This window comes from Aurantimonas litoralis, assembly GCF_026153195.1.
Classification (GTDB): domain Bacteria; phylum Pseudomonadota; class Alphaproteobacteria; order Rhizobiales; family Rhizobiaceae; genus Aurantimonas; species Aurantimonas coralicida.
Window position 1 is genome coordinate 956244 of sequence record NZ_JAPFBM010000001.1, and the last position, 54578, is coordinate 1010821.

Below are 54578 nucleotides of genomic sequence, written 5' to 3' on the forward strand. Positions count from 1 at the left end.
GCGCAAGCTGCCGCCGGCGACGACGCGGCTGATCGAGGCCGACGGCAGCTACAGCGACGAGATGTTCTGGGCGCCGAACTTCGCGCCGCTGCCGGGCGACGAGAAGCTGTCCTCCAACGATTGGCGCGACCTCGTCATGGAGTCGCTGAAGACCGCCGTCGCGCGCCGCATGGTCGCCGACGTGCCGGTCGGCGTGCTGCTGTCGGGCGGCGTCGATTCCTCGCTGATCGTCGGCCTCCTCGCCGAGGCCGGCCAGAAGGACCTCAACACCTTCTCGATCGGCTTCGAGGACGCCAATGGCGAGGTCGGCAACGAGTTCGAATTCTCCGACCTGATCGCCAATCACTACGGCACCGAGCACCACAAGATCTTCGTGCCCGGCTCGGAGCTGATGGAGCATCTGCCGGGGACCATCGCCGCCATGTCGGAGCCGATGGTCTCCTACGACAATGTCGGCTTCTACCTTCTGTCGCGCGAGGTCTCCAAGCACATCAAGGTGGTCCAGTCGGGCCAGGGCGCCGACGAGATCTTCGGCGGCTATCACTGGTACCCGCCGATGGTCGGCGCCAACGATCCGCTGGCCGCCTACAGCCGCGCCTTCTTCGACCGCTCCGACGAGACGCTGCGCCGGCAGATCTCGCCGGAATGGCATGCCGACAGCGATGTCAGCCGCGAATTCGTCGAGCGCCATTTCGCCATGGCCGGCGCCACCAACCCGGTCGACAAGGCGCTGCGGGTCGACGCCCACATCATGCTGGTGGACGATCCGGTCAAGCGCGTCGACAACATGACCATGGCCTGGGGCCTGGAGGCGCGGGTGCCGTTCCTCGACCACGAGCTGGTCGAGCTGGCCGCGCGCGTGCCGGCCGAGGAAAAGCTCAAGCAGGAGGGCAAGGGCGTCCTCAAGGAAGTCGCCCGGCAGGTCGTCCCGTCCGAGGTGATCGACCGCAAGAAGGGCTATTTCCCGGTCCCGCAGCTCAAATACATCTCCGGCCCCTATCTCGACATGGTGCAGGACACGCTGCGCTCCGACAGCGCCCGTTCGCGCGGCCTGTTCCGCGACGACTATCTCGACACGCTGTTCGCCAATCCGGCGGACCACATCACGCCGCTGCGCGGCTCGGAACTCTGGCAGGTCGCGCTTCTGGAAATGTGGCTTCAGCAGCAGGAGCTGTGATCGCGCCATGGCCGACATGAGAGACAAGCAGCAGCACGGGGTCGACAAGCACCGCCTGCGGCGAATGCATCGCGACGGCATGAAGCCGCCGATCAACCAGCCCGGCGGGGCCGCCTACCAGGCGCAGGAAAACGCCATTCTCGATTGCGGCTGGGGCCGGCTGGTCTTCGGCCAGACCTTCGACGATCCGAAAGAACTGGTCAGCAGCCTGCGCGAGGAAGGCACGGCGCGGCGCGACATCGCCTTCTATGTGCGCGATCCGCATGTCCTGCTCAGCCACGCGCCGCAGGAGATATTCCTCGACCCGTCCCACACCTACCGGCTGGATCTTGCCACCTATCGCAGCGATCCGCGCCGGCCGCGCGGCTATTTCATCCGCCGCATGTCGTCGGAGCAGGATGCCAACGAGGTCAACCGCATCTACCAGAGCCGCGGCATGGTGCAGGTGCATCCCGGCTTCTTCTGGTCGAACCGCGACAACCGGGCGCTGACCTATTTCGTCGCCGAGGACGAGACCACCGGCGCGATCATCGGCACGGTCACCGGCGTCCACAATCGCCGCGCCTTCAACGACCCGGAGAACGGCTCCTCGCTCTGGTGCCTGGCCGTCGATCCGCAGGCCACCCAGCCTGGCATCGGCGAAGCGCTGGTGCGGCGCCTCGCCGAGCATTTCCAGGCGCGCGAATGCGCCTTCATGGATCTCTCGGTGATGCACGACAACGACAAGGCGATCGCCCTCTACGACAAGCTCGGCTTCTACCGGGTCCCGTATTTCGCCGTGAAGCGCAAGAACGAGATCAACGAGAAGCTGTTCACCGGCACCGACGACGATTACGACCATCTCAATCCCTACGCCCGGATCATCGTCGACGAGGCCCGGCGGCGCGGCATCCATGCCGAGGTCACCGACGCGCCGGGCGGATTCTTCCGCCTGACCCAGGGCGGTCGCACGATCCATTGCCGCGAGAGCCTGTCGGAGCTCACCTCCGCCATCGCCATGTCGATCTGCGACGACAAGTCGGTCACCCGGCGCACCGTCGAGGCGGCCGGCGTCAAGGTGCCCGAACAGATGGACGCCGATGTCGGCGACGAGGCCATTGCCGCCTTCATCGAGACCCATGGCAGCATCGTGGTGAAGCCGGCGCGCGGCGAACAGGGCCGTGGCATCGCCGTCGGCATCGACAATCTGGAGGACGCGAAGACCGCCATCGCGGCGGCCCGCCAGCAATCCGACCGGGTGCTGCTGGAGGCCTGCTTCAACGGCGAGGATCTGCGGCTCATCGTCATCGACTACCGGCTGGTGGCCGCCGCGCTGCGCCGTCCGCCGCACATCACCGGCGACGGCCGCTCCAGCGTGCGCGAGCTGATCGAGCATCTGTCGCGTCGCCGCGCCGCCGCGACCGGCGGCGAAAGCCGCATTCCCGACGACGGCGAGACCGCGCGCTGCGTGAAGAATGCCGGCTACGACATGGATTGCGTCCTGCCCAAGGGGGAATGGATCGCCGTGCGCAAGACGGCCAATCTGCACACCGGCGGGACCATCCACGACGTCACCGGCGAGGTGCATCCGACGCTGGTCCAGGCGGCCATCGCCGCGGCCCGCGCGATCGAGATCCCGGTGACCGGCATCGACCTGATGGTCAAGGATCCGCGCCGGCCCGACTACGTCTTCATCGAGGCCAACGAGCGGCCGGGCCTGGCCAATCACGAGCCGCAGCCGACGGCCGAGCGTTTCATCGACCTCTTGTTTCCCCTGTCGATACCGTTTTCAGTGCGCGCAGCCAGGAATCAGCAGCAGAAATCACGGAAGGACGAATAGTGCCGCGGCTTGCCATCGATGCCCAGTATCTGACGGACCAGCTCAAGGCGCTGCTCACCATCCCCAGTCCGACCGGTTACACGGACACCATCGTGCGCCATGTCGCCAAGGAGCTGGAGCGCCTCGGCCTGACCGCCGAGCTGACCCGCCGCGGCGCCATCTCGGCCGTCCGCCAGGGCTCGCGCCGCGCCTCGGCCCGCGCCATCGTCAGCCATCTCGACACGCTCGGCGCCCAGGTAAAGCAGCTCAAGGACAATGGCCGGCTGGAACTGGTGCCGATCGGCATGTGGTCGGCGCGCTTTGCCGAAGGCGCCCGCGCGACGCTGTTCACCGAGGCCGGCACCTATCGCGGCACCATCCTGCCGCTGAAGGCCTCGGGCCATACCTACAACATGGAAATCGACACCATGCCGGTGGGCTGGGACTATGTCGAAATGCGCGTCGACGCCCTGTCGCGCAATCGCGAGGAGCTCGACAAGCTGAAGATCGAGATCGGCGACACGGTCGCCATCGATCCGCAGCCCGAATTCATGGAGAACGGCTTCATCGTCTCGCGCCATCTCGACAACAAGGCCGGCGTCGCGGTGATGCTGGCGGCGATCGAGGCGATGGAGCGCGAGGGCGTGTCGACGCCGGTGGACATCCACTGGCTGTTCACCATCGCCGAGGAGGTCGGCGTCGGCGCCGCCTCGATCCTGACCCCTGACGTCGCCTCGATGATCGCCGTCGACAACGGCACTTCGGCGCCCGGCCAGAATTCGTCGGAATTCGGCGTGACCATCGGCATGTCCGACCAGTCCGGCCCGTTCGACTTCCATCTGACCAAGAAGCTGGTGCGGCTCTGCATCGACGAGGACATCAGCTACCAGAAGGACATCTTCAAGTTCTACCGCTCGGATTCGGCCTCGGCGATCGAGGCCGGCCACGACGTGCGCACCGCCCTCATCACCTTCGGCGTCGATGCCTCGCACGGCTACGAGCGCATCCACATGCACGCCCTGCGCTCGCTGTCGGAACTGATCACCGCCTATGCCACCTCGCCGGTCGAGATCGAGCGCGACCGCAACCAGCATGCCGGCATCAAGGGTTTCACCCGGCAGCCGGCGATCGAGGCGGAACAGGAACTGGCCGAGGATTCCGAACCGGCGGAGTGACCCGGGCGGACAGTCCCGGCGACCGTCGAATCCCTCCCCTAGCCCCCGCGGGCGGGCTAGGATGATCCTGCCCGCACAGGAGCGGCACGACGGGGGAGCAGCGTGACGGCGCAGGCATCGATGGCGGTCGCGATGGAATGGTGGGACGCGTGGATCGCGATCGCGACGCGCCAGCCGGTCATCGCCGCCGCGGGACTGGCGCTGCTGTCGCTGATCCTGACGCGCAGCGTCGTCATCTTCCTGGCGGCGGTGTTCCTCGCCCTGATCGCCGTCCTCGCCACCGCGCCGGTGGACGATCCGCTGCAGCGCAAGGTCCTCGCCTATGGATGTCTCGCCGTGATCCTCGCGGTCTCGCTGGTCGCCATGGCCCTGCGCTTGCAGTTGCGCGATACGCGGGACCGGCTGCGCCAGTCGCAGGCCCGCGAGGCCGAACTCCAGGGGCTCTATGACGGCGAGGTGCGATGGCGCCAGGCCGCCGGTGATCCGCGCGAGACGCTGCCCCCGGCGCCGAACGCGACATCCGGGGCCTGAACCCCGGCGCCGCGCCCCGCCGTCAGAAGCTGGCGTCGGACAAGAGCATCGGTCCCGACGGTCGGTTCGCCGGTACCAGCCGCACCACCTTGAAGCCACGCTCCTGCAGTGCCTGCAGGAAGTCCGGCAGCATCGCCGCCGTGCGCGACTGGATGTCGTGGAACAGCACGATGCCGCGGCCGTGCTTTTCCAGCGACAGCAGGGTGCGGTCGCGCACGATCGACGGCGCGTCGCGGAAATAGTCCTTGGAGTCGATGTCGACGTCGATCGCCACGACGCCCTCGCCCGACAGGCGCTCGCGCAGCGGCCGCGTATCGGCCAGATAGGGAAAGCGGAAGAACGGCGCCGGACGCCGGCCGATCGGTGCCAGCGCCGCCGAAACGCTGCGCTGGCCGCGATGGATCTCGGCAATGGCCGCGTCGGCGCTGAGGGTGCGCAGATTGGCGTGGCCCTCGGTGTGGGTGCCGATGGTGTGGCCGTGCAGCGCCACGTCCTGGGCGATCTTCGGATAGGCGCGGGCCATCTGGCCGACCATCAGGAAGGTCGCGCCGACGCCGTATTCGTCGAGCGCGCGCAGGATCTTGTGGGTCTTCCCCGGAATCGGGCCGTCATCGAAGGTGAGCACCACCTCCTTGGGTTGCAGCACGATGTCGGAGATGTGGCTGACTTCCAGCGTACGACCGTTCAGCGGCGAGGACGAGACCGGCGCGAAGGACTGGAACAGCGGGAAGGCGCCGTCTGAAGCATCGGGCGCGAAACCGAGCGCGGCGACCGAAGTCGTGGCGGTCGGGCCCTTCATCGCAAGGCTTCTCGCCTCGTTGTGGCCGCAGCCGGCAATGAGGGCGAGCGCCAGAATGGCGGCCCCGGCACGAAACAGTTTCATGACAGCGATCCGGAGAGTTTCGACGCTCCGGTTGTATCGCGCCATGGTTAACGCCCGGTTGCGCACCTCCCCGGTTCGATCCCCGGCCGGCGTCAGGCGCTCCGGGGTCGGGCCTCACCACCGGCGCGATGCTCGGCTGACACGGCGTCGGCGCCCGCGATCCGCGCCGGATGGGTGAAGATCTCGAAATCCTCGTCCCGCACCACCGCCACCAGTGTGACGCCGGCGGCCTGCGCCTCGGCGATGGCGAGTTCGGTGGGCGCCGAGATCGCGGCGATCAGCCCGCAGCCCATCACCGCCGCCTTCTGGATCAGCTCCACCGACACCCGGCTGGTGATGGTCAGGAAGCCGGCCGCGGGATCGATGCCTGCTCCGGCCAGATGCCCGGCCACCTTGTCCAGCGCATTGTGCCGGCCGACATCCTCGCGCAGCACCACCATGTCACCCCCCGGCCGGTGAAACGCCGCCGCGTGGACGGCCCGCGTCAGCCGCGTCAGTTCCTGCTGCCGCGCCATGGCGGCCACCGCCTCGGTCAGTTCGGCGGGCGCGACGGAGAATTCTGGCGCTTCGACGGTCGGCAGGTCGCGGCCGGCGAGCTCCAGCGATTCCACCCCGCAGAGGCCACAGCCCACCGGCCCGGTCATCTGGCGCCGGCGGGCGGTGTAGGTCGCGGCGCGGGCCTCGCTCAGCCACAGCCGGCAGTCGATGCCGAGGTCGCCGTCGACGATCTCCATCCGCTCGATCTCGTCGGGATGGGTGACGATGCGCTCGTTCAGGGCCAGGCCGATGCCGAGGTCCCGGATATGGGAGGGCGTCGCCATCATCACCGCATGGGTCGAGCCGTTGACCGAGATAGCGATGGCGGTCTCCGCCGGCACCTGGCGCGTCACCGATGCGAAGGCGCCATCCCGAAAGACGATGCTCTGCGTGCCCGTCGACGGGTTGCGGGTCATGCCAGATCCTTCTTGCGGCAGGCGGCGCGGATCGTCGTCCACGCCGGTCTCCGGCCAAGTGGAGCAGACCGGCGTCGCCGCAAGCGCTCGGTGGCAACGACGTCTTCAGGCCGCGTCCGCCAAGGCGCTTTCCTCCCAGAAGGCTGTCAGGATCGGCGGACGCGGATCGCGCCGGGCGGTGACCAGACCGATGCGGTAGCTGACGTCGCCATCGGTGATGGGGATCGCCACCATCGGGTCGGCAAGGCCCAGCGTGTCGGCGAACGGACAGGGCATGATCGTCGCCAGATCCGCGGCCCGCACCTGCGCCAGCAGCGCGATCATCGAGTTCGATTCCATCACCGCCCGGAACGCCCTCCCCTCGGCCCCCAGATGCCGGTTGAGGATCTGCCGGTTCTGCATGTCGCCCGACAGGAGGCAGAGCGGGATCGAGGCCGCCTCCTCCCAGGTGACGCTCGCCTTGTCGGCCAGGCGGCTGCCGCGCGTCGTCACCAGGCAGTAGCGCTCGGCATAGAGCGGCCGTGTATCGAGCCGGCGCAGGCGCTCGTCGTCGAGATAGGTCAGGGCGACGTCGATCTCGAAATTCTCGACGCCCTGCACGAGCTCGGTCGAGGTGTGCGACATGACCTCGAAGGACACATCGGCATGCCGGGCCAGGAACGGCGTCGTCAGCCGCGCCACCACCGGCAGCGCCGTCGGCACCGCGCCGATCCGCAGATGGCCGGAAAGGCCGGACCGGACGGTGCGGATCTCCTCGCGCATGGTGCGCAGGTCGTCGGTGATCCGCCGCGCCCAGACGAGGACGCGCTCGCCCTCCTCGGTCATTCCCTGGAACCGAGAGCCGCGATTGACCAGCGTCACCTCGAGCCGCTCCTCCAGCTGGCGGAGGCCCGCCGACAGGGTCGGCTGGGTGATGCCCAGCCGCTCGGCGGCGCGGCCGAAATGCTTCTCGCCGGCCAGCATGATGAGATATTCGAGCTTGTCGATCATCGCGGCACCCTATCAATCGCCGGACCACGCTCCTACATGCAGCGGCTTCGCGCCGCCGCTGTCCCCAGGAAGCGGCGCAGTCCTTCCGACGGCTTCACGGACGCTTCCATGGTTTCTTCCGACGATCTCTCCCAACTCGGCCGCGACGCCCGTCCCGCCGCCTCGCCCGAAGAGGCGGTGCTGGAAACGGTGCCCTACACGCGGGGCGACGGCGCCCCGGCCATCGTGCGCTTCACCTGCCCGGAATTCACCTCGCTCTGCCCGGTGACCGGCCAGCCCGACTTCGCCCATCTCGTCATCGACTACGCGCCGGACGAACGGCTGGTGGAATCGAAGTCGCTGAAGCTGTTCCTGACCAGCTTCCGCAATCACGGCGCCTTCCACGAGGATTGCACGGTCTCGGTCGGCCGGCGCATCGTCGCCGCGACCAAGCCCCTGTGGCTGCGCATCGGCGGCTACTGGTATCCGCGCGGCGGCATCCCGATCGACGTGTTCTGGCAGACCGGCCCGGCCCCCGAGGGCGCCTGGGTCCCGGAGACCGGCGTGCCGCCCTATCGCGGGCGCGGCTGACCACTGCGTTCGGGGCAGCCGCATTGATCGCCGGCCGCCCCGCGCCTAAAGCATCGAGGAAACAAGCGCGACGGCGCGGCCACGGCCCTTTCGGAGCGGCCGGCCGGGGTCGCGGAGACGAGGCGGCATGCCGGGGCGCATGACCTGCAATCGGAGCGGACGGACATGACGGACCAGGACACGCAGCTCGACAGCATCGAATCGGCCATCGCGGCCATCGCCGAGGGTGAGCTCGTCGTCGTCGTCGACGACACCGACCGCGAGAACGAGGGCGACCTGATCATGGCCGCGTCGAAGGCGACGCCGGAAAAGATGGCCTTCATGATCCGCCACACCAGCGGCATCATCTGCGTGCCGATGACCGCCGACCGCGCCGACCGGCTGAACCTGCCGCCGATGGTCGCCAACAATCTCGACCCGATGCGCACCGCCTTCACCGTGTCCGTCGACTACAAGGTCGGCATGACCACCGGCATTTCCGCCGAGGAACGCACCAACACGGTGCGGGCGCTGGCCAACGACAATTGCTCCGGCACCGACTTCCTGAAGCCGGGCCATATCTTTCCGCTGATTGCCCGCGACGGCGGCGTCCTCACCCGCTCCGGCCACACCGAGGCGGGCACGGATCTGGCCAAGCTGGCCGGGCTGGAGCCGGCCGGCGTCCTCGCCGAGATCGTCAATGACGACGGCACGGTGAAGCGGCTGCCGGAGCTGCTGGTCTTCGCTCGCGAGCACGGCCTGAAGATCATCTCCATCGAGGACCTGATCTCCCACCGCATCCGGCGCGAATCCTTCGTCACCTGCGTGCGCGAGGAGCCGATGAAGGTCGGCGGCGTGGATGCCATGCTGCGCATCTACGAGACGCCCTTCGACCAGATGCAGCACGTGGTGGCGGTGTTCGGCGACGTGCGCGACGGCGAGAAGGTGCCCACCCGCATCCACCGCGAACAGCCGGTGCTCGACCTGTTCGGCCGCACGCGGGAGACCAAGACCTGGGTGGAGATCGCGGTCGACCGGCTGAAGAGCCACGGCTCCGGCGTCCTGATGCTGCTGCGCACGCCCAATGTCGACGATTTCGAGACCGGCGAGACGGTCGCCGACCATGCCGACGGCGAACGCCACGGCAGTGCCCTGAAGCGCCAGCAGCGCTGGCGCGAGATCGGCGTCGGGGCGCAGATCCTGCGCGATCTCGGCGTGCGCTCGATCTCGGTCGTGGCGACGCATGAGCGCGCCTATGTCGGCCTCACCGGCTTCGGCATCGAGGTCGCAGGGACCATTCTCGTCGAGGACTGAGACCGGGCGAGGTCACTCCGGCAGCACGCCGCGCGTGGCGACTGCCGCTCCGTCGCAACCCGGCTGCAACCGCAGCGCATCCCGCAGAGGAAGCTGGGAGGATTCTCTCTGCCTTATGAACAACATGGGTCAGATGCGCCGTCCGTCGCGCCATAACAGCACAGATTTTGTCTCAACTTGGCACAACTCGCGCGGTGAAGCAAAAACTTCCCGTAAGTCAGAATAATCCTGTTGATATTCGTCAGATATGATTCAATCCTCTCCTTGCGCTACATCATAACAACGGAGGCGTTTTTTCCATGCGCAAGGTCCTGCTTAGCATTTCCGCAGTCGCTGCGGTGCTCGCATTCTCTGCGACCGCCGAAGCGAAAACCTACAAGCGGCACATCGCCGAGAACAACGAGAAGGCATATTGCGTCGAGTACGTGCCTTCCACCTACATCTACAATACCCGTGGCAAGAAGGTCGTCGGCGAGAGCCGCTCCTGGGTCGGCGACTTCGTCGACGGCGCCACCATCGTCAAGCGCCGCAATCCGGCCGTGTACAAGACCACGCGGAAGCTCGTCGAGCAGGATCACTACACGCTCGTCGAAGGCGCCTGCTGACATCGCACGAAGGGGGAGCGAGCCGATGTGCCCGCTCCTCCTTAACCCTTGCCACAGAAGGAGCGGACGCCGATGACCGTCACCGCCAGCTTCACGGCAGCACTCGTCCTGGCCGCCGGCCTGACCATTCCCTTCGGGGAGAAATCTCCCCCCGCCACCGCGCCCGCTCCGCTGCCGGAATACGGGCTCGCCTTTGAATTCGTCGAAGAGGAGCGCGGCTATACGCTGAACGCCCTCGTCCAGGATCGCGCCACCCGCAAGGTGGAAAGCACCACCATCAACCGGTGCAACGCGATCGACATCGAGTCCTTTTCCGAAGGCCTGTTCGGGAGCCCCGTACGTTGCGACGGGGTGAACTACGTCTTCGAGACCGAGGGCACGGCGATCGTCGTGGAATCCTCCGACACCAAGCCGTCGCGACGGGTGAAGATTCTGGCTCCCGGGCATGCCATCCTGAACGGCATTCCGCTGCTCATGGAGACAGCGCGCTAGAGATCGGGAAGCTCATCCCGTCCAGCGCGTCCGGTCGGCGATAGCGGATTTCGCCATCGATCGTATAGGCCTGCGGCAGCCGGTTCTCCGGCGCGCCGACGGGCGGTGCCGTGCGCGTCGGGGTCACCATCAATCCGGCATCCCAGAACCGTTCGAGATCGTCCGCCGTCACGCCGTCCTCGTCGTCGGCAAAGGCGATGGCGAGGCCTTCCGTGCCGGTGACGGTCTGCCGCCAGGGTGTCTGGCCGGCGGCCGGCAGCGGCCAGCCCGGCGTCGCGGCGGCGTCGGCCGCGTCACCTGCCGAAGCGCGCCGATCTGCGTCCGTGGTGGCGGGCTCCCCGTCCGCATCCACATCCGCATCCGTATCCGCGTCGACGACCGGCTCCCGGGGCACCAGGAACCCTTCATAGGACAGGGCGGCGATGACGTAGGGCGGGACGTAATAGGCGGCGTTGGTCGGGGTGATCGGCCGCACGATGAGCTCCGGCCCGGTCTCGCAGGCCTCGGCGGTCGGCCCGCCCGCATTGTCGAGCGTCACATAGCAGCGCGAGGGGATGCTGGTGCATCCGCCGACGATGGCGAGCGTGAACAGGATGGGCAGAGCTGGTCGCATCGGGTGTCCCTCGCTGCGACCTTCCACATTTATGGTTAGCGGGCCGTTAATGACGGCGCGCAGCGCCCCGGAAACAGCGTCCGACCGGCGGCGAGGCCCTGACGGGTCACCGCCTCAGCGGGCCAGCCCGTGGGCGGCCACCGTGGCGCGGATGGCGGCGATGAACAGGCGGAGCGCCGGCGACGGATCGCCCTCCCCGCGCATGGTCAGGCCGACAGGCCCCAGCGTCTCGGCCATGTCGACGGGCAGTTCGGCCAGCATGCCGTCGGCCACGTCCAGCGCCACCACCCCCGACGAGATGAACCAGACCGCATCGGTCTTACGGACATAGGCCCGGCCGAAACTGTCGACGACGGTCTCGATGCGGTCGCGGCGCCGGGTCAGGCCGTGGGCGATGAAGTAGCGCTCGGCGATCGTCCGGATGGCGGCATCCGCATCGGGAAAGATCAGCGGATAGGCGGCGATCGACGCGGGATCGGCGGCGCTCAGCAGCGGATGGCCGGGGCGCACGACGAGACTGACCCGCTCGGAATAGAGCTGGGCGAAGCTGAAGCCGGCCATTGCCTCGGGCTGGCCGAGCCGGCCGATCACCAGGTCGAGGGCGCCGGAGGCAAGTTGCGACAGCAGATAGGCGTTGGGCCCCGAAACGATGGTCAGCCCCGCCTCCGGGGCGGTCCGCGCCATCTCGATCGCCGCGTCCGGCACGATGCGCGCGGCCACGCTCGGCAGCGCGCCGATCGAGAGGCGCAGCTGCGACGCGGCCAGCGTCTCGGCGACGCCCTCGATGCCCTGGCTGAGCGCGGCAAGACTGGCCGAGGCATAGGAATGGAACATCCGCCCCACCGGCGTCAGCGTCGCCCCACCCCGCCCGCGGGCAACGAGCCGCGCGCCCAGCATCTCCTCGAGTTCGGACAAGGTCTTGGAGACGGCGGGCTGCGACACGTTCAGCCGCACCGCCGCCTTGCCGAGACTGGCGGAGCGGGCTACCTCGATGAAGGTCTTCAGATGTCTCAGACGAACCCGTGGGTCGATTTCCATAATCTCACGGTTATGCGAACTGCGCTGGAATTCATTTTACATGAGTTTTCAGGCGGCTGATAGTGAACGGGTTGAGCTGACGGAGACCGGGAGGAACCATGCAGCAGGACCCCAGCGAGCGCTACCAGGCAGGCATGAGAGTACGCCGTGCCGTGCTCGGCGACGCCCATGTCGATCGCGCCCAGCGCCAGAGCGACGGGTTCGACGCCCCCTTCCAGAGCTTCATCACCGAGGGCGCCTGGGGCACGGTCTGGTCGCGTCCGCATTTCACTCATCGCGAACGCTCCATCGTCACCATCGCGCTGCTGGCCGCGCTGGGCCAGGACGACGAGGTTGCCATGCATGTGCGGGCCACGGCCAATACGGGCGCGACCCGCGAGGACGTTCTGGAGGCGCTGCTGCACGTCGCGGTCTATGCCGGCGTGCCCGCCGCCAACCACGCCATCAAGATTGCCAAGTCGGTCTATGCCGAGATCGACAAGGCCGCGGAGGCAGGCCCCGCATGAGCGGCGGATCCTTCTTCCAGCGCGACCGCAACTGGCATCCGGCCGCCTACACGCCCGGTTACAAGACGAGCGTCACCCGCTCGCCGCAGAAGGCGCCGATCTCGCTCGACAACACCGTCTCGGAAATGACCGGCCCGGTCTTCGGCCACGACCTGATCGGCGAGACCGACAACGACCTCCTGCGCAATTTCGCCCATGGCGGCGAGCCGATCGGCCAGCGCATCATCGTCCATGGCCGGGTGCTCGACGAGACCGGCAAGGGCGTTCCCGGCGCGCTGCTGGAATTCTGGCAGGCCAATGCCGGCGGGCGCTACCGCCACAAGAAGGAAACCTATCTGGCGCCGCTCGATCCGAATTTCGGCGGCTGCGGGCGCACCCTCACCGACGCCGACGGCAGCTACCGCCTGCGCACCATCAAGCCCGGCGCCTATCCCTGGCCGAACGGCGTCAATGACTGGCGCCCGGCCCATATCCATTTCTCGGTCTTCGGCCATGGCTTCGCCCAGCGGCTGATCACCCAGATGTATTTCGAGGGCGATCCGCTGATCTGGCGCTGCCCGATCGTCGCGACGATCCCCGACCGGACCGCGGTCGAACGGCTGATCGCGCCGCTCGACATGAACAATGCCGTGCCGATGGACAGCCGCGCCTATCGCTTCGACATCGTCCTGCGCGGGCGCCGGTCGACCCTGTTCGAGAACCGGACGGAGGGCAATTGATGGTCCAGCCGCTCGCCTATCTGAAGGAATCGCCGTCGCAGACGGCCGGCCCCTACGTCCATATCGGCTGCACGCCGAACTACAGCGGCATCGAGGGCGTCTACGGCGAGGATCTCGGCGCCCGTATGGTGGATGCGCAGACGCAGGGCGAGCGCATCCGCATCGTCGGCCGCGTCTTCGACGGCGTCGGCACTGCGCTGAAGGACGCCCTGGTCGAGATCTGGCAGGCCGATGCGCAAGGGCTCTATCCCGGCCCGTCCGAGACCCGCGGCACCGCCGATCCGCATTTTGCCGGCTTCGGCCGCTCGCCCGGCGACATGACCACCGGCGAGTTCGTCTTCGAGACCATCAAGCCCGGCAAGGTGCCATTCAAGGACGGCCGCCCCCAAGCGCCGCATGTGACGGTCTGGATCGTCGCGCGCGGCATCAATCTCGGCTTGCACACCCGCATGTATTTCGGCGACGAGGAGGCGGCCAATGTGGCCGATCCGGTGCTGGCGCGCATCGAGCACCGCGCGCGGGTCCAGACGCTGATCGCGCCGCGCACGCAGGAGGGCGACGTGCCGACCTACCGGTTCGACATCCGCCTGCAGGGCGAGAACGAGACGATCTTCTTCGACATCTGACGGCTGCAAAGAGATCCATGGCACAGTTCAAGACACTGAAAGACGCCGTCGCCGACAATCTGCGGCCCGGCGACATCGCGGCCTTCGAGGGCTTCACCCATCTCATCCCCCATGCGGCCGCCCATGAGGTGATCCGCCAGGGCATCGGCGATCTGACCCTCGTGCGGCTCACCCCCGACCTCGTCTACGACCAGCTCGTCGGCTGCGGCCTCGTGAAGAAGATGATCTTCTCCTATCTCGGCAATCCCGGCGTCGGCCTGCTGCGGCGCGTGCGCGACGCGGTGGAGAACGGCGTGCCGCAGCCGCTGGAACTGGAGGAACACTCCCACGCCGCCCTCGCCAATGCCTATGAGGCGGGCGCCGCCGGCCTGCCGATGGCGGTGTTCCGCGGCTACAAGGGCGCCGGGCTGAAGGCGGTCAATGCGAACATCCGCTCGGTCACCTGCCCCTTCACCGGCGAGGAACTGGCTGCCGTCCCGGCGATCCGCCCGGACGTCACCTTCATCCATGCCCAGAAGGCCGACCGGAAGGGCAATGTCCTGATCGAGGGCATTCTCGGCGTCCAGAAGGAGGCGGTGCTGGCGGCCAGGCGCGCCGTCATCACCGTGGAGGAGATCGTCGACGATTTCGACGACGCCCATCCGAACCTGACCATCCTGCCGCACTGGACGATCAGCGCGATTGCCCATGTGCCCGGCGGCGCCCATCCGTCCTATGCGCGGGGCTATTACGGCCGCGACAATGCGGCCTATGTCGAATGGGACGAGATCGCCGCAGACATGGACCGGTTCAGGGCCTGGATCGACACCCATGTCATGCAGGCCGGGCCGGAGGATTTCGCCGGCCGCGTCGAGACGCTGAAGGGGAAGATGTGATGGCGAATGCGGACTTCACGCCCGACGAGATGATGACCATCGCCGCTGCGCGGGCGCTGTCGAACGACGACGTCTGCTTCGTCGGCATCGGCGCGCCCTCGGCCGCCTGCAACGTCGCCCGGCTCACCCATGCGCCGGACATCACCCTGATCTACGAGAGCGGCACCATCGCCACGGCGCCGAGCGTCCTGCCCCTGTCCATCGGCGACGGCGAACTCTGCGAGACGGCGCTGACCACCGTCTCGGTGCCGGAGATGTTCCGCTACTGGCTGCAGGGCGGCCGCATCTCCATCGGCTTCCTCGGCGCGGCGCAGCTCGATCCCTTCGGCAACATCAACACCACGGTGATCGGCGACTACGCCCATCCGAAGACCCGCCTGCCCGGCGGCGGCGGCGCGCCGGAGATCGCTTCGTCCTGCGGCGAGGTGTTCATCACCATGAAGCAGACCAAGCGCGGCATGGTGAAGGCAATCGACTTCTTCACCTCCTTCGGCCATGGCAAGGGCGGCTCGGACCGCCAGGATCTCGGCATCACCACCAAGGGGCCGACGCTGCTGGTCACCGACATGGCGGTCTGGCGGCCGAATCCCGAGACCAAGGAATTCGAGGTCAATTCCATCCATCCTGGCGCCTCGCGCGAGGCGATCGCCGCGAGCTGCGACTGGGATGTCGTCTATGCGGCCGATGTCGGCGAGACGCCGCCGCCGACCGAACTGGAGCTTTCCACCCTGCGCGAGATCAAGGCTCGCACCGCGGCCGCACATCGGCGGAACGCCGCGTGACGACGACCCGCACCCGCGTCGCCATCATCGGCGGTGGCCCGGCCGGCCTGCTGCTCGCGCTGATCCTGCACCGCGCCGGCATCGAAAGCGTCGTCCTGGAGCGCAAGAGCCGCGACTACGTCCTGTCGCGCATCCGCGCCGGCGTCCTCGAACAGGGCACCACCGATCTCCTGCGCACCGTCGGCCTCGGCGCGCGGATGGACCGCGAGGGCCTCGTCCATGACGGCTTCGACATCGCCTGGCGCGGCGAGATGCTACATGTCGATTTGCGCGAACTGACCGGCGGCAAGACCGTCACGGTCTACGGCCAGACCGAGGTGACCCACGATCTCTACGATGCCCTCGACGAGGCCGGCGTGCCGGTCATCCACGAAGTCGAGGACGTCACGCCGCAGGACATCACCGGCAGCGCGCCCTTCGTCACCTACCGCACGACAGACGGCGAACAGCGGCTGGAATGCGACTTCATCGCCGGCTGCGACGGCTTCCACGGCGTCTGCCGGCAGGCGATCCCCGTCGCCAGCATCGAGACCTTCGAGCGGGTCTATCCCTTCGCCTGGCTCGGCGTCCTGTCCCGCACGCCGCCGATCCAGGAGGAGCTGATCTACGCCAATCACAGCCGCGGCTTCGCGCTGTGCTCGCTGCGCAATCCGCAGCTCTCGCGCTACTACATCCAGTGCGACGCCGACGACGACGTCGCCAACTGGCCGGACGAGCGTTTCTTCGACGAATTGCAGGCCCGGCTGCCCTCCGCGGTCGCCGGCAATCTGGTGCGCGGGCCGTCGATCGAGAAGTCGCTGGCGCCCCTGCGCTCCTTCGTCGCCGAGCCGATGCGCTACGGCCGGATGTTCCTCGCGGGCGACGCCGCCCATATCGTGCCGCCGACCGGCGCCAAGGGGCTCAACCTCGCGGTCTCCGACATCCACTACCTGTCGCGCGCGCTGATCGCCCATTATCTCGACAAGGACGACGGTCTGCTCGACGCCTATTCCGAGACCGCGCTGGCGCGGGCGTGGAAGGCCGAGCGTTTCTCTTGGTGGTTCACCTCGATGATCCACCGCTTCGAGGAGCACGGCGCCTTTTCGCAGCGGATCCAGGAGGCGGAATTCGACTATCTGGCCGATTCCGAGGCGGCGCAGAAATCGCTTGCCGAGAATTATGTGGGGTTGCCCTTCTGACGGACGGCGGGCCGCTCAGCCGCGTCCTGTCTCCCGCATGATCTGGCGCTGGCGCTCGCGCAGCGACGCGGCCTTCTCCTCGGTCAGCCGGTCGATGCAATGGACACAGGAGACCCCCTCCTCGAAGGCCGGGTCGGCGCGCTCCTCCGGTGACAGCGGCTGGCCGCAGCCATAGCAGGCGGTCCAGTCCGTCCGTGCCAGTCCGTGGCCGACGGCGACGCGGCCGTCGAAGACGTAGCAATCGCCCTCCCAGCGGCTGTCTTCCTGCGGCACGTCCTCGAGATATTGCAGGATGCCACCCTTGAGGTGGAAGACGCTCTCGAACCCCTTGGACAGCATGTAGGCCGAGGCCTTCTCGCAGCGGATGCCGCCGGTGCAGAACATCGCCACCTTGCGGTGCTCGGCCGGATCGAGCGCGGTCTCCACATAGGCCTTGAAGTCGGTGAAGCTATCGATCGCCGGATCCACCGCCCCGGCAAATCCGCCGACCTTGGTCTCGTAGCGATTGCGGGTGTCGAGGACGAGCACCTCCGGATCGTCGATCATGGCGTTCCAGTCGGAAGGGGCGACATAGGTGCCGACGCGCCGGGAGGGATCGGCCTCGGGCGCCCGCATGGTGATGATCTCGGGCCGGATGCGTACCTTGGTGCGGGCAAAGGGCCAGTCCTCGGCCGCCGAGAATTTCAGCTCGCCGCGGCCGATGCCGCAGCGCCGGTCGAGATGCGCGACCATCGTCGCCACGCCGTCCTGCAGGCCCGCCAGCGTGCCGTTGATCCCCTCCGGGGCGATGAGGATCGTGCCGCGCGTGCCGGTGTCGGCGCACAAGGCGGCAAGCTCGGCCTTCAGCGCGGGAAGGTCGTCGAGCGGGACAAAACGATAGAAGGTGGCGACGGTCAGGGACATGGCGCGTCATACCGCCGGTCTGCCCGCCTGACAAACCCCCGCCGCCCCGCGCCGCTCACCGATCCCCAGGCGACGATCCGGTGCAAATCTCGCCGGCGAGACGTGACGCGCCGCCCGGGAATGCTAAGACAGAGAGAGTTTCCCGCCGCCTCGTCCCTCCGCGGAGTTCGCAAGCGTTGATCGACCGTCTCATCGGTGTGGTTCTGATCGTCACGGGCGTCGCCATCCTTCTGCGCGAATGGGTGGGCAGCGCGGGCGCAGGGCTGGTCGCGGCCGCCGGCATCCTCGTCTTCCTGGTTCTCGCCACGCCGCGGGCGCCCTGGTCGCGCCAGGCCTTCGTGGCGCTCGGCCTCGGCCTCGTCGCCATCGCCCTCTTCACCCGCGCCGACTGGCTTGCCATCACGATAAAGGGGCTCGAACAGGGCGGCTTCATCGCGGCCTTCTTCATCGCGCTCGCCTCGCTGCGCGGCCCCGCCGCCGCCTCGCCGGCCATCGAGCGATGCGGGCAGTATCTCGCCAGCCAGCCGCCCGGCAAACGCTATCTGGCGCTGACCACGGGCGGGCATCTCTTCGCGCTGATCCTCAGCTACGGCGCGATCTCGCTCCTGGGCGGGCTGACCGAAAGCATCGCCAGCCGCGAGCCCAACGCCGAGATCCGCGAGATCCGCAACCGGCGCATGCTGCTGGCCATCCAGCGCGGCTTCGTCGCCTCGCTCACCTGGTCGCCGCTGGCCTTCGCCATGGCGATCTCCACCTCGGTCATCCCCGGCTCGTCATGGAGCGGGGCCGCCGTCTTCGCGATCTTCAACGCGGCCCTCGTCACCTTCATCGGCTGGGCGCTGGACACCTACTTCAAGCCGAAGCTGACCCAGCCGGCACCGGCACGGCGCGACCCGATCGGCGGCTGGCGCGACCTGAAGCCGCTTCTGGCACTGCTCGTCCTGCTCTTTTCGGGCGTTGCGGTGCTGGAGCTTCTGACCGGGCTGCGGGTGATCGCGGTGGTGATGCTGCTGGTGCCGACCATCGCCATCGGCTGGATCGTCATCCAGTCCCGCGGCGAGATCGGAACCGCGGCGCGCACCGCGACGCGGCTGAAGCGGCTGGCCCTCATCGACATCCCCTCCTTCCAGTCCGAGCTGATCCTTCTGGTCATGGCCGGCTTTATCGGCGCCACCGGCGGCGAGTTGCTGCAGCCACTGATCGCCGATCAGGCCCTGGCGCTGGACGCCATCCCGGTCTCGGTGATCCTCGTCGCCATCGTCTGGATCATCCCGCTGCTCGGCCAGCTCGGCATGAACCCGATCCTGTCGGTGTCGCTGCTGGCGCCGCTGCTGCCGTCGGCCGCCGCCATGGGCGTGTCGCCGAACGTCGTCGTCGTCGCGCTGACCGCCGGCTGGGCGCTCACCGGCGCATCATCGCCCTTCACGGCGACGACGCTGCTGATCGGCCGCCTCGGCCACACAAGCGCCTTCCGGGTCGGGGTGGTCTGGAACGGCGGCTTCATGGTGGCCGGCCTGCTGGCCCTGTCGGCCACCGTCTTTCTCATGGCGCAGCTCTGAGCCGCGCACGGCGCGCGACATCTGCTTGACGCGTTAACGATGGCTTAACCATTGAGCCATCGCTGGACAACGACTCACTCTGGAGCCGATTTGTTTCTGTCCTGTTCTTGTTTCATTCCGATTTCCATGCTTACCTAACGTCGCTTTCCGGCAAAGTGGGTGAGCGGGAGTTCATCACGAGGGGTGGTGGCGATGGTATCGCGGGTCAAGACGGTGGCGTTTCAGGGCATCGAGGCGATTCCCGTCGACGTGCAGGTGATGGTGGCGCCGGGCAAGGTCGGCATCCAGATCGTCGGCCTGCCGGACAAGGCCGTGGCCGAGAGCCGCGAGCGGGTGCAGGCGGCCCTGCATGCCTCAGGCCTGTCGATGCCGCCCAAGAAGGTGACCGTCAATCTCGCCCCCGCCGACCTGCCCAAGGAGGGCAGCCATTACGATTTGCCGATCGCCCTCGGGCTGATGGCGGCACTCGGCGCGATCCCGTCCGACGCGTTGGCCGGCTATGTCGTCCTCGGCGAGCTCTCCCTCGACGGCATGACCACCGCGGTCGCCGGGGCGCTGCCGGCGGCAATGGGCGCCAACGCAATCGGCCTCGGCCTGATCTGCCCGGCCGAGAGCGGCGCGGAGGCGGCCTGGGCGAGCCAGGACATGGACATCGTCGCCGCCCGCAGCCTGATCCAGATCGCCAATCATTTCCGCGGCACGCAGATCATCGCCCGGCCGGAGCCGGCCATCCGGGCCGTGCCCTCCGACCTGCCGGACCTTGCCGAGATCAAGGGCCAGATCGTCGCCAAGCGGGCGCTGGAGATCAGCGCGGCCGGCGGACACAACCTCCTGATGGTCGGCCCGCCCGGCTCGGGAAAATCGATGCTGGCGCAGCGCCTGCCATCGATCCTGCCGGCGCTGACACCGCGCGAACTCCTCGAAGTGTCGATGATCGCCTCGATCGCCGGGGAATTGTCCGGCGGCAAGCTGTCGGATCGCCGGCCGTTCCGCGCGCCGCATCATTCGGCCTCCATGGCGGCGATGGTCGGCGGGGGCCTGCGGGCGCGGCCCGGCGAGGTCTCGCTCGCCCATCGCGGCATCCTGTTCCTCGACGAATTCCCCGAATTCTCGCCGGTCGTGCTGGATTCCCTGCGCCAGCCGCTGGAGGCCGGCGAAAGCGTCATCGCCCGGGCCAATCACCGGGTCACCTACCCGGCCAAGATGCAGCTCGTCGCCGCGATGAATCCCTGCCGGTGCGGCATGGCCGGTGAGCCGGGCCGCAGTTGTGCCCGCGGCCCGCGCTGCGCCGCCGACTACCAGGCCCGCATCTCCGGCCCGCTGATGGACCGGATCGACATCCGCGTCGACGTGCCGGCGGTGACGGCCGCCGACCTGATCAAGCCGCAGCCGGCGGAATCCTCGGCCGACGTCATGGCGCGCGTCGCCGCTGCGCACGCCCTGCAGACGGAGCGCTACGAAAGCCTCGGCCTGCCCGGCTCGACCCGCAACTCCCATTGTCCGGCCGCCCTGATCGAAAGCGTAGCCGAGCCCGACCGGGAGGGCCGGACACTGCTGCAGGAGGCGGCCGAGCAGATGCGCTTCTCCGCCCGCGCCTATCACCGCATCCTCAAGGTCGCGCGTACCCTCGCCGATCTCGACGGCGACGACATGGTCCGACGCATCCATCTGGCCGAGGCGATCTCCTACCGCATGGCCGGCGAGCGGCTGGCCGCCGCGGCATGACGGCAAGATGAGCGCGGAGCTTCACCCTGCCGTTGCGGGCTACGACCTCATCGCCGACCGCTTCGAGGCCGCGCGCCGGCTGAAGCCGTGGGAGCCGCCCTTCTACGCGCAGCTGGCGGCGGCGCTGCCGTCCGGGGCGCGGCTCCTGGATTGCGGCTGCGGCACCGGTCACGCGGGGCTGGTGCATCTGCTGGAGGCCGGCCTCTCGATCACCGCGCTGGACGGCTCGGCCGCCATGCTGGCGCATTTCCAGCGGGCCTACCCGCAGGTGCGGACCATCCTGTGCGACATGCGGGCCTATCTCCCGGCCGTGTCCTTCGATGCCATCGTCGCCTGGGACAGCTTCTTTCATCTGGACCATGGCGACCAGACGGCGATGCTGGGCCGCTTCGCGGCCTGGCTGCGCCCCGGCGGGTGGCTGCTGTTCACCAGCGGGCCGTCCCATTCGAGCGTCCGCGACACGATGTTCGACGTGCCTTTCGCCTATGCCAGCTACTCGGATGCCGGTTACCGGGTGCTCCTGGCGGAGGCCGGCTTCACCGTGCGGATGGCCGTCTTCGACGAACCACAGGGCGCGATCCACAAGGTCTGGATGGCGCAGAAGAGCTGATGCAGTCCGAGGTTTGTTCGCGCAGGGATACCGGGTGACGCCGCTCGGCCATCGGCACCGGCGAGGTGGCTGCAACGCCACAACCGCGACCACAAAGTCGCCAGGCAATCAAGCGGCTCCACTCAGCCGGCTGCCGCCCGGTGGCGGACGCCGCGCGCTTGCGCTCCGGGACGTTGTGATCCCCTCGACAGGCTGCGCACTCCATCAATGCGCGTCATCCTCGGGTTCAACCCGAGGGCCCATGCCTCAGCGCCGATGCGGCCCGCTGCGCAGCAGCACACACGCCATTGTGCCGCAGCAACGCGCGCCGAATGCGCCCGCTGGACGCTCCGGGCCGTTACGCCCGCAGCGTGCCGCCGGTGGCCTTCTCGACCTGCGCGACGATCTTGGCGGACACCGCCTCCAGATCTTCCTCGGTCAGGGTCCGCTCGACCGGATTGAGGGTGACTTCCAGTGCCACCGACTTGCGGTTCTCGCCGAGCGCCGCGCCGGTGAAGACGTCGAAGACGCGCACCTCGCCGACCAGCTTGCGGTCGGCGCCCTCGGCCGCGCGCACCAGCTTCAGCGCGTCCACGTCGCTATCGACGACGAAGGCGAAGTCGCGGCGCACCGGCTGGAAGGCCGACAGGGTCAGCACCGGCTTGGTGCGGGTCGCCTTGCGCTTGGGCGTCGGGATCGCGTCGAGAAACACCTCGAAGCCGCAATGTGGCCCGGAGGCATCCAGCGTCTTCAGCGTCCTGGGGTGGAATTCGCCGAACTCCGCCAGCACTACCTTGGGCCCAAGCTTGATCCGTCCGGAGCGGCCCGGATGGTACCAGTCGCTCGCCGGCGCCTCGATCATCAGCCGGTCGACCGGCGCGCCGGCCGCCTCCAGCGCCGCGATGGCGTCGGCCTTGGCGTCGTACACCGAGACGGCGGAGGCATTGCCGTTCCACGACCGGCCGCCGCCGGACATGATGGCGGTGCCGCGGCGCAGGCCGCCGGCGACGCGCAGTTGGCCGTCCGGCTCGTCCGAGCGGTAGATCGCCGCTACCTCGAACAGCGCCGTGTCGCCATGGCCGCGGGCGGCGTTGCGCGCCGCCGCAGCGATCAGGCCCGGCAGCAGCGAGGGCCGCATGTCCGACATGTCGGCCGAGATCGGGTTTTCCAGCTTCAGCGCGGCCGCGCCGCCGCCGAAGGCCGCCGCATGGCTCTCGGCGATGAAGCTGTAGCTCACCGTCTCCACCATGCCGCGGGCGGCCAGCGCCCGGCGCGCGGCGCGGTCGCGGATCTGCGGCACGGTGAGGATGCGTCCGCCGACGGCACCCGCCGAAGGCAACGGCTGCGGCGCGATCGTGTCGACGCCGACGAGGCGCATGACTTCCTCGACGAGGTCGGCCTTGCCGTCGATGTCCGGGCGCCAGCTCGGGCTGACGACGCTGGCGGTCTCGCCGTCCGGCGACACTTTGAAGCCGAGGCTCTCCAGAATGGCGACCTGCCGGTCGCGGTCCACCTGGATGCCGGTCAGGCGCTCGGTCTCGGTGAAGGGCAGGACGATGGGCGCTGGCGCCGGCGTCGTGCTCTCGACGACGACGCGGCGCGATGGCGTGCCGCCGCACAGATCGAGGACGAGGCGCGTCGCCAGATCGAGGCCCGGCTCCATGAAGTCGGGATCGACGCCGCGCTCGAAGCGGTAGCGCGCATCGGTGATGATGCCGAGGCTGCGGCCGGTGCGGGCGATGGCGCGCGGGTCCCACAGCGCCGATTCGATCAGGACGTCGGTCGTCGCCGCATCGCAGCCCGAATGCTCGCCGCCCATGATGCCGGCAATGGATTCGACGCCCTTGTCGTCGGCGATGACGCACATGCCGGCCGACAGGGTGTAGGTGCGCTCGTCGAGGGCCACGACCTCTTCGCCGTCCCGCGCGTCGCGCACGACGAGGCCGCCGGCGACCTTGGCGGCGTCAAAGACGTGCAGCGGCCGGCCACGGTCGAAGGTGACGTAATTGGTGATGTCGACGAGCGCATTGATCGGGCGCAGGCCGATCGCCTTCAGCCGCTTCTGCATCCATTCCGGCGAGGCGCCATTGGCGACGCCCGACACCTTGCGCAGGGCAAAGCCGGTGCAGGTCGCGCTCTCCACCGACAGGGCGACGGGGCAGTCGCCCTCGCCCTCGATGCGCTCGGGCGCGGCGGTCTTCAGCGTGCCCATGCCGGAGGCGGCGAGATCGCGGGCGATGCCGGCGACGCCGGTGGCGTCGGGACGGTTCGGCGTCAGGTTGATCTCGATGACCGGGTCGGCGAGGTCGGCATAGTCGGCAAAGCGCGTGCCCACCGGGGCGTCCGCCGCGAGATCGATGATGCCGTCATGGCTGTCGGACAGTTCGAGCTCGCGCTCCGAGCACATCATGCCGTGGGATTCGACGCCCCGGATGCGGCCGATCGACAGGGTGGTGTCGATGCCCGGCACATAGGTGCCCGGCGTCGCCAGGACACCGACCATCCCGGCCCGCGCGTTGGGCGCACCGCAGACCACCTGCAGCGGCTTGCCGTCATTGACCTCGGGGCCGGCATCGACGCTCAGCACCTGCAGCTTGTCGGCATCGGGGTGGCGCTCGGCGCTCAGCACCCGCGCGATGCGGAAGGGCGCGAAGACGGCGCGGTCGTCGACGGCCTCGACCTCAAGGCCGATCATGGTCAGGCGTTCGCAGATCTCGGCCAGCGAGGCGTCGGTGTCGAGATGGTCCTTGAGCCAGGAAAGCGTGAATTTCATCGGTTCGGTTCAGTCTCGTTGCGGACGGGCCGATCGGCCGTGGGAAATGCGCCGGATGGCTGCGGGGCCGCGGCGCGCGTGTCTTCGCCGGGACGCCTGCGGGCGCTCCGGCCACGGGGCTCAGAAATCGTCGCGCCGCTTCGGCCCGGCGATGTCGTCGGCGACACCCTGCGCCAGCGCCGTGGCATGGACGAAGCGATAGGTCAGCAGGGCGACGATGGCAAAGACCACGTAGAGGACGAGCAACGTGCCCCAGGGCAGCAGCGAATCGAAGCCGAAGCGGTCGAGGATCGCCGGCAGGCCGACGCCGGTGAAGAACGAGGCCAGCGCCGCCGGGGTCTGGGACATGGAGCGGTAGTAGAAGGCGAAGAGGCCAACCGTCACCAGCGCCACGACGATGCGGCCGGGCGAGGCCAGAAGCGCGAAGAAGCTCGTATCGGCAAACAGCCAGCTGGCGAAGTCGAGCGCCAGAAGGCCGATGACCGCGCCGGCCACGACGGCAATCACTTCGAGGACGGTCATGCGTGCCGACATGGCGAAGGCTCCTGCTTGCGGGTGGACAGTCAACTCGGAACGACGCGCCGCAGGTCCGAAAAGGACACGGCGGCGGTCATCAATGTCACGTCGACAGGCCGCCGAACAGGGTCGGCATGTCGAGCGGGCGGAAGCCGTAATGCTCCAGCCAGCGCACGTCGGAATCGAAGAAGGCGCGCAGATCCGGCATGCCGTATTTCAGCATGGCGATGCGGTCGATGCCCATGCCCCAGGCAAAGCCCTGATACTCGTCCGGGTCGAGCCCGCCATGGCGCAGCACGTTCGGATGCACCATGCCGCAGCCCAGGATCTCCATCCAGTCCGAGCCCTCGCCGAAGCGCACTTCGCCCGGGTTCGACCGGTCGCACTGGATGTCGACCTCGAGGCTCGGCTCGGTGAAGGGGAAGTAGGACGGCCGGAACCGCATGTTCAGCGACGGTACCTCGAAGAACGCCTTGCAGAACTCCTCCAGCACCCATTTCATGTTCGCCACATTGGCCGTCTTGTCGATGACGAGACCCTCGACCTGATGGAACATCGGCGAATGGGTCGCGTCGGAATCCTGCCGGTAGGTGCGGCCGGGAATGACGATGCGCAGCGGCGGCTTCGTCGTTTCCATGGTGCGGATCTGCACCGGCGAGGTGTGGGTGCGCAGCACCTTGCGCTCGCCCGCAGCGTCCGGCTTCAGGAAGAAGGTGTCGTGCATCTCGCGGGCCGGATGGCCCTCGGGAAAGTTCAGCGCCGTGAAATTGTAGTGGTCGGTCTCGATGTCCGGCCCTTCGGCGATGGCAAAGCCCATGTCGGCGAAGATCGCGGTGATCTCGTCGATGACCTGGCTGATCGGATGGATGCGGCCGCGGGCGGCGGGGCTGGGGCGCACCGGCAGGGTCACGTCGACTCGCTCGGCGGCGAGGCGCACGGCGATCGCGGCGTCGGCGAGTTCCTCGCGGCGGGCGTTGATCAGCGCCTGGGCGCGGTCGCGCAGGCCGTTCAGCTTCGGGCCTTCGACGCGGCGCTCGTCGGGGCTCATCTTGCCGAGACCCTTCAGGAGCTCGGAGATGCGGCCCTTCTTGCCGAGCTCGGCGACGCGGATCGCTTCCAGCTGCGCCTCGTCGGCGGCGGCTGCGACCTGTTCGGAGAGATGGGCTTCCAGTGCCTGAAGATCGCTCATCCGTTGCTCCCATACTGCTTGCGAAGGCCGGACGACCGTGCGCCGAAGGTCCCCGCGCGACACGCGCCCGGACCGCGGCCCGATCGGACCCGCCGACATGAAAAGGCCCGCGCGGCAGTGCGGCGCGGGCCCGTAAGCGTCAAGAGTTGCGCTGGCCTCAGGCCGCGCGCGTCTCGCCAACGGCGCGCTCGTAGGCACCGTCAAATTCGCTTTCCTTGAGGTAGGCAAGCGCCGACTTGGCCTGCTCGCACAGCGCACCGAAGGCCTCGGGCTCGTGGATGGCGATGTCGGACAGGACCTTGCGGTCAACCTCGATGCCGGCCTTGTTCAGGCCGTCGATGAAGCGGCCATAGGTCATGCCATGCTCGCGGACGGCGGCGTTGATGCGCTGGATCCACAGGGCGCGGAAATTCCGCTTCTTCACCCGGCGATCGCGGGTCGCATACTGCTTCGACCGGTCGACGGCAGCCTTGGCGGCGCGGATGGTGTTCTTGCGGCGACCGTAGAAACCGGCGGCCTGCTTCAGAATCTTCTTGTGCTTGGCGTGGGACGTAACGCCCCGTTTCACTCGTGCCATGATCTAAACTCCTGAATTCTCTAAAAAGCCCGGGCCGCTTAGCGGTTGTAGGGCATGTAGATCTTGACGATCCGCTCGTCGGGCTTGGACAGGATCATCGTGCCGCGCGCATCGCGCAGGAAGTCGTTGGAGCGTTTGATCATGCCGTGGCGCTTGCCGGCGGCGCCTGCCTTGACGCGGCCATTGGCCGTCATCCGGAAGCGCTTCTTGGCGCTGGCCTTGGTCTTCATCTTGGGCATTTTGCTCTCCTTGGTGAGGATCGCGACAATCCGCGGGCAATCGGAACTCCCGATTGCCGGGTCGCCTCTGTGACGATGTCGCGACAGCATTGAGAACCGCCACGGCATGCCCTGCCGGCCGGTTCGCATCTGAACGTCGCGCTTATAGGCAAAGACGGGTCGCCGCGCAAGACGCCACGCCGGGGTTCCTCACAGCCCTGAATCCGTCCCGCAGCCGGCCGAGATAGCCGGCGAAGCGCCATTCTCTCCCTACGGAATATTCTTGACTCCGGCTATTTCCTCACTGAGTTACTTGCCAGATCCCGGACACGATGGAATCATCCGGTGGGCATGGAAATGGACGGCAATGACCCTCATACGGTTTCCGCACGGTATCGACACGCTGCGCAAACAACTCCCATGTGCCGCTTTCAGCCGGGAAAACTGGGCCGGGGTCACACAGGCCATCGACGCGATGTTCGCCGGCGCGCGGACGACGCTCCTTCGGGTAGCGACGCAATGCACCGAGCGCCTCGAACTCGCCCTGCCGTTCGGCGGGCAACAAGCCGTCTTCCGCTTCGGTGAAACAGGCCCGCCTCCCGGCACGCCGAAACTCATTGCGGGTGCGGTGTTCGACAGCCGCCAGATCGAACCTTTCGGAATGCCCCGATCACAGACCGCATGGGCGACCGGACTGGTCCTCCACCACGGTGCGCCATGGACCTGGCTTCTCCTCGTCGAAAGCCCCGACACCCCGACAGAACGCAATGCGACGGCCATCCACACGCTGCTGCGCCGCAATGCCGACGATCTGCGGCGCACCTTCCTGGTGTCGCACTGCCTCGGCACCCCGGACGAGCCGGACCGGGAGACGATCGAGGCAAGCTGGGACCCGCTGCCCTTCGGGATCGCGCTTCTGTCCGACCGCCGCACCATCCTTGCCGCCAACACGGCCGCGGAGGACATGATCTCGACGCGCCGCTTCTTCGTGCCGCCGGGCGACACCGATGCCCTGCGCCCCGCGACAATGCGGGATCGACGCCAGCTCTACCGCGCGGTCGAACGCGTCGTCGGCGGCGACAGCGACAGCGAGGCCCTCGGCCTTCACGGCCTGCGCCACGGCGCGCCCCTGCCGGTCACCCTCCTGCCCTGCGGCCCCGGCAACCAGCCGCCGCAAACCGGGACGGCCAAGCGCCTCGACCGGCTGATCGCCGTCATCGGCAAGAGCCAGCAGGAGCTGCAGGCCTGCCGCCACAGCGCCTGAGCCGCCGGAAAACGTTTCCCGCGACTGGCGACACTGCCGGGCCGCAAAAAAAAGCCGGCGCCCCCGAGGGATGCCGGCTTTCTGCATGTCTACCGATCGACGATCGATCTCAGCCGCGCGGGGCGAGAACCATCATCATCTGCCGGCCTTCGAGCTTAGGCTCGGCCTCGACCTTGGCGATCTCGCCGGTCTCTTCGCGAACCCGGTTGAGCAGACGCATGCCCAGTTCCTGGTGCGCCATTTCGCGACCCCGGAAGCGCAGGGTGACCTTCACCTTGTCGCCCTCGTCGAAGAAGCGGCGGACCGACTTCATCTTGGTCTCGTAATCGTGCTCGTCGATGTTCGGCCGCATCTTGATCTCTTTGACCTCGATGGTCTTCTGGCGCCTGCGCGCCTCGGCCGACTTCTTCTGGGTCTCGTATTTCAGCTTGCCCAGGTCGAGAATCTTGCAGACAGGCGGGTTGGCCGTCGGCACGATCTCGACGAGATCGAGGCCGGCTTCCTCAGCCATGGCAAGCGCTTCAGAGGTCGCGGTCGGGCCGCGGTTTTCACCGTCGGCGTCGATCAACTGGACCTGAGGAACGCGAATATCCTTGTTGGAACGCGGTCCCGTGTTCTGGGTCGGTGGTGCACGGAATGGTCTGCGAATGGTCGTTGACTCCTGTTGTTGACGACGCAAGACGGCTCTGGGACAACACGCGGCGTCGGATCGGGTTCCTCGAACGAACGGCGGAACCGATCAACGATCACCCACGATGCGGGTCCTTCAGTGGGGCGTATATAGCATCGGCGGGGCCAATTGGCACGCCCCGCGGGTCGAGAAAATGCGCCGGGGGCCCCAGACGGGCGCGTCGGACGCCGTAGAGTCACCAGAACGGATCATCTTCATGCGCGCCGAACCCTCTGCCGAGACGCCCCGGACCCTGACCGTCGGCACCGACGCACGGCGCATCGCCTACCGCACCCAGGCCGGTACGGGCCCCACCCTGGTCTGGCTCGGCGGCTACCGTTCCGACATGCGCGGCACGAAGGCAGAGTATCTCGCCGAACTGGCGCAGCGCGAGGGTCTCGGCTTCTGCCGGCTCGACTATTCCGGCCATGGCGAATCCGGCGGTCGCTTCGAGGACGGCACAATCAGCCGCTGGGTCGAGGACGCGAAGGCGGTGATCGACGCCGCGGTCGACGGGCCGGCCATTCTCGTCGGCTCGTCCATGGGGGCATGGGTCGCCCTGCGGCTGACGCAGATGGCGCGGGACGCCGGCGACCGCAAACGGATCGCCGGGCTGCTGTTGCTGGCCCCGGCCCCCGACTTCACCGAGAAGCTGATGATGCCGAAGCTTGACGCCGCACAGCGCGAGGCGCTGGCGCGCGACGGCGTGCTGACCAAGCCGTCCGACTATTCGCCCGAGCCCGACCTCTACACCCGCGCCCTGTTCGAGGACGGCCGGGACAATCTCGTGATGACCGACCTGATCGAGACGGGCTGCCCGGTGACGATCATCCAGGGCATGGCCGACAAGGACGTCCCGTTCTCCCATGCGATGGAGCTGGTCACCCACCTGCCTTTCTCCGGAACGATCATGACGCTGGTCAAGGACGGCGATCACCGCCTCTCCCGGCCGCAGGATCTGGCCCTGATCGGCCGCGCAGTGACCGATCTCGTGACCGCGTTCCGCGACGACGCGTAGAGGTTCCGCCGATTCTGCACCCGCGAAGGCGTTCGCCTTCGGGCTGTTGTGAATTTGTCACAAAGCCGGCGGCCGGATCGAGAAACCCCCATGGTTTCCGTCGATTAGCCTGCTACGGGTCGCACCCAAATGCCTGTTCGTGCTGTCGTTTCCATCCGGAAACCGGCCGCAGCTTGTGCGTGGCTGGAAAATGATGCGCCGCAGCAACGCCGGTCGCGTTGACAGTTTTCCGCATCCCCAACACCATCAAGACCAGAGAGGGTTGTTCGTCCGAGCGGGGTACGAATGGGGTCTATACGCGCAATTGGCGCCACGATACTGCTTTGCCTGACAGTACAGACCGGATCGGTCATGGCGGAAGCACGCGGGCCGTTCATGGTGGTCGGGGTCACCACAACGCCGCCGGTCGGACACCGGCTGTTCTGCCATACCCATCCCGACGAATGTCGCCCTGCCAGCGACCGCGTGGCCGGCCAGACCATCGAGCCGGTCAAGCTGACGCCCGAGCTGATCAGCGCCGTGGCCGAGACCAATGCCGAGATCAACCGCCGCATCACCGCCAAGTCGGATCACGAGCTCTACGGCGTCGAGGAGCGCTGGACCTATCCCCCGGAGAGCAATGAAGGCGACTGCGAGGACTACGCCCTGTTGAAGCGCAAGATCCTGCACGAGCGCACGGGGATCGATCTGGGCAATCTGCTCCTCACCGTCGTGCGCAAGCGCGATGGCGAGGGCCATGCCATCCTGACGCTCAGGACCCAGCGCGGCGAGTTCATCCTGGACAATCTCGATCGCCGGGTCGTGGCGTGGCGGGACACGCCCTACCGCTTCCTGAAGCGCCAGAGCGTCGCCGATCCCGGCCGCTGGAACCGCGTCGAGGACGGCAATGCCGTGCTGGTGGGATCGGTCAAGGACTAGGGATCGCCGGCCCGTTCCGTCCGGCTTCGGCCATCGTCACGGCGACGCGCGCCGCCGTCAGTTCTCTTCGCCGGTGTCCGGCGCCGAGGGCTCTTCCTCGGTCCCGGGAATGACGTAGCTGCCGCTCAGCCATCGATTGAGGTCGATCGCCTTGCAGCGCGGCGAGCAGAACGGATAGCTCGCCCGGTCAGACGGATTGCCGCATTCGGGGCATTGCCGCTTGGGACGAAGCGGCGTCACCTTCGCACCGATCGCGTTCATGCCGTTTCCGTCTGGCCCGCTGCGGCCTTCCACCGGTTGTGGATGTCGTAGCCTTCGCCCGCCAGCAGCGCGAGCGTCTCGTAGAGCGGCAGGCCGACGACGCTGGTGTAGGAGCCGATCAGGCGCACGACGAAGCTGCCGGCCAGACCCTGAATGGCATAGCCACCGGCCTTGCCGCGCCATTCGTCCGAGGCGATGTAGCAATCGATGTCCTCGCGCGACAGCCGCTTGAAGCGGACGCGCGTCTCGATCAGGCGCTGGCGCAGCGAGCCGCTCGGGCCGACCAGCGCGACGCCGGTATAGACGCGGTGCGTGCGTCCCGACAGCGTGCGCAGATTGGCGATCGCGTCGTCGGCCAGTTCGGCCTTGGGCATGATCTGCCGGCCCACCGACACCACGGTGTCGGCCGCCAGCACGAAGCGCGGACCGGGCACGTCGAGCTCGCGCAGGGCGCGCACCGCCAGTTCGGCCTTCGCCTTGGCCAGGCGCTTCGCCAGCGAACGCGGATGCTCGTTGCGCAGCGGCGACTCGTCCATGTCGGCCGGCAGCAGGCGGTCCGGCTCGATACCGGCCTGCGCAAGCAGCTCCAGCCGCCGGGGCGAACCCGAGGCGAGAACGAGCACGGGGCGCGCCGCTTTGGTACTCATGCCCTTGCCGACTTACTTGAAGCGGTAGGTGATGCGACCCTTGGTCAGGTCGTAGGGCGTCATCTCGACGAGCACCTTGTCGCCGGTCAGGACGCGAATGCGGTTCTTGCGCATACGGCCCGCCGTATGGGCGATGATCTCGTGCTCGTTCTCGAGTTTGATCCGGAACGTCGCGTTGGGTAACAGCTCTGTCACCGTGCCCGGAAACTCGAGAACTTCTTCTTTTGCCATATGATGTCGTGCCTTGATCGTGTGTGAGGGCGCGAAGCGTCAGGCTTCGCGACGAGACGAACCGCCGCACTGACGCGGCGACGGAATGGGGATCGGTGCCTTAGATCGGGGCAAACGCGAAAAAAAGCAATATGCGCCGGTCGAGGACGGCCGCCAAGGGGACCGCCGACGGCGTCGGATCGACCCTTGCCCGGCCCCCGATCCTCAACCGGCCGAGACGCGTTCGATGTCGGCGCCGCAGGCGCTCAGCTTTTCTTCCAGCCGCTCGAAGCCGCGATCCAGATGATAGACGCGGTTGATCGTCGTCTCGCCCTCGGCGACGAGGCCGGCGATCACCAGCGACACGGAGGCGCGCAGATCGGTCGCCATGACCGGCGCGCCGACGAGGCGATTGACGCCCTCGATCGTCGCGACCTGACCGGACAGGGTGATCCGGGCGCCGAGGCGGACCAGCTCCTGCACATGCATGAAGCGGTTCTCGAAGATCGTCTCGGTGATGTGCGAGGTGCCCTCGGCGCGGGTCATCAGCGCCATCATCTGCGCCTGCAGGTCGGTCGGGAAGCCGGGATAGGGGTCGGTGACGACGTCCACCGGCGCGATGCCGCCGCCATTGCGATAGACCCGTATGCCGTCCTCGACCGGATCGACGGTGACGCCGGCGCCCTTCAGGCTGCCGAGCGCGGTCTGCAGGAGCTGGGCATTGGTGCCGGTCAAAGTCACGTCGCCGCCGGTCATCGCCACGGCCATGGCATAGGTGCCGGTCTCGATGCGGTCGGGCAGCACCCGGTGGCGGGCGCCCGACAGGGCCGGCACGCCCTCGATGGTGATGGTGCCGGTGCCGGCGCCCTCGATCCTGGCGCCCATGGCCGAGAGGCAGGTGGCGAGGTCGACGACTTCCGGCTCGCGCGCGGCGTTCTCCAGAACCGTCTGCCCCTTGGCGAGCGTTGCGGCCATCATCAGCACGTGGGTCGCGCCGACCGACACTTTCGGGAAGACGTAGCGCGCGCCGACGAGGCCGCCCTTGGCCTCGGCCACGGCATAGCCGGCATCGATGTCGATGGTCGCGCCGAGCGCCCGCAGGCCGTCGATGAACAGGTCGACCGGCCGTGTGCCGATGGCGCAGCCGCCCGGCAGCGAGACCTTGGCCTTGTGCATGCGCGCCAGGAGCGGCCCGATCACCCAGAAGCTCGCCCGCATCTTGGAGACGAGCTCGTAGGGCGCGGTGGTGTCGACGATGTTGCGCGCGTCGAAATGAATGGTGCGGCCGAGGCCCGGCTGCTGGCGGAAGCGCTTGCCAATCACCGAATAGTCGACGCCGTGATTGCCGAGGATGCGGATCAGCTGCTCGACATCGGCGAGATGCGGCACGTTTTCCAGCGTCAGCGTGTCGTCGGTGAGCAGCGACGCGATCATCAGCGGCAACGCCGCGTTCTTGGCGCCCGAGATGGGTATCGTCCCGTTGAGCTCGTTGCCGCCGCGAATGCGAATGCGATCCATGATGTCCGGCCTTGCCTGCTATCGTCCCGAAGGCGGGTCTCTACACCAGCCGGCACCCGGTATCAAACAGCGGCACGCAGAGCCGGCCCGCCGGGGCCCGCTCAGATGTGGATGGCGTGGCCGAGCGCCTTGAAGGCGGCCTCCTGGAATCCTTCGCCTTGAGTCGGATGGGCGTGAATGGTCCCGGCAATGTCTTCGAGGCAGGCGCCCATCTCCAGCGCCAGCGCAAAGGCGGCGGACAGTTCGGAGATGCCGGCGCCGACGGCCTGGATGCCGAGCACCAGGTGATTGTCGGCCCGCGCCACCACCCGCACGAAGCCGTCGTCACGGGCAAGGGTCATCGCCCGGCCATTGGCCTGGAAGGGGAAGAGCCCGATCTTGGTCTCATGGCCCTGGCGCTTCGCCTCCTCCGGCGACAGGCCGACGGTGACGATCTCCGGATCGGTGAAGCAGATCGCCGGAATGGCGCGCTTGTCCCAGGCGAGCCGCGCGCCGGCGACGATCTCGGCGACCATCTCGCCCTCGGCCATCGCCTTGTGGGCCAGCATCGGCTCGCCGCAGACATCGCCGATGGCATAGACGCCGCGCATGGCGGTGCGGCGCTGTTCGTCGACCCGCAGGAAGGGCCCGTCCATCTCCAGCACCAGTTCCTCGCGGCCCCAGCCGTCGGTCAGCGGCCTGCGCCCGATCGTGACGAGCACCCGGTCGGCGGCAAGCCGGCGCTCGCTGCCTTCGGCGCCTTCCACGACGAGGTCGCCCCCCTCGCCGGCCAGCCCCATGGCTTTCGCCTCGGTCAGGATCTCGACGCCCAGCGCCTCGAGCCGCGCGCGCACCGGCCGGACGAGCTCGGCATCGTAGAGCGGCAGGATCTGCGCCGTCGCCTCGACGATGGTGACCGTCGATCCGGCCTTGGCGAAGGCGGTGCCGAGCTCGACGCCGATATAGCCGCCGCCGACCACCACCAGGCGCTCCGGCGGCGCGGCGAGACTCAGCGCCTCGGCCGAGGAGATCACCTTGCCGCCGAAGGGCAGCGAGGGCAGTTCGACAGGCACCGAGCCGGTGGCGATGACGACATTCTCGGCGGCGATCCGCTGGGTGCCCGTCTCGCCCGTCACCTCGACCGTCTTGCCGTCGAGAAAGCGCGCGCGGCCGGAAACGAGCTTGACCTTGGCCCGCTTCAGAAGGCCGGTGACGCCGTTGTTCAGGCGGTTGACGATGCCGTCCTTCCAGTCGACGACGTCGCCCCAGTCGAGGCCGGGCTTGGCGGCCGTGATGCCGGGGATCGCGGCGCCGCGGGCGGCCTCGCGCAGCAGGTAATATTCGTCGGCGGCATGAATCAGTGCCTTGGACGGGATGCAGCCGATATTCAGGCAGGTGCCGCCCGGCTTGCGGTCGTCGACGATCACCGTGTCGAGGCCGAGCTGACCGGCGCGGATCGCGGCGACATAGCCGCCGGGGCCGGCGCCGATCACCAGTAGCTGGCAGGAAATGTCGGTCATGGCCGCTCCTCGACGAAGATCATCGCGGGGGTTTCCAGAAGTGCCTTGATGCGCTGGACGAAGCGGGCGGCGTCCCAGCCGTCGATCACCCGGTGGTCGAAGCTGGAGGAGAGATTCATGCGCCGGCGCGGCACGAAGCGGGTGCCGTCCCAGACCGGGCGGATTTCGATCTTGTTGACGCCGACGATGGCGACTTCCGGATGGTTGATCACCGGCGTCGTGACGATGCCGCCCATGGCCCCGAGGGACGTGATGGTGATGGTCGAGCCCGACAGTTCCTCGCGCTTGGCGGTGCCGGACTTCGCCGCCTCGCCGAGCCGGGCGAGTTCGCCGGCGCAGTTCCACAGGTCGCGCGCCTCGGCATGGCGGACCACCGGCACGACCAGGCCGGCGCCGGTCTGGGCCGCGATGCCGATATGCACGCCGCCATGCTGGTGCAGGATGTTGGCCTCGTCGTCATAGAGCGCGTTCAGCGCCGGCTGCTCGCGGATGGCGATGACCATGGCCCGCATCAGGAAGGGCAGAAGCGTCAGTTTCGGCCGGTCGTCGCGGCGGTCGCGGTTCATCGCGGCGCGCAGATCCTCCAGCGCCTCGACGTCGATCTCCTCGACATAGGTGATGTGGGCGATGCGGCTCTTGGCCAGCGCCATCTTCTCGGCGATGCGCCGCCTGAGGCCGACCACCTTGATCTCGGTGACCGAACTGTCGGCCTGCAGGCCTCCGCCCGCGGACGGCTCGGCGCTGGCGCCATCCAGATAGGCGTCGAGATCGTCCTGGCCGATCCGGCCCGCCGGACCGCTGCCGGCGACCCGGCGCAGATCGATGCCGGCCTCCATCGCCCGGCGCCGCACCGCCGGCGAGGCCAGCGGCCGCTCGCCCGGCTTGCGCGCCGGAGAAGCGGACGCGGGCCGTTGCGCCTTGGGCCGTGCCGGGGGCGACGGGGACGCGCCAGAGGAACCGCCACCCGACGGCTTTGCCGGCTTATCTGCTGACGCTTCGTCCGATTTGGTGGCATCGTCGTCGCCGGTCGCGGCCTTGCGGTCGGCCGGTCCCGGCGCCCGTTCGGCCGAGGGCGACCGCGGTGCATCCTCGCTTGTCGCGACCAATTCGTTGGGGTTCTCGTCGGGCTCGTTGGTGCCGCCCTCCCCGTCGACGGTCAGCTTCACCAGCGGCGATCCGACGGCCAGCGTCTCGCCGATCTCGCCGCCCATCCAGGCGACGGTGCCGTCCACCGGCGAGGGAATGTCGACCGTCGCCTTGTCGGTCATCACGGCCGCGAGGACCGCGTCCTCGCGCACCACGTCGCCGATCTTGACGTGCCATTCGACGAGTTCGGCCTCGGCGACGCCCTCGCCCACATCCGGCAGCTTGATCGTGTAGGTGCCCATGATCAGCCCTCCATGACCTGTCTGAGGGCCGCCCCGACCCGCGCCGGACCGGGAAAGTAGTCCCATTCCTGGGCGTGCGGATAGGGCGTGTCCCAGCCGGCGATCCGCAGGATCGGCGCCTCGAGGTGATAGAAGCAATTCTCCTCGACGAGGGCGCAGAGCTCGGCGCCGAAGCCCGAGGTCAGCGTCGCCTCGTGGACGACGACGCAGCGGCCGGTCTTCTCCACCGATTGCCGGATCAGGTCGAGATCGAGCGGCACGAGGGTGCGCAGGTCGAGGATCTCGGCATCGACGCCGACCATCTCGGCCGCCGCTATCGCGACATGCACCATGGTGCCATAGGCCAGCACGGTAACCCCGGCGCCCTCGCGGCGCACCACGCCCTTGCCGAGCGGCACGGTGTAGCGACCCTCCGGCACTTCGCCCAAAGGATGCTTCGACCAGGGCGTCACCGGCCGGTCGTGGTGGCCGTCGAAGGGACCGTTGTAGAGCCGCTTGGGCTCCAGGAAGATCACCGGGTCGTTGTCCTCGATGGCGGCGATCAGCAGGCCCTTGGCATCGTAGGGGTTGGACGGCACCACCGTCTTCAGGCCGGCGACATGGGTGAACAGCGCTTCGGGCGACTGGGAATGGGTCTGGCCGCCGAAGATGCCGCCGCCGGTCGGCATGCGCACCACCATCGGCGCGGTGAAGTCGCTGGCCGAGCGATAGCGCAGCCTGGCCGCCTCCGAGACGATCTGGTCGTAGGCCGGATAGACATAGTCGGCGAACTGCATCTCGACGACCGGCCGCAGCCCATAGGCGGCCATGCCGATGGCGGTGCCGACGATGCCGCTCTCGTTGATCGGCGCGTCGAAGCAGCGGTTCTTGCCGAAGCGCTCCTGGAGCCCGGCCGTGCAGCGGAAGACGCCGCCGAAATAGCCAACGTCCTCGCCGAAGACGACGACATTGTCGTCCTCCGCCATCTTCACCGCATGGGCGTCGCGGATCGCCTCGATCATGGTCATGCGCGCCATGGCGTCAGCAACCTTTCCTGCGTTCGCCGCCGGGGCCTGCTCGGCCGCTCCGCCCTGCCGTGCGCATCATCAGTACCCCGCCTGCTGGCGCTGGCGGCGCAGATGCGGCGGCATCTCCTCGTAGACGCCCTCGAACATGTCGCGCACCGAGGGCCGCGGGCCGGTGTGGAGCGTGCCGTGGGTCTCGGCCTCGCGCTGGGCGGCGAGGATCTCGGCGTCGATCTCGGCCTCGGCCTGGACGTGGCGCTCCTCGCTCCAGACCTCCTTCAGGATCAGATGGTTCTTCAGCCGCTTGACCGGATCGCCGAGCGGCCAGGCGTCGCTCTCCTCCTTCGGGCGGTAGGCGGAGGGATCGTCCGAGGTCGAATGGGCGGCGGCGCGGTAGGTGACCCATTCGATCAGCGTCGGGCCGAGATTGCGGCGGGCCCGCTCGACGGCCCATTTGGACGCCGCGTGGACGGCCAGATAGTCGTTGCCGTCGACCCGCAGCGAGGGAATGCCGAAGCCGAGACCGCGCGCGGCAAAGGTGCCCGAGCCGCCGCGGGCGATACCCTGATAGGTCGAGATGGCCCATTGGTTGTTGACGATGTTGAGGACCACCGGCGCCTTGTAGGTCGAGGCGAAGACCATGGCCGAGTGGAAGTCGCTCTCGGCGGTCGAGCCGTCGCCGATCCAGGCCGCGGCGATGCGGTGATCGCCCTTGATCGCCGAGGCCATCGCCCAGCCGACCCCTTGCACGAACTGGGTCGCCAGATTGCCCGAGATCGAGAAGAAGCCGTGCTCCTTCGACGAATACATGATCGGCAGCTGCCGGCCCTTCAGCGGGTCGCGGCGGTTGGAATAGATCTGGCACATCATGTCGACGAGCGGATAATCGTCGGCGATCAGCAGCCCCTGCTGGCGATAGGTCGGAAAGTTCATGTCGCCGGGGCCGAGCGCCTTGCGGAAGGCGCAGGCGATGGCCTCCTCGCCGAGGCACTGCATGTAGAACGAGGTCTTGCCCTGGCGCTGTGCCATCAGCATGCGGCGGTCGAAGGCGCGCACCCGCATCATCGTCTTCAGCCCGGCCAGAACCTCCTCGTCGCTCAGCGTGCCGGCCCATTCGCCGACCGCCTCGCCTGAGCGGTTCAAAACACGGATAATCGAATAGGCGAGATCGCGGATCTCGGCCGGATCGACGTCGACCGGCGGACGGCGCACCGTGCCGGCCCGGGCGATCTTCACACCGCTGAAGTCGGGAGTACCGCCGGGCCGAACTTCGGGCTCGGGCACATGCAGGCTGAGCGGCTGATCGTCCGGCAAGGTCCACCCCCTTCGTCGCGATTCATGCGCGACGTTGCGACCGCGCCGAGGCATCCGTCAAGGTGGCGTGTGCAGCGCTGGGGCGTTTGTTGGCCGGAGTGTGCAGGCGCGGCGAAGCTATTGCGGCCGGATCAGCACCGTCGCCATGAAGGCGAAGATGCCCAGAAGCGCCAGCTTCCAGAAATCGCCGCGCTTGCGCAGTCCCGGCACGCCGAAGGGCCGGATCAGATGGGCGATCATCAGCAGCAGGAAGATAGCGGAAAAGAGCTTGCTCATCGGGGCAGCGTTACCCGATCGGTCCGCGCCGCGCCATGGCTGATCGACCGGCTTACAAAGACCGCGAACAGCGCTCGCCGCGCCAACCTTGCGTCAGGCTCGGGGCAAATCGAAAGCAACCGCGGCGCGTTCGCGGATTGTTAAGGGCTGGTGATCAAATTCCTGTGTGCCGATGATCATTTCCCGACGCCGCGACACTACCGGCAGGCGTCAGACCCGCGAAAGAAGTTCGAGACGATGAAGACCAAGGCCGAGGTCGCACGACCGCTCTGGATCCGCATTACCGCCTACGGGTTTGCCGCCGTCCTGTTTGCCAGCTGCATGATCGGCGGCCTCGCCTGGTATCGCCAGGCGGTGATGAACGACGCCAATGTCCATGCCGAGATGGCCAATGACCTGTCCTTCGTCATGGCCGACATCGAGGCCCAGAAGCGCGCCGCCTCGGCCCTTGCGCTGGCGCTGGCTGCCGATCCCGGCGTCGCCGACCTTGTGATCGCGAACGACCGCGATGCACTGCTGGCGCGCTACGGCGGTAATTACGAGCAGATCGTCGAAAAGGGCGCGATGCAGCTCATCACCTTCAGCCAAGCCGATACTACCGTCGTGGCGCGCATCCACGAGCCCGGCAAGTTCGGCGACAAGCTCGCCGGCCGGCGCAAGATGGTGGAAGCGGCGATCGCCGGCGGCCAGATGACGGCCGGCATCGAGCCGGGCCGCACCGCCGTCAGCATGTTCGCCTCGGCTCCGGTGATCCGCAACGGCGTCGTCGTCGGCATCGTCGATATCGGCACCAAGCTGACCGAGCAGTATTTCGCGCGCCTTGCCGAGAGCCGCAACGCCGCGCTCACCGTCAAGATCTTCACCGACGAAGGCTTCGTCACCCAGGCTTCGACCATGGCGTCGGAAGGCCTGCTCGACCTGTCGGAAGTGCAGACCGTCTATGGCGGCACCACGGTGGAGAAGATCGCGGATGTCGGCAATGTCAGCTACGCGGCCACCGCGATCCCGCTGACGAACTATTCCGGCACCAATATCGGCGTCCTGGAAGTTGCCTCCGACGTCAGCGCCATGGCCGCGGGCCGCAGCGCCGCGCTCTGGTCCACCATCGTCGGCACGCTGGTCGTGTCGCTCCTGTCGCTTCTCGGCTTCATGCTGTTCGCCCGTTCCCTCGGCGGTGCCATCCAGCGCCTGACCGCGATCATGGGCACGCTGGCGACCGGCGATCATTCGGTCGAGGTCCGCGGCCAGGAGCGCGCCGACGAGATCGGCGCCATGGCCCGCGCCGTGCAGGTCTTCAAGCAGACCGCCATCGACCAGGAGCGCCTGGAAGAGGAAGCCGAGGCCACGCGCATCAGCCAGGAAGAGGCCAAGAAGCGCCAAGCGGCGCTCGACAATGCCAAGGCCGAAGACCTGCGCGCCTTTGTCGGCGTCGTCGAAGTGGGCTTCGAGCGTCTGTCGGCCGGCGACCTCACCGTGCGCATGCAGGACAGGGTGGCCGAGGAATTCGAGCCGATCCGGGCCAAGTTCAACGCCAGCGTCGCCTCGCTGGAAGAGGCCATCGGCCATGTGGTGACCTCGATCGCCTCGATCCGCACCGGTCTCGGCGAGATCAACACCGCCTCCAACGATCTCGCCCATCGCACCGAGCAGCAGGCGGCGAGCCTCGAGGAAACCGTCGCGGCACTCGGCGAAGTCACCCAGGCGGTCAACGAGACCGCCGAGGGTGCCGGCAAGGCCCAGCAGGTGGCCTCGGGTGCCCGCGAAAAGGCCCAGAAGGGCGGCGAGGTCGTCGGCAAGGCTGTCGCGGCCATGGGCCAGATCGAGCAGTCCTCGGAGAAGATCAACTCGATCATCTCGGTGATCGACGAGATCGCCTTCCAGACCAATCTCCTCGCCCTGAATGCCGGCGTCGAGGCGGCGCGGGCCGGCGAGGCAGGCAAGGGCTTTGCGGTCGTCGCCCAGGAAGTGCGCGGGCTCGCCCAGCGTTCGGCGGAAGCCGCCAAGGAGATCAAGACCCTGATCGCGACGTCCCGCGAGCAGGTCGGCACCGGCGTCGAGCTGGTCACGGCCTCCGGCAAGTCGCTGGAAGAGATCGTCACCGAGGTCAGTGCGATGGCCGAGGTCATCTCGACCATTGCCTCCTCGGCCCGCGAACAGGCGACGAGCCTGCGCGAAGTCTCGGGCGCCGCCGACCAGATGGACAAGGTCACCCAGCAGAACGCCGCGATGGTGGAAGAGGCGACGGCGGCCAGCCAGACGCTGGCCAACGAGACCGACGAGCTGGCCCATGCCATGGCCAAGTTCAGCACCAGTGCCGGCAATGCCGGTGCGCGCCGCAGCGACGGCCGCGCGCAGCCGCAGACCTCGCACCGCCATGGGACGCCGTCGCGCGGCGTGACGCAGCTGCGGACCATCGACGGCGGTGCGGCACCGAAGCCGGTCGCCGACAGCTGGGACGAATTCTGAGCCACAACCGCCGGGCGCGTTCGCGCGTGCCCGGCCACCTGGCCGACTGACCGAGCCGGGAAGCGGGCGGTCCGAGACACTTCCGATCCCATGCAGACAGGCCGGCCGATCTCTCGCGAGGTCGGCCGGCCTGGTTGTTTCGTTAGGCGATCAGATCGAATGCAGCGGGCCGGAGGCGACGACGGGGCCGGTCGGCAGGCCGGTGGGCGATCCGCCCTCCGGCTCCATCGACACCGCGAGTGCGGCATCGGTGGCGCCATATTCGGGATCGCTGAGAACCAGCCGCAGGGGATGGGTCATGTCGATCAGGCCGAGCGAGCGCGGCGCACCGCCGGCCGGCGGCACCAGCCAGAGCTCGGGCACCCGGCCCGCCTCCTGCGCCGCGACCACGGGGATCAGCGTCGCCTCGGCGGTGCCGGTGTCGATCACCACCGTCAGGAGCGGCGTGCCGTCATCGGCGCTGAGCGTCGCGGTCAACGTCCCGCCCGGCGCCTGGGGCGGTGCGGCGAGGTCGCGCCCGGCGACCAGGATGAGCATGGCCAGGCTGGTGACGGCGAGCCCCATGCCGCCGAGCCCCAGCCATTGCCAGATCGGCGACACCCTGCGGCCGCGCGGCGCCGCCGGGCTCGCGGCACGGCGCGTCATCCAGTCGATCTCGCCGGCAATGCGGGACCAGACGCTGGCGGGCGGCACCACCGCCGGCACCGTCTGCGCCAGCGGCCCGAGGCGCTCGGCCCAGGCGTCGATCTCTCGCGCGAAGGCGGCATCCGTCGCCGCCCGGCGCTCGACCGCACGACGCTCCGCGCCATCCAGGACGCCGAGCACATACTCGGCGGCCAGATCCGCATCGTCCCGTTCGTGGTCTTGCGCCGCGGTCATTGCGACAGGCATCCCTTCAGTTTCTGCAGCCCGCGCCGGATCAGGCTCTTCATGGTGCCGAGCGGCACCCCGGCATGGCCGGCCAGCGTTTCATAGGTGGCGCCGCCGAAAAAGGCCGCGGTGATCGCGCTGCGGGCGCGCTCCTCCAGCGTGTCCAGGCATGCGGCGAGCTGCTGCCCCTCCTGCGCGCGATGCAGCAGCTCGAAGGCGTCGGGCGTGCCATCGGCAAGATCCAGCGCGGCGTCCACCGGCTTGTCGGCGCGGCGGGGCCCGACCTGGCGCAGCCGGTCGATCGACCGGTTGCGGGCGATCGTCGCCAGCCAGGTGATCGGGCTCGCCCGCCCCGCATCGAAGCTCTCGGCCTTGCGCCATATGATCAGATACACATCCTGCAACACGTCCTCGGCTTCCTCGCGGTCCCCCAAGATACGCAGGCAGATGCCGAAAAGCTTCGCCGATGTCAGATCGTAGACAGCCTGCAGGGCCGCGCGGTCGCCCGCGGCGACGGCGCGCAGGCGTTCCACGAGCACAGCCCGGCCTTCCTCCGCACTCGTCGCCATCAGGGCCGGGTTCTCGCTGCTTCGCCGCACATGCAGACAGCCGAACAATGGCGGCGGGCGAAAGTCAACGCCTGCCCCCTGACGGTCCCGTGACCGGCCGTTCCGTCAGTAGGGCGCCTCGCTGGCGCCCATCTCGACATAGACCGACTTGACCTGGCTGTAATGCTCCAGCGCCGCGCGGCCGTTCTCCCGGCCGATGCCGGAGCGCTTGAAGCCGCCGAAGGGCATTTCCACCGGGGTCAGATTGTAGGCGTTGATCCAGCAGGTGCCGGCCTGCAGCTTCGCCACGACGCGGTGGCCGCGCTGGATGTCGCGGGTGTAGACGCCCGCCGCCAGGCCGAATTCGCTGGCATTGGCGCGGGCGATCGCCTCCTCCTCGTCGTCGAAATCGAGGACGCACATGACCGGGCCGAAGATCTCCTCGCCGGCGATGCGCATGTCGTCGGTGACGTCGGTGAAGACCGTCGGCTCGACGAAGACGCCGTCGGGAAAGCCGTCGACCTTGGCGCTGGCGCCGCCGCAGGCGACCGTCGCGCCTTCCTGCCGGCCGATCTCCAGATAGGAGAGCACCTTCTCGTACTGGGCACGCGAGACCAGCGGGCCGAGATCGGTGGTCACCCGCATCGGATCGCCGAGGGTAATCGCCCTGGTGCGCGCCACCAGCTTCTCGACGAAGGCGGCCCGCACCGAGCGCTCGACGAAGACGCGGGTGCCGTTCGAGCAGATCTGGCCGGTGGAGTAGAAATTGCCGAGGATCGCGCCGGAGACCGCCGCATCGAGATCGGCATCGGCAAAGACGACGATCGGCGACTTGCCGCCGAGTTCCAAAGTCACGTGCTTGGTGGTCTGCGACGCCGCCTGCATCACCCGCGCGCCGGTCGGCACCGAGCCGGTGACCGAGACCTTGGCGATCTGCGGATGGCCGGCGAGCGCCGCGCCGACCGGGCCCATGCCCTGCACGACGTTGAAGACGCCGGCCGGTACGCCCGCTTCGGAGAGGATCTCGGCGAGTTTCAGCGCCGTCAGCGGCGTCACTTCAGAGGGCTTGAAGATCATCGCATTGCCGCAGGCCAGCGCCGGGGCGGCCTTCCAGGAAGCGATCTGGATCGGGTAATTCCAGGCGCCGATGCCGGCGCAGATGCCCAAGGGTTCGCGGCGCGTATAGGCGAAGGAGCCGCCGAGATCGATGTAGTCGCCGGTGATGTCGGCGGCGAGCGCACCGAAATATTCCAGCGCGTCGGCGCCCGAGGCGGCGTCCGCCACCAGCGTCTCGGACAGCGCCTTGCCGGTGTCGAGCGTCTCCAGCTCCGACAGCGCCTCGTTGCGGTCGCGCATGATCGCCGAGGCCCGGCGCAGGATGCGGCCGCGCTCGGCGCCCGTCATCGCCGCCCAGACGGCCTGCCCCTTCTTGGCCGCCGCGATGGCGCGCTCGATCAGGGCCGGGGTGGCGGCATGGAGTTCGGCGATGGTCTCGCCGGTGGCCGGATAGATGCTGGCGAAGGCCTCGCCGCTCTCGTCCTCGACATAGCCGCCGTCAATGTAATGGGATCCGTTGGGCTGGGCGCGCATGGCTTCGTCCTCTTCCTGCGTTGCCGCTTCTGTAACGCCGCCGGCCGCCGCGCGCCACCATGACCCGTCCCGCGAATGCCGCCGACATCGCCGCGCTTGACGTTGCGGCCGCGACCCTCCATCTGTGCTGCGGGCCGAGGGAGCCTGCCGCTCGCGGGCGAAAGCCGTGGTGAATTCCCTTTCCGATCATCCGTGACGCCATTTCACGTTGGCATGCGGCCTGACGGCAATCGCGAGCCCCGACTTCAAGACGCCGCATGCGACGACCTCGAAAGGTTCAGCAGATGACCGGCATGCCCCACACCCCGACCGCCACCGACTACAAGGCCCAGGCCAGGCGCCTGCGCGCCGGACTGGCCGATACGGGACACGACCTCACCCATAGCGCCGCCCTGGAGCTGGTCGCGCGCCAGCACGGCGTGCGCGACTGGAACACGCTGAATGCGCTGGCCGCACGCGGCCGCTCCGTCGCCGATCTCACCATCGGCTCGACGGTGGCCGGCCGCTATCTCAGCCACGACTTCACCGGCGAACTCGTCGCGCTGCACGCTCTGTCCAAGAGCGGGCGCTACCGGGCGTCGATCCAGTTCGACACGCCGGTGGACGTCGTCGCCTTCGACAGTTTCTCGGCGTTCCGGCGCCGGGTGACCGTCACCGTGGATGCGACCGGCGCGACGGCCGAGAAGACCTCGGACGGCCGGCCGCATCTGCAACTCGCGCTCTAGGCGCGGCCAAAACTCCGTGCCGGGCGCCCGTCCCGGCACGGATGCCGATCCGGACGCTTCGCCGCAGCCGCGGAACGGCCTTGTCACGGGCCCCTTTTCCTTGCCGACCCCTGCAAGTGGAGAAGCCCGATGACCACAGACCTCGAACAGCGTACCCGCGAGCGAATCCGGATCGAGCCGGCCGCCGGCTCCGTGGTGGTGAATTTCCACGGCGCCATCCTCGCCTCCACCAATGAGGCGCTGGTGCTGCACGAGACCGGCTACGATCCGGTCTATTACATCCCGAAGGACCGGGTGGAGATGGCCTATCTGCGCGAGAGCGACCGGCGCACGACCTGCCCGTTCAAGGGCGAGGCCCGCTACTGGTCGATCACCGCCGAGGCGCAGGCCGCCGACGACGCGGTCTGGGCCTATGACACGCCCCATGCCGGCGTCGGCGAGATCGCCGGCCATGTCGCCTTCGATCCGAAGAAGGTGACCGTCGCGGCCGATTGACCGGCCGGACCCTCCGTGCTGCGCGGCCCCCCCCACCGGCCCCGCCCGTCAGCGGTCGCTGTGGCCGAGGTCGCGGGCCGGGTCGAGCCGGTCGCGCACCCGCTGCTTCAGGACCTTGGCCTCGGGAAAGCCGCCATCGGCCTTGCGCTCCCAGATCGTCTCGCCCTCATAGCGGATCTCGAAGACCCCGCCGGTGCCCGGCACCAGCGCCACCTCGCCGAGATCCGGGCCGAAGGTCGACAGCAGCTCCTGCGCCATCCAGGCCGCCCGCAGCAGCCACTGGCACTGGGTGCAATAGGTGATCGCGATCCTCGGGGCCGCCACGTCGTCGCTCATTGCCTGTACTCCTGAAGCCTGCCGCGCTACCTCGGACATCGGAACGGCACTCCGGCCGATCCGCGCGACGCGCCCTCCCGGACCCAACGATCGGCCGCAATGCTGCAATCCGCCCGTCCTGCACATGGCTGGCACCGCCGCCGGCTCAAGACCCGGATCGCCCGTGCCCGGGTCCGCCTGCGCCGGCTCTATCACGGTCATACCCGAAACGCCCTTCGCTTCCAGATGGCGGTGCTGTCGGTGGACATGGCGATCATCGCCTTTTTCGTCTTCAGCCCGATCCTGCGCGAGAATCCATCCTTCCTCTTCGTCGATTATTCGGTCGCCGCGATTCTCGCCGCCGACGTCTCGGCGCGGTGCTTTGCCGCCCGCAACCCGCTCAAATGGCTGCGCCAGCCCTTCGTACTCCTGGATCTGGTGATCCTGGCGACGCTGCTGTTTCCCTACACGCTGATCAATTTCGGCTTCCTGCGGATCGTCCGGCTGTGGTCGATCTCCCAGAGCGGCGTCCTGTGGCGTCCCCTGCGGCGCTGGGGCCACCGGGACTGGGAGCAGCTCGCCCGGGCGATGGTCAATCTGATCACCTTCCTCTTCCTGGCGACGGGCTTCGTCTACACGACCTTCTTTCGGAAAGGCTCGGGCCTCGAGGGCTATCTCGACGCCCTCTATTTCACCGTCGCCTCGGTGACGACGACGGGCTACGGCGACATCACCCTGCCGGGCAGCTGGGGCAAGCTGACCTCGGTGGTCATCATGATCATCGGCATCTCGCTCTTCGTGCGCCTGGCGCAGGCGATCTTCCGGCCGCACAAGGTGGATTACCCCTGCCCCAATTGCGGCCTGCAGCGTCACGACCCCGACGCCGTCCACTGCAAGGCCTGCGGCCAGCTCCTGAAGATCCCCGACCCCGGCGACTGACCGGACTGCTGCCGCGAGCAGCCGTCTCCGGACGACGCCGCGACGGGCACCGCGCGCCAGGCGGCTGCATCGCCGCGCTTGCACGCTACAAATATCCTTGTAATATTGCAGCATGGATGAAGACAGAGCCGTCGCGGCGCTTGCCGCCCTCGCCCATGCCGACCGCCTCGCCGCGTTCCGCGCCCTCGTGCAGGCCGGCCCCGAGGGACTGCCGTCCGGCGTGATCGCGGAGCGTCTCGGCGCGGCCCCCACCCGGATGAGCTTTCACCTCGCCGCCCTCGAGCGCGGCGGGCTGATCGGCTCGCGGCGGGACGGACGGCGCATCCTCTATTCCGTCCGCTACGACGAGATGCGCGGCCTGCTGGGCTTCCTCACCGAGGATTGCTGCGGCGGCCGGCCCGAGCTCTGCGGCGATCTTGCCGCGCTGGTGCCCGCCTGCGGGACAGAGGAGGCCTGCCGATGACCCGGTCCGATCCGTTCAACGTGCTGTTCCTGTGTACGGGCAATTCCGCCCGCTCGATCCTCGCCGAAGCCATCCTGCGCAAGGAGGGCGGCGGGCGCTTCAACGCCTTTTCGGCGGGCAGCTTCCCCAGGCCCGACGTCCACCCGATGAGCCTCGAGCTCCTGGCCGAGCACGGCTATCCGACCGAGGGGCTGCGGTCGAAGACCTGGGACGAGTTCGCCGAGCCGGGCGCGCCGAAGATGGATTTCGTCTTCACCGTCTGCGACGACGCGGCCGGGGAATCCTGCCCGGCCTGGCCGGGCCAGCCGATGACCGGGCATTGGGGCATCGAGGATCCGGCGGCGGAAACACGCGGCGGAATGTGGCAGCGCGCTGCCTTTCTGCGTGCGCTGCATTACATGCGCAATCGCATCGCCGTCTTCACGGCATTGCCGATTGAAACGCTCGAGCGCAGCAGCCTGACCGCCGAGATCCGTGCCATTGGCCGGTTGGAGGGGACGACGGCGACCGCTCCCCAGCCAGCAGAGGCCCCATGACCGTCACGATCTATCACAATCCCGACTGCGGCACCTCGCGCAACACCCTCGCCATGATCCGCCAGTCCGGTGAGGAGCCGCAGGTCATCGAATATCTGAGGAATCCGCCCAGCCGCGAGACGCTGATCGAGCTCCTCGACATGATGAAAATGAAGCCGCGCGACCTGCTGCGCGAAAAGGGCACGCCCTATGCCGAGCTCGGGCTCGACGATCCGAAGCTGTCGGACGAGGAGATCCTCGCCGCGATGATGCAACACCCGATCCTGATCAACCGGCCGATCGTGGTGACCGACAAGGGCGCCCGACTGTGCCGTCCGTCGGAGACCGTTCTGGAGATCCTGCCGGATCCCGAGATCGGCCTGTTCACCAAGGAGGACGGCGAAGTGGTGATCGAAGGAAGCGAACACTACCATGACGGATGAGCCTGCAACGCCCTTCGACCTGCCGAACATCGCCGCCGACCAGCTGGAACGGCCCGATGTCGCGGCGCTGGCCGGGCCGGACGGTCCGGCCCACGCGCCGCGGATCCTTGTTCTCTACGGCTCGATCCGCGAGCGCTCCTATTCGCGCCTTGTCTCCGAGGAATCGGGCCGGCTGCTGCGCTGGTTCGGCTGCGAGGTGAAGACCTTCGATCCGCGCGACCTGCCGCTGCCCGACGGTGCCGAGCCCTCCCATCCGAAGGTGAAGGAGCTGCGCGATCTCGCCATGTGGGCCGAGGGCATGGTCTGGGTCAGCCCGGAGCGCCACGGCGCGATGACGGCGATCATGAAGGCGCAGATCGATTGGCTGCCGCTGTCGCTCGGCGGCGTGCGGCCGACCCAGGGCAAGACGCTGGCGGTCATGCAGGTATCGGGCGGCTCGCAATCCTTCAACGCGGTCAACCAGATGCGCATTCTCGGCCGCTGGATGCGCATGGTCACTATCCCCAACCAGTCGTCGGTGGCCAAGGCCTTCAACGAATTCGACGAGGCCGGGCGGATGAAGCCGTCCGCCTATTACAACCGCATCGTCGATGTGTGCGAGGAACTGGTGAAGTTCACCCATCTCGTGCGCGGCCGGTCGGACTATCTGACCGATCGCTATTCCGAACGCGTGGAGAGCGCGGAAGCCGTCTCCCTCAGGGTCAACCAGCGCTCGATCTGAGCTTTCTCCCTCCCCGTCCCGGACATTGCCATGCTCGCCTTCGCGATCTTCCTCGCCACCCTTGTCCTCGTCATCTGGCAACCGAAGGGCCTCGGCATCGGCTGGAGCGCGCTCGGCGGCGCAGCGGTCGCGCTGGCTGTCGGGGTGGTCGATTTCACCGATCTCGGCGTCGTCTGGGACATCGTCTGGGATGCGACCTTCACCTTTGTCGGGCTGATCGTCATCTCGCTGATCCTCGACGAGGCGGGGTTCTTTCATTGGGCCGCGCTGCACGTGGCGCGCTGGGGCGGCGGCAACGGCCGGCGGCTGTTCCCGCTTGTCGTGCTGCTCGGCGCGGTCATCGCCGCCTTCTTCGCCAATGACGGCGCGGCGCTGCTTCTGACGCCGATCGTGCTGGCGATCCTGGTGCGACTCGACTTCCGCCCCGAGGCCGCACTGGCCTTCATCGTCGCCACCGGCTTCGTCGCCGACACGACCAGCCTGCCGCTGGTCATCTCCAACCTCGTGAACATCGTCTCGGCGAATTATTTCGACATCAGCTTCAACCGCTACGCGCTGGTCATGGTGCCGGTCGACCTCGTCGCGCTGGCGGCGACGCTGGCGGTACTGTGGGTCTATTACGGCCGTGCGATCCCGGCGGCCTATCCGGTGGAGGAGCTGGAAGCGCCGCGCTCGGCGATCCGCGACCCGCTGGTGTTCCGCGCCGCCTTCCCGCTGCTCGGCCTCCTGCTGATCGCCTATTTCGTCACCGGCCCCTTCGACGTGCCGATCGCCTTCGTCACCGGTGCCGCGGCCTTGCTGCTGCTGGCCATCGCCGGCCGCTGGATCGGCAAGGGCGCGGCAGTGGTGCCGATCGGCCGGGTCCTGCGCAATGCGCCCTGGCAGATCGTCCTGTTCTCGGTGGGCATGTATCTGGTGGTCTACGGCCTCGGCAATGCCGGCCTGACGGATCTGGCCGCCGGCCTCCTGGTCTGGCTCGGCCAGCAGGGCAATCTCGTGGCGACCGTCGGCAGCGGCTTTGCCGCCGCCATCCTCGCCTCGGTGATGAACAACATGCCGGCGACGCTGGTCGGGGCGCTGGCCATCGACCGGGCGGACGTCGCGCCGCTGACCCAGGAGCTGATGATCTACGCCAATGTGATCGGCAACGATCTCGGCCCGAAATTCACCCCGATCGGCAGCCTCGCCACGCTGCTCTGGCTGCATGTCCTGGCCACCAAGGGACATCGCATCACCTGGGGCAAGTACATGAAGGTCGGGCTGGTCATCACGCCGCCAGTGCTTCTGGCGACGCTTCTCGCGCTGGTCGTCTGGCTGCCGCTGGTGAACGGCAGCTAGGCCGGATCAGACCGCCGGCCAGCGATGGTGGAAGGCACCGTCACGGTCGAGCCGGTGGAAGGTGTGGGCCCCGAACAGGTCGCGCTGCGCCTGGGTCAGATTGGTGGTGCCCTGCGCCCGGCGATAATCGTCGAAATAGGCGAGCGCCGCCGACAGCGCCGGCACCGGGATGCCGGCCATGGACGCCTTGGCGACGACCTTGCGCAGCGCCGTCTGCCCCGCCTCGACCCGGCCGATGAAGGCCGGCGACTGCAACAGGTTGACCACGCCGCCGGTCTCGTAGGCGCCGGCGATGTCGTCGAGGAACTGCGAGCGGATGATGCAGCCGGCGCGCCAGATCTCGGCGATGGTGCCGAGCGGCAGGTTCCAGCCGAACTCCTCCGAGGCCGAGGCCATGGTGGCATAGCCCTGGGCGTAGGCGATGATCTTGGCCGTCTCCAGCGCCTGCTCCAGCTCGGCGATGCCGGCGGCCTCGCCGGAGAAGTCCGCCGCCTCGGTGGCGATGCCGGCATAGAGGCGGCTCGCCTCGGCCCGCTCAGAGCGGCGCGAGGAGACGCCGCGCGCCGAGACCGCGGCCTCGATGGTGGTGGCGCCGACGCCGAGCTTCTGCGCCTCGATGACCGCCCAGCGGCCGGTGCCCTTCTGGCCGGCCTCGTCGACGATCAGGTCGACCAGCGGCTTGCCCGTCTCCGGGTCCTTCTCGGCGAGATTCACCGCGGTGATCTCGATCAGGTAGGAGGACAGGCCGCCCTTGTTCCACTCGGCGAAGATCGACGCCATGGCGTCCGCCTGCATTCCCATGCCGTCGCGCATGATGCCGTAGATCTCGGCGATCATCTGCATGTCGGCATATTCGATGCCGTTGTGGATGGTCTTGACGAAATGGCCGGCGCCGTCCGGGCCGAGCCAGGCGACGCAGGGCGCGCCTTCGTATTTCGCCGCGATCTTCGTCAGGATCGGCTCGAGCTGCGGATAGGTGTCCCTGGCGCCGCCGACCATGATCGAGGGGCCGTGGCGCGCACCGAGCTCGCCGCCCGACACGCCCATGCCGACGAAGTTGAGGCCGGTGCCCTCCACTTCCCTGGAGCGGCGGACCGTGTCGTTGAAATCGGCATTGCCGGCGTCGATCATCACGTCGCCGGGCGACAGCAGCGGCGCCACCTCGGCCATCTCGTCATCGACGATCTTGCCGGCCGGGACCATGAACAGCACCAGCCGCGGGCTCTTCAGCGAGGCGACGAATTCCTTCAGCGTCGAGGCCGGCACGACATTGTCGCCGATGCCCGGATTGTCGTCGCGCAGGGCAAAGCCCTTCTCGACGGTGCGGTTGAAGACCGCCACCCTGAAGCCCTTCTCGGCGATGTTGAGCGCGAGATTGGCGCCCATCGTCCCGAGACCATAGACCCCGATATCGGCCGGCCGATCAACCATCTGACTTCTCCTGTCTTCCCCCGCCCCGGGCGATGCGCCACGCCGGACGGTCCGTCGAATTGCGTTCCGCGGCGTTCGCCGCGCGTGTCAGCTCTTCAGCCGCCAGCCGGTGCGGAAGATCCAGCCGATGACCAGCAGGCTGGCCACCAGAAAGACCAGCGTCATGGCCAGGCTCACCCCGATCGACACGTCCGACGTGCCGTAGAAGGCCCAGCGAAAGCCGCTGATCAGATAGACGACCGGATTGACCAGGCTGACGTCCTGCCAGAACTCCGGCAGCATCTTGATGGAATAGAAGCTGCCTCCCAGAAAGGCCAGTGGGGTGATGATCAGGAGCGGCACGAGCTGCAATTTCTCGAAGCCGTCGGCCCAGATGCCGATGATGAAGCCGAACAGCGAGAAGGTGATCGCCGTCAGGACGAGGAAGGAGAGCATCCAGATCGGATGCTCGATCCGCAGATCGACGAAGAACCAGGCGGTGGCGAGGATGATCAGGCCGAGCATGGCCGATTTGGTGGCTGCCGCGCCGACATAGCCGAGCACGATCTCGAAGGCCGAGATCGGCGCCGACAGGATCTCGTAGATCGTGCCGACGAATTTCGGGAAATAGATGCCGAAGGCGGCATTGGTCAGGCTCTGCTGCAACAGCGACAGCATGATCAGGCCCGGCACGATGAAGGCGCCGTAGGAGACGCCGTCGATCTCCTCGATGCGCGAGCCGATGGCCGCGCCGAAGACGACGAAATAAAGCGAGGTCGAGATGACCGGCGAGATCACGCTCTGCATGATGGTCCGCCAGGTGCGGGCCATCTCGAACTTGTAGATTGCGCGGACCGCAGCGAAATTCATGCCTCGTCCCTCACCAGGTTCACGAAGATTTCCTCCAGCGTGGACTGTTTGGTCGACAGGTCGCGGAAGCGGATGCCGGCGTCCGACAGGCGGCTCATCAGCGTGGCGATGCCGGTGCGCTCGGCCGTGGTGTCGTAGCTGTAGGTCAGGCTCTCGCCGTCCGGCGCCAGGGTGATGTCGTAGTCGTCGAGCCCGTCCGGCAGGCGCTGGATCGGCTCCTGCAGATGCAGGGTCAGTTCCTTGTGGCCGAGCTTGCGCATCAGCTCGGCCTTGTCCTCGACCAGGATCAGCTCGCCGCGCGAGATGACGCCGATGCGGTCGGCCATCATCTCGGCTTCCTCGATATAGTGGGTGGTCAGGATGATGGTGACGCCGGATTCGCGCAGCTTGCGCACGACTTCCCACATCTCGCGGCGCAGACCGACATCGACGCCGGCCGTCGGCTCGTCGAGGAACAGCACCTCCGGTTCGTGCGACAGCGCCTTGGCGATCAGGACGCGGCGCTTCATGCCGCCCGACAGGGTCATGATCTTGCTGTCGCGCTTGTCCCAAAGCGACAGGTCGCGCAGCACCTTCTCGATATGGGCCGGGTTGCGCTTCTTGCCGAACAGCCCGCGCGAGAAGGAGACGGTCGCCCAGACGCTCTCGAAGGCGTCGGTGGTCAGCTCCTGGGGAACGAGGCCGATCATCGAGCGGGCGGCGCGGAAGTCGCGGTCGATGTCGTGGCCGCCGACCGAGATCGAGCCCTCGGTCAGGCCGGCAATGCCGCAGATGATCGAAATCAGCGTCGTCTTGCCGGCGCCGTTGGGGCCGAGCAGCGCGAAGATCTCGCCCTTGTCGATGGACAGGTCGATGTTCTTCAGCGCCTGGAAGCCGCCCGCATAGGTCTTCGAGACGTTCTGGACGGAGAGGATCGGTGCCATGGAGAGATGCTACCGCTGCAGGAGACGGCCGGAGCGAGCGAATGTCGCCGGGCATTTCACCCGACATAGCCGTTCGGCCAGCTTTGGCCAGAGGCAGTCGGACGGACGGATCGTCAACCGGCATACCCGCAGACGAGAACGCCCGCAAACGGCGGGGCAGCGGGAAGCTGGCGCGTCGTTTGCGGGCGGTGAATCCGGCCCGTCGCGCGCAGGCCATGCCTGCGCCGGGCAGATCGAGGCGGGAGAAGCCTCCCGCGCCCTGTCAGAAGGGGTAGCTGCGTGCCGAGAAACGGCCCTGGTCGACCTCGCGGAGACGGCGCTCCAGGTCGGACATGGACACGGACTGGTCCAGATAGGCCCGAACCCGCTCCTGCTCGCGGTTGCGGCGGAAGGCGCCGCGGATCTTGTCGGTGATGTTCATGATCGGTCTCCTTTCCGCCTCTAGATGGAAGCTTTGCCGCAATGCAGCAATGCCGCGCGATGCAAGGCAGCCATGCCGTGGCGGCACGGCGGCGGAAAGGATTCGTTAACGATCCCCGGCCCGCAAACCCGACAGGCCGGGATGCGGGTCAGGCGGCTTCCTCGGAAATCGCGACGATCTCGGCGTCGGCCGTGCCGGCGCGCACGACGTCGCCGACGGTCCGGCCGATCAGGCTGCGCGCCAGCGGCGACAGATAGGAGATCAGCCCGGCGGACGGATCGGCCTCGTCGATTCCGACAATGGTGAATTGCTGGGTGCGGCCGTCCTCGCGCTCGATCGACACGACGCTCCCGAACTGGGCGGTGCCGCCGGTGTCGCGCGGCCGGATCAGCTCGGCGGTGGCGCGGCGGGCATTCCAGTAGCGCAGGTCGCGGTTGATGTTGGCGATGGCGATCTTGTCGTCGGCCTGCCGCGCCACCTCCTTGCGCTCGTTCAGCGCGGCGACCTCGGCATCGATCAGCGCCAGCCCGCGCGGCGTGACCAGATTGGGCTCAGTGCCCAGATCGCGATCCGGCAGCACCTCGACCTGGTCGTCATTGGGTTCCTTGACGAAAGCGACACTCATCGGACGACATCCTGTTGTTGTACAAAGGATGTAGGGCCGCCGACGACGCGCTCAACCGGCT

59 protein-coding genes (1 of these 59 only partly in view) are annotated in these 54578 nt (G+C 68.0%); 29 read left to right on the top strand and 30 right to left on the bottom strand.

The features are described 5' to 3' along the window. The 4 genes from N7I30_RS04585 to N7I30_RS04600 all read left to right on the top strand — a co-directional run. Window positions 1-1177, top strand: the 3' portion of a protein-coding gene (locus N7I30_RS04585; RefSeq protein ID WP_188076088.1) for an N-acetylglutaminylglutamine amidotransferase. 599 nt of this gene lie to the left of the window's left edge; the window shows 1177 of its 1776 coding nt (coding positions 600-1776); its start codon lies off the left edge, out of view; its stop codon occupies window positions 1175-1177. A gap of 7 nt (window positions 1178-1184) precedes the next feature. Then, complete coding sequence (gene ngg / locus N7I30_RS04590) at window positions 1185-2996, top strand: N-acetylglutaminylglutamine synthetase (protein WP_498637004.1); 1812 nt, start codon at window positions 1185-1187, stop codon at window positions 2994-2996. Next, window positions 2996-4150, top strand: a complete 1155-nt coding sequence (locus N7I30_RS04595; protein ID WP_024349608.1) for an osmoprotectant NAGGN system M42 family peptidase — start codon at window positions 2996-2998, stop codon at window positions 4148-4150. The genes ngg and N7I30_RS04595 overlap by 1 nt, the downstream gene beginning before the upstream one ends. Window positions 4151-4252: 102 nt before the next feature. Further along, window positions 4253-4681, top strand: a complete 429-nt coding sequence (locus N7I30_RS04600) for a hypothetical protein (RefSeq protein WP_498637006.1) — start codon at window positions 4253-4255, stop codon at window positions 4679-4681. A 22-nt stretch (window positions 4682-4703) separates the two neighbouring features. Here N7I30_RS04600 and N7I30_RS04605 read toward each other — a convergent pair whose 3' ends face one another. The 3 genes from N7I30_RS04605 to N7I30_RS04615 all read right to left on the bottom strand — a co-directional run bounded on the left by N7I30_RS04605 (window position 4704) and on the right by N7I30_RS04615 (window position 7507). Continuing rightward, window positions 4704-5564 (bottom strand): polysaccharide deacetylase family protein, encoded by an 861-nt coding sequence (locus N7I30_RS04605; RefSeq protein WP_498637008.1) that lies wholly within the window; start codon window positions 5562-5564, stop codon window positions 4704-4706. A gap of 92 nt (window positions 5565-5656) precedes the next feature. After that, window positions 5657-6517: a formate dehydrogenase accessory sulfurtransferase FdhD gene (fdhD, locus tag N7I30_RS04610; RefSeq protein WP_498637010.1), complete on the bottom strand. Its 861-nt coding sequence runs from the start codon at window positions 6515-6517 to the stop codon at window positions 5657-5659. A 105-nt stretch (window positions 6518-6622) separates the two neighbouring features. Then, on the bottom strand, window positions 6623-7507 hold the full coding sequence (locus tag N7I30_RS04615) for a LysR family transcriptional regulator (RefSeq protein ID WP_498637012.1): 885 nt from the start codon (window positions 7505-7507) through the stop codon (window positions 6623-6625). A gap of 108 nt (window positions 7508-7615) precedes the next feature. On the opposite strand from N7I30_RS04615, the gene queF reads away from it, so the two are divergent. From queF to N7I30_RS04635, 4 genes are all read left to right on the top strand, one after another. Further along, window positions 7616-8077: a preQ(1) synthase gene (gene queF, locus N7I30_RS04620; RefSeq protein ID WP_498637014.1), complete on the top strand. Its 462-nt coding sequence runs from the start codon at window positions 7616-7618 to the stop codon at window positions 8075-8077. A gap of 165 nt (window positions 8078-8242) precedes the next feature. After that, window positions 8243-9370, top strand: a complete 1128-nt coding sequence (gene ribB, locus N7I30_RS04625) for a 3,4-dihydroxy-2-butanone-4-phosphate synthase (RefSeq protein WP_230786540.1) — start codon at window positions 8243-8245, stop codon at window positions 9368-9370. Between the two features lie 299 nt (window positions 9371-9669). Beyond that, window positions 9670-9975, top strand: a complete 306-nt coding sequence (locus N7I30_RS04630; protein ID WP_491372779.1) for a hypothetical protein — start codon at window positions 9670-9672, stop codon at window positions 9973-9975. Window positions 9976-10047: 72 nt separating this feature from the next. After that, window positions 10048-10467: a hypothetical protein gene (locus N7I30_RS04635; protein WP_498637016.1), complete on the top strand. Its 420-nt coding sequence runs from the start codon at window positions 10048-10050 to the stop codon at window positions 10465-10467. Here N7I30_RS04635 and N7I30_RS04640 read toward each other — a convergent pair. After that, window positions 10448-11080 carry a hypothetical protein gene (locus tag N7I30_RS04640; RefSeq protein WP_498637018.1) on the bottom strand — a complete coding sequence of 211 codons (633 nt, stop codon included), beginning with the start codon at window positions 11078-11080 and terminating at the stop codon, window positions 10448-10450. The genes N7I30_RS04635 and N7I30_RS04640 overlap by 20 nt on opposite strands. A gap of 114 nt (window positions 11081-11194) precedes the next feature. Beyond that, a complete protein-coding gene (gene pcaQ / locus N7I30_RS04645; protein ID WP_498637020.1) occupies window positions 11195-12118 on the bottom strand; it encodes a pca operon transcription factor PcaQ in 924 nt (307 codons plus the stop codon). A gap of 98 nt (window positions 12119-12216) precedes the next feature. Between pcaQ and pcaC the strand changes: the two genes are divergently transcribed. Genes pcaC through pobA form a run of 6 tightly spaced genes read left to right on the top strand, consistent with a single transcriptional unit; the run spans window position 12217 to window position 16804 of the window. Further along, on the top strand, window positions 12217-12624 hold the full coding sequence (gene pcaC, locus N7I30_RS04650) for a 4-carboxymuconolactone decarboxylase (RefSeq protein WP_009210949.1): 408 nt from the start codon (window positions 12217-12219) through the stop codon (window positions 12622-12624). After that, window positions 12621-13343 (top strand): protocatechuate 3,4-dioxygenase subunit beta, encoded by a 723-nt coding sequence (pcaH, locus tag N7I30_RS04655; RefSeq protein ID WP_498637023.1) that lies wholly within the window; start codon window positions 12621-12623, stop codon window positions 13341-13343. The genes pcaC and pcaH overlap by 4 nt, the downstream gene beginning before the upstream one ends. Beyond that, window positions 13343-13969: a protocatechuate 3,4-dioxygenase subunit alpha gene (gene pcaG, locus N7I30_RS04660; protein ID WP_498637025.1), complete on the top strand. Its 627-nt coding sequence runs from the start codon at window positions 13343-13345 to the stop codon at window positions 13967-13969. Before pcaH ends, pcaG begins: the two co-directional genes overlap by 1 nt. A gap of 17 nt (window positions 13970-13986) precedes the next feature. Continuing rightward, window positions 13987-14844, top strand: coding sequence for a CoA transferase subunit A (locus N7I30_RS04665; RefSeq protein ID WP_187389858.1), 858 nt, complete (start codon window positions 13987-13989; stop codon window positions 14842-14844). Then, window positions 14844-15626 carry a CoA-transferase subunit beta gene (locus tag N7I30_RS04670; protein ID WP_491389995.1) on the top strand — a complete coding sequence of 261 codons (783 nt, stop codon included), beginning with the start codon at window positions 14844-14846 and terminating at the stop codon, window positions 15624-15626. Before N7I30_RS04665 ends, N7I30_RS04670 begins: the two co-directional genes overlap by 1 nt. Next, window positions 15623-16804 (top strand): 4-hydroxybenzoate 3-monooxygenase, encoded by a 1182-nt coding sequence (pobA, locus tag N7I30_RS04675; protein WP_498637028.1) that lies wholly within the window; start codon window positions 15623-15625, stop codon window positions 16802-16804. Before N7I30_RS04670 ends, pobA begins: the two co-directional genes overlap by 4 nt. 15 nt (window positions 16805-16819) lie before the next feature. On the opposite strand, the gene trhO is transcribed toward pobA, so the two are convergent. Continuing rightward, entirely contained in the window at window positions 16820-17707 is an 888-nt protein-coding gene (gene trhO / locus N7I30_RS04680) for an oxygen-dependent tRNA uridine(34) hydroxylase TrhO (protein WP_498637030.1), read from the bottom strand. 176 nt (window positions 17708-17883) lie between these two features. Here trhO and N7I30_RS04685 point away from each other — a divergent pair, with 176 nt between their 5' ends. The 3 genes from N7I30_RS04685 (at window position 17884) to N7I30_RS04695 (ending at window position 21601) form a co-directional block, all read left to right on the top strand. Further along, window positions 17884-19266, top strand: coding sequence for a hypothetical protein (locus N7I30_RS04685; RefSeq protein WP_498637032.1), 1383 nt, complete (start codon window positions 17884-17886; stop codon window positions 19264-19266). A 192-nt stretch (window positions 19267-19458) separates the two neighbouring features. After that, complete coding sequence (locus N7I30_RS04690; RefSeq protein WP_498637144.1) at window positions 19459-20991, top strand: YifB family Mg chelatase-like AAA ATPase; 1533 nt, start codon at window positions 19459-19461, stop codon at window positions 20989-20991. 7 nt (window positions 20992-20998) lie between these two features. Beyond that, entirely contained in the window at window positions 20999-21601 is a 603-nt protein-coding gene (locus tag N7I30_RS04695) for a class I SAM-dependent methyltransferase (RefSeq protein WP_498637034.1), read from the top strand. Between the two features lie 337 nt (window positions 21602-21938). Here N7I30_RS04695 and pheT read toward each other — a convergent pair whose 3' ends face one another. The 5 genes from pheT to rpmI form a co-directional block, all read right to left on the bottom strand. Then, a complete protein-coding gene (gene pheT / locus N7I30_RS04700; protein ID WP_498637036.1) occupies window positions 21939-24353 on the bottom strand; it encodes a phenylalanine--tRNA ligase subunit beta in 2415 nt (804 codons plus the stop codon). A gap of 120 nt (window positions 24354-24473) precedes the next feature. After that, window positions 24474-24887, bottom strand: coding sequence for a hypothetical protein (locus tag N7I30_RS04705; RefSeq protein WP_024349587.1), 414 nt, complete (start codon window positions 24885-24887; stop codon window positions 24474-24476). An 85-nt stretch (window positions 24888-24972) separates the two neighbouring features. After that, window positions 24973-26058, bottom strand: coding sequence for a phenylalanine--tRNA ligase subunit alpha (gene pheS, locus N7I30_RS04710; RefSeq protein WP_024349586.1), 1086 nt, complete (start codon window positions 26056-26058; stop codon window positions 24973-24975). Window positions 26059-26215: 157 nt separating this feature from the next. Continuing rightward, entirely contained in the window at window positions 26216-26635 is a 420-nt protein-coding gene (gene rplT, locus N7I30_RS04715) for a 50S ribosomal protein L20 (protein WP_009210961.1), read from the bottom strand. Window positions 26636-26673: 38 nt separating this feature from the next. Then, window positions 26674-26874: a 50S ribosomal protein L35 gene (rpmI, locus tag N7I30_RS04720; RefSeq protein ID WP_009210962.1), complete on the bottom strand. Its 201-nt coding sequence runs from the start codon at window positions 26872-26874 to the stop codon at window positions 26674-26676. Window positions 26875-27136: 262 nt separating this feature from the next. Here rpmI and N7I30_RS04725 point away from each other — a divergent pair, with 262 nt between their 5' ends. Further along, on the top strand, window positions 27137-28117 hold the full coding sequence (locus tag N7I30_RS04725) for a hypothetical protein (RefSeq protein ID WP_498637039.1): 981 nt from the start codon (window positions 27137-27139) through the stop codon (window positions 28115-28117). Window positions 28118-28226: 109 nt separating this feature from the next. On the opposite strand, the gene infC is transcribed toward N7I30_RS04725, so the two are convergent. Continuing rightward, window positions 28227-28766, bottom strand: coding sequence for a translation initiation factor IF-3 (gene infC / locus N7I30_RS04730; RefSeq protein WP_024349584.1), 540 nt, complete (start codon window positions 28764-28766; stop codon window positions 28227-28229). A 238-nt stretch (window positions 28767-29004) separates the two neighbouring features. Between infC and N7I30_RS04735 the strand changes: the two genes are divergently transcribed. After that, window positions 29005-29805 carry an alpha/beta fold hydrolase gene (locus tag N7I30_RS04735; RefSeq protein ID WP_498637041.1) on the top strand — a complete coding sequence of 267 codons (801 nt, stop codon included), beginning with the start codon at window positions 29005-29007 and terminating at the stop codon, window positions 29803-29805. 351 nt (window positions 29806-30156) lie between these two features. Further along, complete coding sequence (locus N7I30_RS04740) at window positions 30157-30723, top strand: transglutaminase-like cysteine peptidase (protein WP_483213163.1); 567 nt, start codon at window positions 30157-30159, stop codon at window positions 30721-30723. Between the two features lie 57 nt (window positions 30724-30780). Here N7I30_RS04740 and yacG read toward each other — a convergent pair whose 3' ends face one another. The 9 genes from yacG to N7I30_RS04785 all read right to left on the bottom strand — a co-directional run bounded on the left by yacG (window position 30781) and on the right by N7I30_RS04785 (window position 38840). Further along, window positions 30781-30984, bottom strand: coding sequence for a DNA gyrase inhibitor YacG (gene yacG, locus N7I30_RS04745; RefSeq protein WP_024349581.1), 204 nt, complete (start codon window positions 30982-30984; stop codon window positions 30781-30783). Continuing rightward, complete coding sequence (locus N7I30_RS04750; protein WP_029702811.1) at window positions 30981-31631, bottom strand: Maf-like protein; 651 nt, start codon at window positions 31629-31631, stop codon at window positions 30981-30983. The genes yacG and N7I30_RS04750 overlap by 4 nt, the downstream gene beginning before the upstream one ends. A 12-nt stretch (window positions 31632-31643) precedes the next feature. Next, on the bottom strand, window positions 31644-31862 hold the full coding sequence (infA, locus tag N7I30_RS04755) for a translation initiation factor IF-1 (RefSeq protein WP_024349579.1): 219 nt from the start codon (window positions 31860-31862) through the stop codon (window positions 31644-31646). A gap of 204 nt (window positions 31863-32066) precedes the next feature. Beyond that, window positions 32067-33359: a UDP-N-acetylglucosamine 1-carboxyvinyltransferase gene (murA, locus tag N7I30_RS04760; protein ID WP_187389869.1), complete on the bottom strand. Its 1293-nt coding sequence runs from the start codon at window positions 33357-33359 to the stop codon at window positions 32067-32069. Between the two features lie 101 nt (window positions 33360-33460). Beyond that, window positions 33461-34858: a dihydrolipoyl dehydrogenase gene (gene lpdA, locus N7I30_RS04765; protein WP_498637045.1), complete on the bottom strand. Its 1398-nt coding sequence runs from the start codon at window positions 34856-34858 to the stop codon at window positions 33461-33463. After that, complete coding sequence (locus tag N7I30_RS04770) at window positions 34855-36246, bottom strand: dihydrolipoamide acetyltransferase family protein (protein WP_498637047.1); 1392 nt, start codon at window positions 36244-36246, stop codon at window positions 34855-34857. The genes lpdA and N7I30_RS04770 overlap by 4 nt, the downstream gene beginning before the upstream one ends. Window positions 36247-36248: 2 nt before the next feature. Continuing rightward, window positions 36249-37262: an alpha-ketoacid dehydrogenase subunit beta gene (locus N7I30_RS04775; protein ID WP_498637049.1), complete on the bottom strand. Its 1014-nt coding sequence runs from the start codon at window positions 37260-37262 to the stop codon at window positions 36249-36251. 69 nt (window positions 37263-37331) lie between these two features. After that, a complete protein-coding gene (locus N7I30_RS04780; RefSeq protein ID WP_024349574.1) occupies window positions 37332-38564 on the bottom strand; it encodes a 3-methyl-2-oxobutanoate dehydrogenase (2-methylpropanoyl-transferring) subunit alpha in 1233 nt (410 codons plus the stop codon). Between the two features lie 117 nt (window positions 38565-38681). Continuing rightward, window positions 38682-38840 (bottom strand): hypothetical protein, encoded by a 159-nt coding sequence (locus N7I30_RS04785; RefSeq protein ID WP_498637051.1) that lies wholly within the window; start codon window positions 38838-38840, stop codon window positions 38682-38684. A 237-nt stretch (window positions 38841-39077) separates the two neighbouring features. On the opposite strand from N7I30_RS04785, the gene N7I30_RS04790 reads away from it, so the two are divergent. Next, window positions 39078-41306 (top strand): methyl-accepting chemotaxis protein, encoded by a 2229-nt coding sequence (locus N7I30_RS04790; protein ID WP_498637053.1) that lies wholly within the window; start codon window positions 39078-39080, stop codon window positions 41304-41306. Window positions 41307-41456: 150 nt separating this feature from the next. On the opposite strand, the gene N7I30_RS04795 is transcribed toward N7I30_RS04790, so the two are convergent. From N7I30_RS04795 to betB, 3 genes are all read right to left on the bottom strand, one after another. Then, the gene (locus N7I30_RS04795) at window positions 41457-42185 is read right to left on the bottom strand and encodes an anti-sigma factor (RefSeq protein WP_498637055.1); all 729 of its coding nucleotides are present in this window, start codon (window positions 42183-42185) and stop codon (window positions 41457-41459) included. Next, entirely contained in the window at window positions 42182-42709 is a 528-nt protein-coding gene (locus tag N7I30_RS04800) for a sigma-70 family RNA polymerase sigma factor (RefSeq protein ID WP_498637057.1), read from the bottom strand. The genes N7I30_RS04795 and N7I30_RS04800 overlap by 4 nt, the downstream gene beginning before the upstream one ends. Window positions 42710-42850: 141 nt before the next feature. Further along, window positions 42851-44314 carry a betaine-aldehyde dehydrogenase gene (gene betB, locus N7I30_RS04805; protein WP_498637059.1) on the bottom strand — a complete coding sequence of 488 codons (1464 nt, stop codon included), beginning with the start codon at window positions 44312-44314 and terminating at the stop codon, window positions 42851-42853. 293 nt (window positions 44315-44607) lie between these two features. On the opposite strand from betB, the gene N7I30_RS04810 reads away from it, so the two are divergent. Together N7I30_RS04810 and N7I30_RS04815 are read left to right on the top strand one after the other, a co-directional pair. Next, entirely contained in the window at window positions 44608-45039 is a 432-nt protein-coding gene (locus N7I30_RS04810) for a glyoxalase superfamily protein (RefSeq protein WP_498637061.1), read from the top strand. 129 nt (window positions 45040-45168) lie between these two features. After that, the gene (locus N7I30_RS04815; RefSeq protein WP_498637063.1) at window positions 45169-45534 is read left to right on the top strand and encodes a DUF427 domain-containing protein; all 366 of its coding nucleotides are present in this window, start codon (window positions 45169-45171) and stop codon (window positions 45532-45534) included. A gap of 48 nt (window positions 45535-45582) precedes the next feature. Here the strand turns inward: N7I30_RS04815 and N7I30_RS04820 are convergent, their stop codons facing one another. After that, window positions 45583-45870, bottom strand: coding sequence for an Rdx family protein (locus tag N7I30_RS04820; RefSeq protein ID WP_228239499.1), 288 nt, complete (start codon window positions 45868-45870; stop codon window positions 45583-45585). 99 nt (window positions 45871-45969) lie between these two features. Between N7I30_RS04820 and N7I30_RS04825 the strand changes: the two genes are divergently transcribed. From N7I30_RS04825 to N7I30_RS04850, 6 genes are all read left to right on the top strand, one after another. Beyond that, window positions 45970-46788, top strand: coding sequence for a potassium channel family protein (locus tag N7I30_RS04825; RefSeq protein ID WP_188076121.1), 819 nt, complete (start codon window positions 45970-45972; stop codon window positions 46786-46788). Window positions 46789-46900: 112 nt separating this feature from the next. Beyond that, the gene (locus tag N7I30_RS04830) at window positions 46901-47251 is read left to right on the top strand and encodes an ArsR/SmtB family transcription factor (RefSeq protein WP_228239500.1); all 351 of its coding nucleotides are present in this window, start codon (window positions 46901-46903) and stop codon (window positions 47249-47251) included. Then, a complete protein-coding gene (locus N7I30_RS04835) occupies window positions 47248-47787 on the top strand; it encodes an arsenate reductase ArsC (RefSeq protein ID WP_228239501.1) in 540 nt (179 codons plus the stop codon). Before N7I30_RS04830 ends, N7I30_RS04835 begins: the two co-directional genes overlap by 4 nt. Continuing rightward, window positions 47784-48209 (top strand): arsenate reductase (glutaredoxin), encoded by a 426-nt coding sequence (gene arsC / locus N7I30_RS04840; RefSeq protein ID WP_187389881.1) that lies wholly within the window; start codon window positions 47784-47786, stop codon window positions 48207-48209. Before N7I30_RS04835 ends, arsC begins: the two co-directional genes overlap by 4 nt. Then, entirely contained in the window at window positions 48199-48930 is a 732-nt protein-coding gene (arsH, locus tag N7I30_RS04845) for an arsenical resistance protein ArsH (protein WP_187389882.1), read from the top strand. Before arsC ends, arsH begins: the two co-directional genes overlap by 11 nt. 30 nt (window positions 48931-48960) lie before the next feature. Beyond that, entirely contained in the window at window positions 48961-50268 is a 1308-nt protein-coding gene (locus tag N7I30_RS04850; RefSeq protein ID WP_498637067.1) for an arsenic transporter, read from the top strand. 6 nt (window positions 50269-50274) lie between these two features. Here the strand turns inward: N7I30_RS04850 and gnd are convergent, their stop codons facing one another. The 5 genes from gnd to N7I30_RS04875 form a co-directional block, all read right to left on the bottom strand. Continuing rightward, window positions 50275-51699, bottom strand: coding sequence for an NADP-dependent phosphogluconate dehydrogenase (gene gnd, locus N7I30_RS04855; protein WP_498637069.1), 1425 nt, complete (start codon window positions 51697-51699; stop codon window positions 50275-50277). Window positions 51700-51786: 87 nt separating this feature from the next. After that, entirely contained in the window at window positions 51787-52548 is a 762-nt protein-coding gene (locus N7I30_RS04860) for an ABC transporter permease (RefSeq protein ID WP_024349560.1), read from the bottom strand. Further along, a complete protein-coding gene (locus N7I30_RS04865) occupies window positions 52545-53471 on the bottom strand; it encodes an ABC transporter ATP-binding protein (protein WP_009210988.1) in 927 nt (308 codons plus the stop codon). Before N7I30_RS04865 ends, N7I30_RS04860 begins: the two co-directional genes overlap by 4 nt. 262 nt (window positions 53472-53733) lie before the next feature. Continuing rightward, window positions 53734-53892, bottom strand: a complete 159-nt coding sequence (locus tag N7I30_RS04870) for a DUF3563 family protein (RefSeq protein WP_081651831.1) — start codon at window positions 53890-53892, stop codon at window positions 53734-53736. 148 nt (window positions 53893-54040) lie between these two features. Further along, window positions 54041-54517 carry a GreA/GreB family elongation factor gene (locus tag N7I30_RS04875; RefSeq protein ID WP_498637072.1) on the bottom strand — a complete coding sequence of 159 codons (477 nt, stop codon included), beginning with the start codon at window positions 54515-54517 and terminating at the stop codon, window positions 54041-54043. Between the last annotated feature and the right edge of the window lie 61 nt (window positions 54518-54578).

What these genes read in the sequence shown, in the direction of transcription:
- N7I30_RS04615 (WP_498637012.1), bottom strand. Translation starts at nt 7,507, where the DNA reads ATGATCGACAAGCTCGAATATCTCATCATGCTGGCCGGCGAGAAGCAT.
- pcaQ (WP_498637020.1), bottom strand. Translation starts at nt 12,118, where the DNA reads ATGGAAATCGACCCACGGGTTCGTCTGAGACATCTGAAGACCTTCATC.
- gnd (WP_498637069.1), bottom strand. Translation starts at nt 51,699, where the DNA reads ATGGTTGATCGGCCGGCCGATATCGGGGTCTATGGTCTCGGGACGATG.
- lpdA (WP_498637045.1), bottom strand. Translation starts at nt 34,858, where the DNA reads ATGACCGACATTTCCTGCCAGCTACTGGTGATCGGCGCCGGCCCCGGC.
- N7I30_RS04860 (WP_024349560.1), bottom strand. Translation starts at nt 52,548, where the DNA reads ATGAATTTCGCTGCGGTCCGCGCAATCTACAAGTTCGAGATGGCCCGC.
- N7I30_RS04850 (WP_498637067.1), top strand. Translation starts at nt 48,961, where the DNA reads ATGCTCGCCTTCGCGATCTTCCTCGCCACCCTTGTCCTCGTCATCTGG.
- pheS (WP_024349586.1), bottom strand. Translation starts at nt 26,058, where the DNA reads ATGAGCGATCTTCAGGCACTGGAAGCCCATCTCTCCGAACAGGTCGCA.
- N7I30_RS04865 (WP_009210988.1), bottom strand. Translation starts at nt 53,471, where the DNA reads ATGGCACCGATCCTCTCCGTCCAGAACGTCTCGAAGACCTATGCGGGC.
- trhO (WP_498637030.1), bottom strand. Translation starts at nt 17,707, where the DNA reads ATGTCCCTGACCGTCGCCACCTTCTATCGTTTTGTCCCGCTCGACGAC.
- pheT (WP_498637036.1), bottom strand. Translation starts at nt 24,353, where the DNA reads ATGAAATTCACGCTTTCCTGGCTCAAGGACCATCTCGACACCGACGCC.
- pcaG (WP_498637025.1), top strand. Translation starts at nt 13,343, where the DNA reads ATGGTCCAGCCGCTCGCCTATCTGAAGGAATCGCCGTCGCAGACGGCC.
- N7I30_RS04770 (WP_498637047.1), bottom strand. Translation starts at nt 36,246, where the DNA reads ATGGGCACCTACACGATCAAGCTGCCGGATGTGGGCGAGGGCGTCGCC.
- N7I30_RS04665 (WP_187389858.1), top strand. Translation starts at nt 13,987, where the DNA reads ATGGCACAGTTCAAGACACTGAAAGACGCCGTCGCCGACAATCTGCGG.
- N7I30_RS04870 (WP_081651831.1), bottom strand. Translation starts at nt 53,892, where the DNA reads ATGAACATCACCGACAAGATCCGCGGCGCCTTCCGCCGCAACCGCGAG.
- ribB (WP_230786540.1), top strand. Translation starts at nt 8,243, where the DNA reads ATGACGGACCAGGACACGCAGCTCGACAGCATCGAATCGGCCATCGCG.
- ngg (WP_498637004.1), top strand. Translation starts at nt 1,185, where the DNA reads ATGGCCGACATGAGAGACAAGCAGCAGCACGGGGTCGACAAGCACCGC.
- arsH (WP_187389882.1), top strand. Translation starts at nt 48,199, where the DNA reads ATGACGGATGAGCCTGCAACGCCCTTCGACCTGCCGAACATCGCCGCC.
- N7I30_RS04635 (WP_498637016.1), top strand. Translation starts at nt 10,048, where the DNA reads ATGACCGTCACCGCCAGCTTCACGGCAGCACTCGTCCTGGCCGCCGGC.
- queF (WP_498637014.1), top strand. Translation starts at nt 7,616, where the DNA reads ATGGTTTCTTCCGACGATCTCTCCCAACTCGGCCGCGACGCCCGTCCC.
- N7I30_RS04785 (WP_498637051.1), bottom strand. Translation starts at nt 38,840, where the DNA reads ATGAGCAAGCTCTTTTCCGCTATCTTCCTGCTGCTGATGATCGCCCAT.
- N7I30_RS04810 (WP_498637061.1), top strand. Translation starts at nt 44,608, where the DNA reads ATGCCCCACACCCCGACCGCCACCGACTACAAGGCCCAGGCCAGGCGC.
- N7I30_RS04690 (WP_498637144.1), top strand. Translation starts at nt 19,459, where the DNA reads ATGGTATCGCGGGTCAAGACGGTGGCGTTTCAGGGCATCGAGGCGATT.
- N7I30_RS04775 (WP_498637049.1), bottom strand. Translation starts at nt 37,262, where the DNA reads ATGGCGCGCATGACCATGATCGAGGCGATCCGCGACGCCCATGCGGTG.
- N7I30_RS04670 (WP_491389995.1), top strand. Translation starts at nt 14,844, where the DNA reads ATGGCGAATGCGGACTTCACGCCCGACGAGATGATGACCATCGCCGCT.
- N7I30_RS04875 (WP_498637072.1), bottom strand. Translation starts at nt 54,517, where the DNA reads ATGAGTGTCGCTTTCGTCAAGGAACCCAATGACGACCAGGTCGAGGTG.
- pcaC (WP_009210949.1), top strand. Translation starts at nt 12,217, where the DNA reads ATGCAGCAGGACCCCAGCGAGCGCTACCAGGCAGGCATGAGAGTACGC.
- infA (WP_024349579.1), bottom strand. Translation starts at nt 31,862, where the DNA reads ATGGCAAAAGAAGAAGTTCTCGAGTTTCCGGGCACGGTGACAGAGCTG.
- N7I30_RS04835 (WP_228239501.1), top strand. Translation starts at nt 47,248, where the DNA reads ATGACCCGGTCCGATCCGTTCAACGTGCTGTTCCTGTGTACGGGCAAT.
- pcaH (WP_498637023.1), top strand. Translation starts at nt 12,621, where the DNA reads ATGAGCGGCGGATCCTTCTTCCAGCGCGACCGCAACTGGCATCCGGCC.
- yacG (WP_024349581.1), bottom strand. Translation starts at nt 30,984, where the DNA reads ATGAACGCGATCGGTGCGAAGGTGACGCCGCTTCGTCCCAAGCGGCAA.
- N7I30_RS04740 (WP_483213163.1), top strand. Translation starts at nt 30,157, where the DNA reads ATGGCGGAAGCACGCGGGCCGTTCATGGTGGTCGGGGTCACCACAACG.
- rplT (WP_009210961.1), bottom strand. Translation starts at nt 26,635, where the DNA reads ATGGCACGAGTGAAACGGGGCGTTACGTCCCACGCCAAGCACAAGAAG.
- N7I30_RS04695 (WP_498637034.1), top strand. Translation starts at nt 20,999, where the DNA reads ATGAGCGCGGAGCTTCACCCTGCCGTTGCGGGCTACGACCTCATCGCC.
- fdhD (WP_498637010.1), bottom strand. Translation starts at nt 6,517, where the DNA reads ATGACCCGCAACCCGTCGACGGGCACGCAGAGCATCGTCTTTCGGGAT.
- N7I30_RS04750 (WP_029702811.1), bottom strand. Translation starts at nt 31,631, where the DNA reads ATGAGTACCAAAGCGGCGCGCCCCGTGCTCGTTCTCGCCTCGGGTTCG.
- murA (WP_187389869.1), bottom strand. Translation starts at nt 33,359, where the DNA reads ATGGATCGCATTCGCATTCGCGGCGGCAACGAGCTCAACGGGACGATA.
- N7I30_RS04830 (WP_228239500.1), top strand. Translation starts at nt 46,901, where the DNA reads ATGGATGAAGACAGAGCCGTCGCGGCGCTTGCCGCCCTCGCCCATGCC.
- N7I30_RS04735 (WP_498637041.1), top strand. Translation starts at nt 29,005, where the DNA reads ATGCGCGCCGAACCCTCTGCCGAGACGCCCCGGACCCTGACCGTCGGC.
- N7I30_RS04630 (WP_491372779.1), top strand. Translation starts at nt 9,670, where the DNA reads ATGCGCAAGGTCCTGCTTAGCATTTCCGCAGTCGCTGCGGTGCTCGCA.
- N7I30_RS04825 (WP_188076121.1), top strand. Translation starts at nt 45,970, where the DNA reads ATGCTGCAATCCGCCCGTCCTGCACATGGCTGGCACCGCCGCCGGCTC.
- N7I30_RS04790 (WP_498637053.1), top strand. Translation starts at nt 39,078, where the DNA reads ATGAAGACCAAGGCCGAGGTCGCACGACCGCTCTGGATCCGCATTACC.
- N7I30_RS04820 (WP_228239499.1), bottom strand. Translation starts at nt 45,870, where the DNA reads ATGAGCGACGACGTGGCGGCCCCGAGGATCGCGATCACCTATTGCACC.
- N7I30_RS04795 (WP_498637055.1), bottom strand. Translation starts at nt 42,185, where the DNA reads ATGACCGCGGCGCAAGACCACGAACGGGACGATGCGGATCTGGCCGCC.
- N7I30_RS04705 (WP_024349587.1), bottom strand. Translation starts at nt 24,887, where the DNA reads ATGTCGGCACGCATGACCGTCCTCGAAGTGATTGCCGTCGTGGCCGGC.
- N7I30_RS04815 (WP_498637063.1), top strand. Translation starts at nt 45,169, where the DNA reads ATGACCACAGACCTCGAACAGCGTACCCGCGAGCGAATCCGGATCGAG.
- arsC (WP_187389881.1), top strand. Translation starts at nt 47,784, where the DNA reads ATGACCGTCACGATCTATCACAATCCCGACTGCGGCACCTCGCGCAAC.
- N7I30_RS04605 (WP_498637008.1), bottom strand. Translation starts at nt 5,564, where the DNA reads ATGAAACTGTTTCGTGCCGGGGCCGCCATTCTGGCGCTCGCCCTCATT.
- betB (WP_498637059.1), bottom strand. Translation starts at nt 44,314, where the DNA reads ATGCGCGCCCAGCCCAACGGATCCCATTACATTGACGGCGGCTATGTC.
- N7I30_RS04640 (WP_498637018.1), bottom strand. Translation starts at nt 11,080, where the DNA reads ATGCGACCAGCTCTGCCCATCCTGTTCACGCTCGCCATCGTCGGCGGA.
- rpmI (WP_009210962.1), bottom strand. Translation starts at nt 26,874, where the DNA reads ATGCCCAAGATGAAGACCAAGGCCAGCGCCAAGAAGCGCTTCCGGATG.